Genomic DNA, 57,671 nt, shown 5'->3' with positions numbered 1-57,671 from the left:
TTCTTGCGATGGACTTCGATGAGCAACCAGATTATCCGGACAGGATCGAGTCCTTCGCGGAACGAGAGCGATGCCGATTACAGGAGATATTCGATCGTTACGGCCCGACTAGTGCCGCCGGCAAATCCGGATCATTCGTCCTCCTTGGCCAACCCGAGAGCATAGCTATCTTCGAGCGACTGGAAAGCAGCCCCATGCGGCTTGAGCAAGTATGGCTAGATCGACTACCGGAAGACTTACTAAGGGAGATGCAGAGTCTTAGTCTTTAGCCATATCACGGACTAGCCTCAATCCGCCCCCTCTTATCCCGGTCATCTAGTCTCTTTAGCGTTCTATCGAATACTCTACGGGAAACGACGTCCCCCTCGGAACTTAGCGCGTCGAGCCTTCCACGCAGCTCGTCGAGCATCAGGGATCGGTCCCCTCTTTCTTCATAAGGGGTCGCAAGAATGCTCTCAATCCGCCTGCGGATATTTCCATACTGGGCACCGAGGCTCCTGTGCTTCTCCGCCCGCTCTGGATAACGAAGATGTATTTGGAGCGCGGAAAGCACTGCAGCCACTATGCTCAGCACTCCAAACAGAAGTCTCAGCTCTTTAGATACATTGCTGGTCAGCGTGGCGAACGCACCCGTCCCAAGGACTGTTGTAATAACAATCACGGGGATCGCCAGCCAATAATTGACGCGCTTGAGAAGCTTGCCGGCCTCGTGGTGCGAGTGCTGTCCCTCCCTTGTTCGCCGTAGCCACTTCTTGAGAAGCTCGTCGGCCGTAGCCCACTGCGACTGCACTAGCTCTCCCGTTCGGCTGACTCAGGCCAAATCTGAGACCAATACTCCTCATGGTATCGCCGATCCGCAAGTAGCGGAATGCGGACAGCAACCTACTCGCACAACTGCACCACCATTGCCATCAAGGGATTGACTGCCGATTTGTTCTGTTCTAGATCAAGGCACCGCGCTCCGCGCGGTGCGGGGCGGCAAGCCCGGCCGGCGGCAATCCGCCCCGGACGCCTACGGCACCGGGGCGGTAAGCCGCCGACAGCCGCCGGGACACCGCCCCCACCAACCAGGGGACCAGGCCCAGCGAGGCCGTGACGGAAGCCGACGGGTCGGCCTGGTCGCGCGGTCGGGGCTTCCGGCTGCCGCGCCAGTCCAACCCCGGGACTGGCTTGCCACTGACTCAACCCGCCGCGACACCCAGCTCCACGGCCAAGGCGTACCCGGCCCTCCCCCGCAACCGCCGACCCCTACCCGGAACCCCACGCGCCGGCCCCGTAAAGCCCTCGCGACGGAGCAGCACGGCCGACCCGAGGCGAGGCCAACTGAGCCAGCGCTTAGGGCGTCTCCAGGGCGTCAGGGCGTCCACAGGGCGTCAAACGCCGACCAAAGTTGACCAACAACGGCCATAGACACCCGGACATAGAACCAGCTCAGAGCCTTGATCAGGTCTCTGAGCTGGTGGGCGACGGACGAGTCGACCTGTACGCCGGATTCTGTGCCCGGCGCGCACCGTTGCCGGTACGCACCGGCGGCGGCCATCCATCTCGGCCTGCCGTCGCCGGCAGGCTCCAGCGGCCTACCCGCAGGCATCGGGCGGGCCGCCCTCGAACGCCTGCGCGGGTCGTCATCTTGCGGTGGCGACCCATTCTTGGCCTTGCTCCGGGTGGGGTTTACCGAGCCACCCCGGTCACCCGGGGTGCTGGTGGGCTCTTACTCCACCGTTTCACCCTTACCGCGCCCAGTTGGGCGCGGCGGTCTGTTTTCTGTGGCACTTTCCCGCGGGTCGCCCCGGGTTGCCGTTAACAACCACCCTGCCCTGTGGAGTCCGGACGTTCCTCGGCGGCGGGTCCGGAGACCCGCTCGACGCGACCGCCCGGTCGACTCGTCCGTCGCGTACCCATCCTAACGGGGATCCTTCGCCGGTTATTGCCCCCACCCGTCCGCCAGGCCGGGACCACCGGACCGACCCAGGACCGACCATGGCCCGGGCCGGTGATCCAGCATCAGGACCCACCGCGGCCAGGGGCGGCGAACCAAGGGCAGGAGCGGCAACGCGGCAGGAAACCAGGGCCATGGATCAGCGGTACGGGCGGCCGGCCGGCGCCGCGGTACCGTGGCCGGTCGAGCGGGCCGGCAACGGTCGTACTAGCCTCGGCTCAGCATGGATCTTTCCGAGGTGGCGCTGCTGGTCGGCGCCGGGCTGGCAGCCGGCACCGTGAACGCGGTGGCCGGTGGCGGCTCGCTGATCACGTTCCCGGCGCTGCTCGCGATCGGGCTGGCTCCCGTACCGGCGAATGTCAGCAATTCGATCGCGGTCTGCCCGGGGTACGTGTCCAGTGTGGTGGGCAGCCGGCACGATCTGCCGGCCCGCCGGCGGCTGCTGCCGTTGCTCCCGACCACCGTGTTGGGCACCGCCGCCGGTGGCGCGCTGCTGCTGGTCACCCCGGCGCGGGCGTTCGAGCTGGTCGTACCCTTCCTGGTGCTGGCCGCCACCGCGGTGCTGGCGTTCCAGACGCAGCTCCGCCGGCTGGTCGGTCATCCGGCCGAGCTGAGCCCGCGCCGCCGGGCGGTCACGGTCCAGGCGATGGTCGCGGTGGGTTCGGTGTACGGCGGTTACTTCGGCGCGGCGCTCGGGGTGATGCTGGTGGCCGGGCTGGCCCTGGTGCTCGACGAGTCCCTGGTACGCGTCACGGCGGTGAAGAACCTGCTGTCGGCGCTGGTCGGGCTGACCACGCTGCTCGTGTTCGGGCTGTTCGGTCCGGTCAACTGGGCGGCCGTGGCGGTGCTGATGCCGGCGACGATCATTGGCGGGTACGGCGGCGCCCGGTTGGCCCGCCGGTTGCCGCCGGCCGTGCTCAAGACGGTGATCGTGCTGTTCGGCACGGTGATCGGCCTGCTGCTGCTCTACCGCGTCCTGCGCTGACACCGGCCCACGCCGGCTGGGGGTGGACGCCGAGGCGAACACGGGTGGAGGCGGGGATCTCCACCCGGATCTCCACCCTCGGGTGGCGGTGTTCCACCGTCGCGGTTCCTACCGTCGTTGCCGAGACGACGAAGGGAACCCCTGGTGAACGCGCTGAGCATCCTGCTGACCGTCCTGGCCGTCAGCTACGTCCTGGCCCGCCGGCTGAGCGGCGAGCCGTTGGAGGGCCGGCGGCTGGTCGTACTGCCGCTGGTCCTCACCGGGTACGGCGTGGTGACCCTGGCGAGAACCGCCCACCACCTTGCCGCGATCGACGTGGCCACGCTCGCCGTGCAGGTCGCGGTCGCGGTCGCCGCCGGCGCGGCCCGGGGCGGCACGGTCCGGGTGTACGCCCGCGACGGCCACGTCTGGTACCGCTACCGCCCGGTCACCGTGGTGGTCTGGCTCGGGCTGGTCGCGGTCCGGCTCGGGATCGGTTGGCTGGCCCACCTCGCCGGCGCCGACCTGCGGGTGCTGTCCGCCGCGCTGCTGCTGATGCTCGGGCTGAGCCTGCTGGGTGAGAGCGCCGTCGTCGGGTGGCGCGCGCTCGCCACCGGCGTACCCTTCGCGCCGCGCGGCGCCCGGCGAACCGCGCGCCGCGACGCGCGGCGGGCTTTCGCCGGAGGCGGCGTCGACACCGCCGATCGATGACGGAGACTGGTGGCATGTTCGGCGCGACCGACCGTGCCCTCGACCGCCGCCGACAGCTTCGCAGCCTGGTCGGGTTGGTGGCGCTGACCTGGGGGGTGCTGGCCACCAGGCCGGTGTTCGATGACCGCCGGTGGCCGATTGTGCTGGTTCTGATCGGGATCGCCGACCTGGCCTGGGCCGTCATGGTCCTCCGGCCGGCCGGGCCCCGGACCTGGCTCGCGGCGATCGCGGTCTGCGGATCGGCCGGGGTCGCACTGGTCACGTTCCACGATCGCGGGTTTGCCGTCCTCTACCCCACCGTCGCCTGCCTGTTCGCGGGGTGGATATTCGGGATGGCCGTCTCGGTCGGTCTGACGTCCGCGCTGATCGTCGCGCTGGTGACCGTCGAGGTGGCCACCGGCGCTCCGCTCGACTCGGCCGCGGTGTCGGCCGTCCCGCTGCTCGTCGGCCTACTCGCCGGGATGGTCCGACGGCAACGGACGCAGCAGGACGAGCAGCGTGAGCTGTTGCTGGTCGAGACCGAGGTGGCCCGGGAGGAACGGGCCCGGTCCGCGGCGCTGGCCGAGCGGGCCCGGTTGGCGCGGGAGATCCACGACGTTCTGGCGCACTCGCTGTCCGCCCTGTCCGTGCAGTTGGAGACGGCGGCGGCACTGCTGGAACACGACCGCGTCCGGCAGGCCGCCGAGGTGGTCGACCAGGCCGGCCGGGTCGCCCGGGAAGGACTGGCCGAGACGCGACGGGCCGTGACCGCGTTGCGCGGAGACCCGCTGCCGCTGCCCGAGCTGGTGACGACGCTGGCCGAGGCGTACCGGGGCGACCTGGCCGTCCCGGCCGAGGTTCGGGTCGCCGGTACGCCCCGGCCGTTGAGCCCGGAGGCCGGACACGCGCTGTACCGGGCCGCGCAGGAGGCGTTGACGAACATCCGCAAGCACGCGCCCGGGGCCCGGGTGCGGATCGATCTGACGTACTGGCCGGCGGAGGTCCGGCTGAGCGTCAGCGACGACGGTGGCCGTACCGTGGCCGCGCCGCCGGGGGCCGGCCTGCCGCCCGGGTACGGGCTGACCGGGCTGCGCGAACGGGTCGAGCTGGCCGGCGGAACCGTCGACACCGGTCCGGCCGGCACCGGCTGGCGGGTCGATGTCAGGATGCCGGGATGAGCATCCGGGTGGTGGTCGCCGACGACCAGGCGGCGGTACGGGAGGGACTGGCCCTGCTGCTGGACCTGCTCGACGACGTGTCGGTGGTGGGCCAGGCCGCCGACGGCGAGGAGGCCGTCGCCCTGGTCGCCGAACACCGCCCGGACGTGGTGCTGATGGACCTGCGGATGCCCCGCTGCGACGGGGTACGCGCGACCGCGCGGATCCAGGCCGACCATCCGGAGACCCGGGTGGTGGTGCTGACGACGTACGCCGATGACGAGGACATCCTGTCGGCGCTGCGGGCCGGGGCGCTCGGCTACCTGACCAAGGACTCCGGTCGTACCCAGATCGCGCAGGCGGTCCGGGCGGCGGCCGTGGGCCAGTCGGCGCTGGATCCGCTGGTACGGCAACGGCTCCTGGCCGCCGCCTCCGGTGCCGTGCCAACCCCGGACCCGGCGCGGACGTCCGGGCCCGGTGACGAGCCTAGCGCCGGGACCGGACCGGCCGGGCTTGTCGGCGGGGGCGGGGGCGGAAGCGGGAGCGACAGCGGCGGCGGGGGCGGCGAGATCGGGACGCCCCTGCACCGGGCCGGGTTGACCGCTCGGGAGGTCGAGGTGCTCCGGCTGATCGCCGCGGGACTGGGCAACCGGGAGATCGCCGGCCGGCTGTACGTCACGGAAGCCACCGTGAAGTCGCACGTCAACCGGCTGTTCGCCAAGACCGGGGTGCGGGACCGCGCGCAGGCCGTCCGATACGCCTACCGGTACGGCCTGGCCGATCAGCGGTCGCCCGGACCGGCTGCCCGCGACACCTGAACCGCCCGGCGGCGCCCGGTCGGCGTCCGGCGCAACGGTACGTGAGGCGTCAGGAAGGGCCCCTTCCTATACAAAAAGCGATAACAAGGGGCCCTTCCTTTCGGCTCAGGCGACGGGCTCCGGGGCTGCCTCGGCGTCCTCGCGTCGGCCGGGTTCGACCCGGGGGTCACCCTCGTCGGCGAAGTAGTCGTCGCGGGTGGTGCCGTCCGGACCGTCGGCCACCTTGCCGGCCCGCAGTGCCAGGGTCACCAGCACCGCGACCAGCAGGTTGACCACGACCGCCACGATGCCCACGTAGATCGTCTTCTGGGTGTCGAAGCCGAAGTCCGAGAGCTTGAACGCCGACCCGCCGAAGTGGGTCCGCTTCGTGGCCGGGTTGGGGATCTGGTAGAGCATCCACATCCCGAGTCCCATCCCGGCCACCCAGCCGGCGATCAGACCGCCCCGGTGGAACCACCGGGTGTAGATGCCCAGGGCCACCGCCGGCAGCGTCTGGAGGATGATCACGCCGCCGATGAGCTGGAGGTCGATGGAGAACTGCGGGTCCAGGAAGACGATGCAGGCCACCGCGCCGAGCTTCACGACCAGCGAGGCGATCTTCGAGACGTTGGCCTCCTGGGCCGCGGTGGCGTCCCGCTTCAGGTACTCCTTGTAGATGTTCCGGGTGAACAGGTTGGCCGCCGCGATCGACATGATGGCGGCCGGCACCAGCGCGCCGATCCCGATGGCCGCGTACGCGACCCCGGCGAACCAGTCCGGGAACTGCTGGTCGAACAGCAGTGGCACCACCGTGTTGCTGTCGGACGAGCCGGCCGAGGCACCGGGCAACGGCTTGACCTTCGCGGCGATGGCCATGTAACCGAGCAGCGCGATCAGCCCGAGCAGCAGGCTGTACGCGGGCAGCGCCGACATGTTCCGCTTGATCACGTCGCGGTTCTTGCTGGCCAGCACGCCGGTGATGCTGTGCGGGTAGAGGAACAGCGCCAGCGCCGAACCCAGGGCCAGGGTGATGTACTGCACCTGGTTGTTGGCGTTGAGCACGATCCCGTCCCCCGGCGCGGGGCTGGCCTTGAACTTCGCGTCGGCGGCGTCGAAGATCGAACTCCAGCCGCCCAGCTTGTGCGGCAGCCAGATGATCGCCACCAGGATCACGATGTAGATCAGCGTGTCCTTGACGAACGCGATGAGCGCGGGCGCCCGCAGCCCCGACTGGTACGTGTACGCGGCCAGGATCGCGAACGCGATGATGATCGGCAGGTGCCGGGCGAGCGCGTTGTCGCCGGTTACGCCCATGGTCTTGAGCACCGACTCGATGCCGACCAGTTGCAGCGCGATGTACGGCATGGTGGCCGCGATGCCGGTGATGGCGATCAGCAGCGCCAGCGTCGGCGAACCGAACCGGGTCCGGACGAAGTCGGCGGGCGTGACGAAGCCGTGCCGGTGCGACACCGACCAGAGCCGGACCAGGACGAGGAAGACCAGCGGATAGATGATGATCGTGTACGGCACCGCGAAGAACCCCGCGGCCCCGGCGCCGAACATCAGCGCCGGCACGGCGACGAAGGTGTACGCGGTGTAGAGGTCACCGCCGACCAGGAACCAGGTGACCCAGCCGCCGAAGCTGCGCCCGCCCAGCCCCCACTCGTCGAGGTGGGCCATGTCGTTCGGGGCGCGCCACCGGGCGGCGACGAAGCCCATCGCGCTGACCAGCAGGAACAGCAGGGTGAAGACGATGATCTCGGTGAGGTGGTCCTTCCACACGGTGCTCACCTCCGCTTCTTGGTCATCTGGTAGACCACCGTGGTGGTGGCCACGCCGAGCACGATGAAGGCGAGTTGCAGCCAGTAGAAGGTCGGGAAGCCGAGCACCCGTGGATGGTCCTTGTTGAACAGCGGCGTGATCAGCGGCACGACGATCGGCACGAAGAGCAGCCAGTTCCACGGACTGCGGTCCTTCGACTCAGCCAGGGCCGTTTCCGCTGGCTCGGCGTCGGCCGGCCGCGGTGGCTCGCCCGCGAGGGGTTCACTCATCTGCCACACCTCCTTGAAAGCAGGGCCGTAGATCAAAATTCGAACGGCCCGGAGGGTATCGGCGATGTGACGGCGCTCACTACGAGTATCGGGACCACTGCGCCGAACGGCGCCTGGCCTGCGCCGAGCGGCCCGACCACACCGAACGGCCCGGCGCCACCAGGCAACCCGACGGCGCCGAGCGGCCCGGCGGGGCGGGTGGGATCAGGCCTCGGGCAGGTGGCCCGTCTCGTTGACGCTGCGCACCGCCACCCCACCATCGGGCCAGTAGTCGACGACGGACACCCCGGCCGCGTCCAGGTAGAGCCGGTGCAGGAGGGCGTCACCGGCCGCGAGGGCGTCGCGCAGCAGCAGCTTGATCGGGGAGACGTGCGAGACCACCACCACGGTCTGACCGGGGTACGTGGACAGCAGCCCCGCCACCGCCGACCGCGCCCGGACGCCGACCGCCACGAATGACTCGCCCCCCGGCGGAGCCACCTCGGTGGAGGCGAGCCAGCGGTTCAGCTCGTCCGGCCACCGGTCGCGTACCTCGGCGAAGGTCTTCCCCTCCCACTCGCCGAAGTCGCACTCCAGCAGCGCGTCCGAGGTCGCCATCGGCGGGTCGCCGACCTCGGTCACGATCGCGCGGGCGGTCTCCGTACAGCGGGACAGTGGGGAACTGACCACGGCCGCGACCCGCGGGGCCAGTTCGGCCACCCGGCGGGCGGTCGCGGCGGCCTGGCTCCGGCCGACCTCGGACAGCGGTACGTCACCGCGGCCGGAGTACCGGCCGCCGGCGGTGTACTCGGTGGCGCCGTGCCGGACCAGCAGCAACCGGGTGGCGGTGTCCGTGGGACGGGGCTCCCAGGAGCGCACCCCGGACGAGCCGGGCGTGTCGACCTCGGCCGCCGCGCCGGCCTCGGCGCCGGCCGGCGACGCCGCCGACTCGGTCGGTGGGATCCTCCGGGGGGTACGGTTGGCCGCCCCGTCCATGGCGGCGTTGGCGAGCGCGTCGGCGTGCCGGTTGCGCTCCCGGGGGATCCACTCGAAGTCGACCCGGTCGAACCTGCTGACCAGGCCGGCCGCCTGGGCGGCGAGCGGTCGCAGCCCGGGGTTGCGGATCTGCCAGCGGCCACACATCTGCTCGACCACCAGCTTGGAGTCCATCCGGACCGCGACCCGGGCGGCGCCCACCTCGGCCGCCGCCTCCAGCCCGGCGATCAGGCCGCGGTACTCGGCCACGTTGTTCGTCGCCACGCCGATCGCGTCGGACCGTTCGAGGAGCACCTGGCCGTCGCTGGCGTCCCGGACGACCGCCCCGTACCCCGCCGGGCCCGGGTTGCCCCGGGCCCCGCCGTCCGCCTCCACAACGACCCGGTCGACCGCCATCGGCTACAGCCCCGACTCTGCGGTACGGACCATGATGCGCCGGCACTCCTCGCAGCGCACCACCTCGTCCGGCGCGGTCGCCTTGATCCGGGCCCGGTCCGCGCCGGAGAACTCGATCCGGCAACCCCCGCACCGGCCCGAGCGCAGCAGCGCCGCGCCCAACCCGCCCGAGGACTCCCGGATCCGGTCGTACAGCGCGATCAGGTCGGCGGGCAGGTCGTTCACCAGCGGTTGCCGGGCCGCCGTCTTGAACTGCTCCTCCCGGTCGATCTCCGCCAGCGCCTCGTCGCGGCGCCGCTCGGTCTCGGCCCGGGTGTCCCGGGTGGTGGCCAGCCGCTCCTGGACGCCGTCCAGCAGCCCCTGGGCGGCCTCCCGCTGCTCCATCAGCTCCAGCTCGGCGTCCTCCAACTCGGTCTGCCGCCGCTTGAGCGAGGCCATCTCGTGCTGCAACGCCTCCAGTTCACGGGCCGGGCCGGTGCCCATCGCCAGCCGTGCGGAGTCCCGCTCGGCACGGTTGCGGACCTGCTCGACGTCGCCCTCCAGCCGGGCGATGTCCCGGTCCAGGTCGTCGACCGCCACCTGGGCGCGTACCCGCTCGTCCTCGCACGCCGACAGCTGCCGGGCCAGGGTGTCCAGCTCGGCGTGCTCGGGCAGGGTCCGACGCCGGTGCGCCAGCTGGGCGAGCGCGGTGTCGACCGCCTGCAGGTCGAGCAGGCGACGCTGGTCTTGCGGGTCGGCCTTCACTCAGGGCTCCTATCGGTTCGCGGGGGATGCCGCGTGCGTGGTCCAGGGGTCGGTGATCAGGTCGGACACGGTCACGGCAAGGCTGAGCCGGTCGCGCAGGAACGCCGCGAGGTCGTCCAGCCAGGGTCGCTCGGTCGCCCAGTGCGCCGCGTCCAGCAGCGCCGGGCCGCCGGCCGCGAGGTGCTCGCTGGCCGGGTGGTGCCGCAGGTCGGCGGTGAGGTAGGCGTCCGCCCCGGCCGCCGCGGCGACGGCCAGCAACGGGTCGCCGGCGCCGCCGCTGACCGCCAGCGTGGAGATCATCCGGTCCGGGTCGCCCGCGCCGCGTACCCCCCAGGCGGTGGGCGGCAGCACGCTGGCCGCCAGCCGGGTCAGCTCGGCCAGCCGCATCGGTTCGGGCAATCGGCCGATCCGGCCGCCGCCCCGGCCCGAACCGGCGGCCGGCCCGGTCGACGCCGGGTCCAGCGGGCGCGGGTCGAGCAGGCCGAACCGGGCCGCGAGGGCGTCGGACACGCCGGGGTTGGCCACGTCGGCGTTGGTGTGCGCCACGTACAACGCGGTGTCGTGCCGGATCAGCTCGTGCACGATCCGGCCCTTGTACGTGTCGGTGGACACCGAAGAGACGCCGCGCAGCAGCAACGGGTGGTGCGCCACGATCAGGTCCGCTCCCACCGCCCGCGCCTCGGCGACGGTCTCGGGCACGCAGTCCACCACGCAGCTGACCCGGCGAACCGGCGCGGCGCGGTCGCCCACCACCAGCCCGACCCGGTCCCACTGCTCGGCCCAGGCGGGCGGGAAGCGCTCCTCCAGCGCCGCGACCACGTCGGCCAGACGGACGTCGGCGGATCCCGTTGTGCTCACGGCGGCCCAGCTTACCGGCGTCCGCTCGGGTACCGGAGGGTCAGTGGACCGGATCGCCCTCGGCCAGCCGGGTCCGCAGGACCCCGAGCGCCAACTCCCAGGGGAACCGGTCGACGTGGCGCTCGCCGGTGCCGGGTGGGTGCAGGGGCATGACCTCCGCGCCGAACAGCACCGTCACGCCCCAGTCACGCAGCCGGGCCAGGCTCTCCTGGAACGCCGGGTGGACGGCCATCGCGGCGTTGGTGAACGGCATGGCGACGATCGGCAGGCCGAGCCCCTGGCTCTCCACCAGCAGGCCGAGGGCCAGGGTGTCGGTGATCCCGGCCGCCCACTTGTTGATCGTGTTGACGGTGGCGGGCGCCACCACCAGGGCGTCCGGCGACGGCAGCACGTCGATCTCCCGCGGATCCTTGTAGGCCGAGCGGACCGGGTGGCCGGTCTGGTTGCCCAGCGCGGCCTCGTCGGCGAACCTGCGGCCGTCGGGGGTGAGGATGACGCAGACGTCCCAGCCGTCGCGTTGGCCGGCGTCGACCAGCCGGCCGAGGCCACGGGTCAGCGGCGAGCCGCAGCCGATGACGTACAGCACCGGTCGCCGCTGCCCGATCGGGTCGGCGTTCCCGGTCACACGCCCACCCCCATCTGCTCGGCCAGTTCGGCGATGGCCGCCGGCGGGGCGCCCCGGGTCCGGCGGAGCACGTCCGACATGACCTCCTGGGCCAGCGGCCGGCAGCGGATCTCCGACGGGGCCAGCCGGTCGCCCTCCAGCAGCATCGCGCCGGCCTTCTCGACGTCGCCCACCTGGGTGCAGCCGCGGGCGATGTCGAGCAGGTGGTGTGCCCGGCGCTCGGGCAGCAGGGCGTTGAACTCGGCGGGCTGGATCGCCTCGTGGGTCTCCATGGCCTGCCGGCCCTCGCCCAGCTCCACCGCCGCGGAGGCCCGGTGCAGCAGCACGTTGGTGGGACCGAAGCAGGTCCAGTAGTGGTTGTGGTCGCCGCCCAGCCGGTTGGCCGCCTCCTCGGCACCGTTGATCAGGTCCCGCACCGTGGCGCTGTCCCCGATCCGGGCCGCCGCCATGGCCCCCTGCAACAGCAGCATCCCGTACACCGAGAGCCGTTCGGGGGTGGCCTCGTGCTCGGTGTTCGGTGCCAGCCGGTTGGCGATGTTGACGTTGATCTCCAGGGCCGGACGGGCCCGGCCGAGCGCCAGCAGGGCATTGCCGACCCGGAACGTGGCGATCCCGGCCAGCAGTTGGTCGCCGGCCCGTTGGGCCACCGCCATCGACCGGTCCGCGGCCAGCCAGGACAGATCGTGCTCGCCGAGCTTGCGCAGCGCCGACGAGGCGATCTGGTAGACCTGCCCCAGCAGGTGCGCGGCGACCCGGGCGTCGTCGCCGGACGAGTACGCCGCGTCCGCCGCCTGGGCGTCGCGGAGCAGCTTCGGCAGGGCCCGGGTCAGTACGCCGTAGCGGGCGTACTGGTACGTCAGCCAGGCGTGGCTGACCGCCTTGCGCATCTCGTCCAGCGGCGGCGGGCAGGGCGCGGCGTCGAAGAAGGCGGTCATCGCGTCGTACCGTTCGAGCGCCGACCGGATCTCCTCGACCTCGACCTGGTCGATGCAGTTGAGGCCACCGCTGCGCCGCTCGGGTTCGCGGCCGAGCAGCAGTTGGACGTCGAGTTGGAGCACGTCGGCGATCTCGTGCAGCACGGAGAACTTGTCGAGCCGGCGGACCCCCCGCTCGACCTTGTCCACCCAGCTCTTGGACTTGCCGAGCCGGTCGGCGAACACCTGCTGGGACATCCGGCGGCGACCACGCCAGTAGGCGACCCTGCGCCCGATAGGTAACTCGTCCACGGCCCAATCCCTCCCCTGCACCGCCGGCGTCCCGGCGGAGCGACTATGGGTCATATGCGGCTCTTATTCGATTGTTAGCGATCGCACCCGCTGTGCGGCATTCGCGACGTTCTCCCCCGTAGTTTTCATGCAAGTTGCAACCGCTCGTCTTCCTGACCAAACGATCGCGTGGGGTACCGGTAACGGGATCGTTTGATCGACGGCAAACACTGAAGAGAGGTTTTTCGGGATGTGGGGCAGTATTCGACCGCCGCTCGTCGACCTGACGTCACTGGAACGGACCCGGCTCCGCCGGATCGCCATGCGCTACGCCGGACACGGCTGGGACGTCACGCCCGGCGCCTGCCTGGCCCGACACCGATTCGTCTGCGGCCGGGCCGGCTGCCCGACCACCGGCTGCCACCCGGCGCTGGAGGACTGGGAACGCTCCGCCACCAGCGATCCGGCCCGGGTCGCCGCCTGGTGGCGGGTCCGCCCGCACGGCGTGCTGCTGGCCACCGGCCGCGCGTTCGACGCCATCGAGGTGCCCGCGTACCTGGGTCAGCGGGTGATCGACGCGACCCGGCCGCACGCCCGGACGGAGACCGCCGCGGAGGGTCGCGGGCCGGTGGCGGTGACCCCGAGCGGCCGGTGGATCTTTCTGGTCGGCCCGGGCGAGCCACTGCGTCCCGAGCTGGACCAGTGCCTCTACGTGATCCGGCACGGCGCCGGCTCGTGGATCCCGGCGCCACCCACCCGGCTGCCCGAGGGAGTGGTCCGGTGGGCGGTGGCCCCCGAGGAGACCCGGTGGCGACTTCCCGACCCGTACTCGGTGCAGGAGATCCTGGTGGACGCGCTGCGCTCGGTCATCCCGGCCCGACCGGTCACGGTGCTGACCGGCCACCTGCCGGCCCCGCGCCAGGGCTACTGAGTTCAGCACCGCTGGATCCGGCGCGGCCTGAACCGCCGGGGCCGCTGGATCCGGCGCGGCCATCCCGGTCGGATCCGGCGCGACCACCGCCGGGGTTCCTGAGCTCGGCGCGGCCATCGTCCTCGGGCTCAGCGGCAGCGCCGGATGCCCGACAGCGACCCGGCCGGGCCGGCCCTCGTTGAAACGGTCGTAGTGACCGCGAAGGTCGGCTGACCGGAACGGTCGGGTGACCGGACGAAGGCCGGGGGGTGAGCATGGCCGGCGAGGATGTGACGGCGGCCGGCGGGGACGGGGTGCCGGCCCGGGCCCGGCGACCGCACCGCTGGGCGAGTACCCGTCCGATGGGTTCGCGACCCGGTCGACCCCGGCCCGCCGGGCCGGCTCGACCAGCCGGCACCCACCGGCCGGTCCGCTAGCCGTACCGCCCGAACCAACCAGCGACCCCAAACACCGGCAGACCTTCATGACGAACGCCGATGATCACCAGACCAGATCAACCCGATGTCGGCGAACTTGGGGGGTCCGCAGCGCCCGGACACCCCTGGTTCGCCGACATCGGGTTGATCTGACGGGTGGCTTGCCAGCCGACGGCGGCCGGGGCGGTCAGCCGTAGATCTTGATGGGGGTGAACTTCTGCCGGGGGAAGACCTTGTCGATCTGCGCGTTGGTCAGGCCGAACCGGCCCTGCGCGACCGAACCGTAGACGTGGAACATGTTGTTGTATTCCGGCACGTCTCCACTGTCCAGTTTGTCCAAGCCGTTCCAGGTGCCCAGCACCTTTCCGGCGAGCGGCTTGCCGGACAGGATCGCCACCACACCGCCGTGACCGTGGTCGGTGCCGCCCCGGTTGGAGGCGACCCGGCGGCCGAACTCGCTGGAGACCAGCACGGTGACGTCGGCGGCCCGGTCACCGAGGTCGGTGAAGAAGTCGGCCATGCCCTGCGCCACGTCGTTGAGCCGCCGGAACAGCTGCCCGCCCTCGCGCGGTCCCTGGTTCTCGTGGGTGTCGTAGCCGCCGGTGCCGATGGTGGCCACCCGGACGTTCGCGCCACCCTTGATCAGCCGGGCCAGTTCCCGGAACGACCGGCCAAGCTCACCCTCGTACTTGACGCCGGCGGCCGGCTGGTAGTCCTGGGCCGCGAGCTTCTTGGCGAGGCTCAGCGCGTTCAGCCCGTCCTTGACGGATTCCTCCACCGGGTGGTTGATGTCGGTGAACAGGCCCTTGATCGCCTTCTCGGTCGCCGCGGTGAACCGCTGGTCGCCGCGCAGGGTCAACGACTCGACGCTGCTCAGCGAGATCGCGCCGTTCGTACCGACCAGGGAGCGGGGCAGCGTGCTGCCGATCCCCACACTGCGGAACGCCGTACCGGCGCCGAGGGCGTCGACAAGGGAGTCCAGCCAGCCCCGGCCGCCGGTCTCGGCCGGCAGGCCACCGAGGTTGCAGGCGTCCTGGGCCTGGAAGTGACTGCGCGACAGGCGCGGATCGGAGACCGCCGGAACGAAGCCGAGCTGCCGCTTGGCCAGGAATCCCGACAGCGGCGCGAACGCCTTGCTCATCATGAAACCGCGGTCCAGCGCCGGTGAGTCGTTCTCCAGCAGCAGGTCGGGGCGGGCCTTCCGCAGCACCGGGTCGTTGGCCGGCGCGACCAGGCTCAGCCCGTCCAGCCCGCCGTACAGGAAGACGTGGATCAGCGTGCCGGTCCTGGTGGCCGCGAACGACGCCTGGGTGGTGACGAACTGGCTGGTCGCCAGCGCGGTCGCGGTGGCCGCGGCGCCGGCCACGAAGGTACGCCGGGTGACGCCCCGCCCGTCCTGCTGCTCCTCCTCCAGGTTGTTCAGCGTCCGGAAGCGGTCCCGCTCGGCCGCGTTCTCGGCCTCGACCGCCGCCGCCTCGGCGCGCAGCACCGCCTCGGTACGGTTCGGTGCCAACCGGCGCAGGTCCGGGCAGTCGGGGTGCAGGGGGAACGGAAGCACAGTCTTCTCCATCTCGGGCCTCACCGGAGGTGGTGCTGGGGGGAAGCGAGCAGCGCCCGCGCCATGGCCGGGACGGCTCCGAGGAAGGCGGCGTCCACCTTGGCCGTCGCCGACACACCGGGGATCCCGAGGATCAGCGCCTTCTGCTTGGCGGTGAGCGGCTGGTGGACCAACCGCCGGGCCAGCGCGTCGACGTACGCCCCGGCGGTCGCGGGCGCCTTGGCGCCGACCAGCTTCTCGGGCTTCAGGTACGAGAACTCGGGATGGCCGCCCGCGATCAGCGTCGCGGCCTCGTTCCATCCGTTGATCATCGTGCCGGCGCTGGTCCACGCCACGAAGACGTCCGGATAGCCGTTCGGGGTGGGCATGCCGGTGGGGAACTGGCCCAGCTCGGCCAGCTTGGACCGGATCTGGCTCAGCCCCGTGGCGAACGCGCCCCGGTTGCCGTTCGCCCGGTAGCCCGGCGACGGCTCGGGCGTGACGCCGAGCGCCCGGTACGTGGCCACCAGGTACTCCATCGGCCGGCGCACCTTCTGACCCACGGCGGCCCAGAACTCGCTGGAACTGAACAGCGTCATCAGCACCGGCTTGATCGCCGTCTTGTTCGCCGTGTACGTCCTGGCCAGCCGGTCGACCAGGCTCTTCGGCGGGGTGTCCGAGACGAACCGGGTGGCCAGGCTCTGCGCCACGTACCGGGCCGTCGAGGGGTGGTTGGCCAGATGACGGAAGTACGCCTCGCCGGCCTTGTCACCACCCTCGGCGGAGTTGTTGGCCGAGGAGAAGCCCAGGATCTTCACCCGGCCGACGTAGTGCAGGGTCGACTCGAAGACGTACCCGAAGTTCTCGTCGATGGTCCGCCCGGTCTGCAACAGGGCGGCCTGGCGCACGTCGGCCTCCTTGTAGCCGCCGTCCACGCCCACCGAGTACAGCTCCAGGTTCTCCCGGGCCAGGTTCTCGTTGACCTCGTTCTTGTGCGACTGCACCTGGTTGAGGTAGATCAGCAGCGCCGGATGCCGGTTCGCCGCGACCAGCATGTCGGCGTAGTTGCCCAGCGCGTGCTTGCGGATGACGTCCCGGTCGAACGCCCCGCGCACCAGGTCGGAGTTGTCGAACTCCGGGCCGACGTGCAGGAAGTCGTTCCAGAAGTCGACCATCACCTCGAACAGCTGCCGGTCCGACCAGATCTGCCGGGCGACGGTGGCGTCGATGTACTCCTTGTCGGCCTGCACACCCTTGGCGTTCAGGCTCTCCCGGTTCGCCTTGAGCTGCGCGGGCGTCATCTTCAGGGTGGTCAGCTCGGAGAGCTTCAACTCGGCCCGGGTCGGCGCGATCTTCTCCGGGTCGAGCTGCTGACGCAGCCAGGCGTCGATGCCCATCCGCTTGATGTCGGCCAGCACCTCGGGGGTACCGCCGAAGGTGGCCCGGCTGGCCAGGTGCCGGACCGGATCCTTGGCCAACACGGTGCGGACGGTGACCGTGGTCCGGGCGGCGGCCTCGGCCGGCCCGTCGAACACCTGCCCGCCGGTGGGCGTGTTCTTCTTCAGCGCGGCACCGGCCCGCGAACCCATGTAGCTCTCGTTCTGCTCGGTGTAGGTGCGCACCGTGCTCGGCTGCTGGCCGCTCGGCCGCGCCGCCGTACCGTCGGTGGGCGCCACCGCCTCGGCGTCGCCGCCGGAGCCGAACAGCCGGTCGGCCAGGTCGCGTCCGACCGGTGACATCGCCAGGCCGGCGCCGCCGATGACCACGGCCGCCGTACCGCCGAACGCGGCCAGCGCCCGGCGGCGGCCGACCCGCCGTCCGTCGTCGTCCTCGTCGTCCGCATCGGGATCCGGCAGCACGTCCACGCGTCGTGGATCGGCGCCCGAGCCGGTGAACCCCGGCGAGCCGGCCCACTGCCCCTGCTGGCCGGACCACTGTTCCTCCGGGCCGGCCCACTGCGCCTGCTGCTCGGTCCACCGTGGTCCGTGCGACACCTCGGGCCCGGTACCCGGCTGGTCGGGGTGACCCGGCCGGTAGTAGGCGGTGCCGTACGGGCTCGGGTGTTCCGGACCGTCCCACCGACGATCCGACCGGCGTGGTGGCACATTCTGGTCAACCATGTACCGATCCCAAAGGGGTGAGGGGCGCGCAACGACACCGTCGGTGGCGGCGGGCGGTGCGGCGGGGGTGATTGTGAAGGGGGTTGCTACGGCACGGTAACCAAGCGTCTGACCTGCATCAAGACGGTGTGTTTGGCGCCCGATGGGCACTTAAGACGACGCTGAGCCGACCGGGTCCCCCGCGCCGACCGGCGCTTTCCCGGGGCAGGGGCCGTCAACAGCCACGATGACTTCACCGGGGCCCGCCGGAAGGGTCCGAGCACCCGGGTCCGGTCACCCGGGACGTTACGAGGGAACAGGAAAACTTAAGGCGCCGCTAAGCGGACCCTGTGCGCCGACGTCAACTCCTGCTCGTCCTGGAGCGTGATGCGCCAATGGTCGGGTATCCCCGCTCCGTTGTGGTTCCACGCCGGCAGGGGGAGGCCAGCGTCATGCTCAGCAAAGAGGACCAGCTTCGCTTCGAGCAGATCACCCGCGAACTCCGGACCTCGGATCCGAAGTTCTTCGCTCGGCTGCAGGACCGGCACTGGATCCGCCGGAAGCGGATCCTGCTCGTCCTCACCATCGCGCTCTGGACGGCCGTACCGGTGCTCGCCGTGCTCGGCGGCGGGATCGTCGGTGCCGTCTACGCGCTGATCCTGTTGGGAAACGGCGCGCTGGTTTGGCAGTTGCGGCGCCGCTACCACTAGCTGGGCGGACGGGCTGTCGGTGGTTTCGACGCGGGCGAGGTAGGTCAGTCGGTGTCCTCTGGCGGTACGGCGAACCTCTGGTAGGCCGGGCGCAACCGCTCCACCAGGCCCGGACCGCCCAGGGCCCGATCCGGCGCGTCGAGCTGACGCAGCAGCAGGTCCACGTCCGTCCGCAGCGACCGGGGCCGGTCGGGCAGCGGCACGGCCGGGAACCAGAACCGGTCCACCGCCTCGGCCAGGGGTTCCGTGACGAGTTCGGCCAGGACGCCGGCCGTACCGGGGCCACGACCGGCGCCGGACGCGGCCCGGTCCGGCCCGCCGGGCGGATCCGCCGGGACCATCGACCGGGCGTCCCGGGCGGGCGGCTCCGGAATGCTGCCGCCGGCCGTGACCCGGGCGGCCCGCAACCGGGCCAACAGTTCCGCCCGATCCCGCCCGCGCCAGCGCAGCAGCAGGAACGGGTCGGCGTCGAACGCCTCCGCCAACAGGTAGAAGGTGGCCGCCAGGTGCTTGCAGGGCACGGCCCCGTCCGGGCAACCACACCGCATGGCCAGCTCGTCCAGATCGGCCGGGAACAGCGCCGCACCCTCGGCCTCGAACACCTCGGCCAGCTCCGCCGGCAGGTCACCGGCGAGCAACCGGGCGCTGTAGAACGCCTGCGCGGCCAGCACACCCTCCAGCCGCGCCCACACCGCCGCGCCGAACTCCGGCAGACCGATCCGCACCGGGTACGGCCGGGGTCGCGAGCCCTGCACCTGTGCCGTCACCACGCCGGGCGCCACGTCGAGGGTGAGCACCTGGCCGGACCGCGCGTACGAGCGTCCCCTGGTCAGCCGGGTGCCCAGCGCGAACGACTCCAGCACCTCCACGAACCGCCGGGACCACCAGGAGGCGCCGATCGCGCCCCGGGTCGAGCGGGCCCGCAGTCCACCGTCAACCCGGCGGCGTGGCTTGAAATCCGCGAAGTCCGGCATCACTCCACCACCGCGGACGGTTCCAGCGCGAACAGCCCGCGCAACTGGGCGGTGGACAGTCCGGTGATCCACTGCTCGCCGGTGCCGACGATCCGGGCGGCCAGACCGCGCTTCTCCGTGATCATCGCGGCCACCTTCTCCTCCACGGTTCCGGCGCAGACGAACTTGCGGACCTGCACGGCCCGCCGCTGGCCGATCCGGAACGCCCGGTCGGTCGCCTGGTCCTCGACGGCCGGATTCCACCAGCGGTCGACGTGCACGACGTGGTTCGCCCCGGTCAGGGTCAGTCCCGTACCGCCGGCCTTGAGCGACAGCACGAACAGCGGCGGGCCGCCCGCGTCCGCCTGGAACCGCGCCACCATGGCGTCGCGCTCCACCTTGCCCACCCCGCCGTGCAGGAACAACACCTCCCGGCCGGTACGCGCCGACAGGTGCGCCCGCAGCATGCCGCCGAACTCGGCGTACTGGGTGAACAGCAGGGCCCGCTCCCCCACCGCCAGCACCTCCTCGACGATCTCCTCCAGCCGGGCGAGTTTGCCGGACCGGCCGGTGAGCCCGGAGCCGTCCCGCAGCAACTGCGCCGGATGGTTGCAGACCTGCTTGAGTTTGGTCATCGTGGCCAGCACCAGGCCACGCCGCTCGATGCCCTCGCTGCGCTCGATCCGCGCCAGCATGTCGTCGACCACCGCCTGGTAGAGCGACGCCTGCTCGGCGGTGAGGTTGCACAGCACCTCCATCTCGAGCTTCGCGGGCAGGTCGGCGATGATCGAGGAGTCGGTCTTGAGCCGGCGCAGCACGAACGGGCCGGTGATCCGGCGCAGCCGTTCGGCCGCGGCCTCGTCGCCGTGCCGCTCGACCGGTTCGGCGTAGCTCTTCCGGAACTCGGCCGCCGCGCCGAGCAGGCCCGGGTTCGCGAAGTCCATGATGGACCAGAGGTCGGCCAGGCGGTTCTCCACCGGCGTACCCGTGACGGCGATCCGGTGCCGGGCCGGCAGCGCGCGGACCGCGGCGGCCTGCCGGGTCGCCGCGTTCTTGATCGCCTGCGCCTCGTCGACGACGATCCGGTGCCAGTCGATCCTGGCCAGCTCCGCGGCGTCCCGAGCCGCGATCGAGTACGTCGTCAGCACCAGATCCGCCGCGTGGACCGCCTCGACGAACTCGGCCCCCCGGGCCCGTTCGGCGCCATGGTGGACGTGTACCCGCAGGTCCGGGGTGAACCGCGCGGCCTCCCGTTCCCAGTTGCCGACCAGCGACATCGGGCAGACCAGCAGCGTCGGCCCGACATCTGTTGCCCGATCAGCTAACAAGTAGAGCAATTGGATGGTTTTTCCCAGTCCCATATCGTCTGCGAGAACTGCTCCCATTCCCACGGACTCCAGGAAGGACAGCCAGGCGACACCGCGCTGCTGGTACGGCCGCAGGGTGCCGTGGAATCCCGGCGCCGGCTCGACCGGGGTCAGGTGCCGTTCGATCCGGCCGGACAGCAGGTCGCCCAGCGCGCCCTCGGCGCTGACCTCGACGATCGGCAGCGTGTCCGGGTCGTTCCGGTCGGCCAGCGCCAGCCGCAGCAGGTCGGTCACGCTCATCCGGCCGTGCGAACGCAGCAACTTCAGCCCGGCGGCGAGTCGGCGGGAGTCCAGCTCGACCCACTGGCCGCGCAGCCGTACCAGGGGGGTCTTCAGCGCGGCCAGCGAGTGCAACTCGGCCTCGGACAGCGACTGGTCGCCCAGCGCCACGTCCCAGCGGTACTCCAGCAGCGAGTCCTGGTCGATCCCGGCCCGCCCGGTGACGGTGCCCGGCGCGGTGGGGGTGCCGGCGCGCAGCCGGGCCCCGAGCCGGGATCCCGGGCGGCGCCACCAGGACGGCAGCAGCACGCCGAAGCCGGCGGCGTGCAGCGCCGGGGCGCCCTCGGCGAGGAACCGGTGCGCGCCCTCGGTGGTCAGCTCCAACGCGGTCGGCGCGGCGGTCCGCAGCGCGTCGGTGAGTTCCGGCCAGAGCCGGCTGGCCCGGCCCAACTCGGCGAGCAGGGTTTCCTGGGGCGCCCCGATCGCCCGGCCGGTCGGGCCGAGCGGTCCGTCGGCAGCCCACACCTGCTCGGCGTCAAGCAGCCCCGACCCGTCCGTCGACTGGAGGGCGAACTCCACCCGCCACCCGGCCGCCGCTCCCTCGTCCCCCTCCGGGTTGATCAAGGCGTTCAGGCCGTCGGACGCGCCTTCGGGCCACCCAGCCACCTCGACCAACTCGGGTGGCGGGGGTTCGACCAGGCGGAAGCTGGCCCGGACCGGGCCGCCGGCGGCGTCCCGCTGCCAGCCGGCCAGGTCACGGGCGAGTTCGGCCAGTGCGGCGGCGTCGGCCCGGACCGTACGCTGCCGCCCGGTGAGCCCGGTCAGCCAGCGCCGGACCACCTCCGCCGACCCGGTCCGCCGGCCGGCCGGAACCAGCCGCAGGCCGTCCAGGGCGATCCGGGCGGCCGCGTCGGTGAGCGCGTCCAGGGCATCGGCGACGAGGTCCGCGACCGGGAGATCCGGGTCGGCGGCCCGGACTGCCGGCGGCAGGGCCAGGGCGAGGGACCGGGCCCAGGCCGCGTCGCCACCGGTGAGCAGCGGCCGCCAGACAGCCCGGGCGGACGATTCGGCCGCCCGGGCCCGCCCGCCCGAGACCGCCGATTCGGCGGGCCCGGCCCGACCGGCCGGCGCGGTGGGTCCGCCCACCGGCGAGAGGTCGACGCCGGGCAGGGTACGTCCGCGTTCGACGAGGTCGACGGCGAAGGCGGCGAGCTGGCCGAGCTGACGCAGCGAGGCTCCGGGCACCGTCGACGGTTGCCCACCCACGTCGCTCCCGAGGTCCCCGCCGGACCCCGCCACCGAACCCGGCCCGCCGGTCTGGCCGGCGGCGGCGAGCCCGAGCAGGGTGGGCAGGGCGAGGTCCGCGTCGTACTCCAGGCTGGGCACCCGCCAACCCGCGAGGCTGAGACCGCCACGGGCCGCTGGCGCCGGCTCGACGCGAACCAGTTCCGGCGACTCGACCGGTACGCCCGCGCGGGTCGGCAGGGTCAGCAACGTACTGCCGGTGGTCGCCTTGGCGGCCAGCTCACCGAGCGCGGCTGCCAGCGCCGGGTGTCCGGCGGCGTACGGGTGCGGCCGTTCCCGTGGCGGCCGGCCAGCCCGCCGGGTCACGGCGGTCGGGGCACCGTCCTCGGCCCACAGGACAAGCCGGCCACCGGGCCGCCACACGCCGTGGATGACCTGCAAGGAAGGGCCCCTTCTTATCGCTTTTCGTAGAGCAAGGGTCCCTTTTTAACACTTGGCTGGCCGCTCAGGTCCCAGCCGTCCCGCTGAGTAGGCCCGATCTTATGGCGACCTACACGGCAACCGTCGGTCCTCGCCGATCAGCAACCCTCACCGGGTCAGCTCGTGTCGTCGGCGCCGTGGTTGCGGGCCCACCGGCCGTTCTCGGGCGGGGTGTCCAGGCGCAGCGCGGCGTCCCGGTTGCCGGCCAGGTCGTTGTCCTCGACGGCCGCGTCCCGGCAGCAACCGTGCTCGGTCACCCACAGCCCGTCGGTCTGGGTCTTCGGGTCCAGCCCGTCCCAGATCCGGTTGTTCCGCATGGTCAGCCCGGTGCTGTGGGCCGCGATGGTCACCCCGGCCCGGCGGGGCGGCGCGCCCGACAGGCGGTACGGGGAGCCGTCCGCCGGTGGCTCGCCGTGCCAGGCGGTCGGCATGCCGGCCCGCACCGGGGTGAGGGTCAGCTCGGTACGGTCGTTCGTCATCACCGTGGCGGTCTGGTCGCCCACCACGATCTCCTTGCCGAAGTGGCAACCGGGTGGCCAGTCGGCGGAGCTGTCGGTCACCGTACGCGGTCCGTAGCGCACCGTCGGCCCCGATCCGGTCGCCGCCGGGCCGGCCAACCGCCCGTTGCTGCGGATACGGTTTCCCATCACGGTCAGGTCGGCCGTGTCGGTGTCGATCCGTACGCCGCCCAGGCCGTTGCCCCAGACGCCGTTGCCGTCGAAGACGATCTCCCGGGCCGGCTCCCGGGCCGGTTTCCGTAGTTCGGACGAACCGTGGACGCGGATGCCGTACCGGCCGTTGCCGCTGATCCGGTTGCCTCGGATCAGGTACGGGCCCCGGCACCCGCCGAGGCTCACGCCCTCCCGTACGTTGCCGTCGATCACGCAGTCGGTGACCAGGCCGCCGCTGCCGGCCACCCCGGCGGTGCCGTTGGTGGAAACGTCGTACCCGGCGATCTGGTTGCCGAGCATGGTGCAGGCCGAGACGATCAGGCCGTCGGCGCCCCAGTCGGAGATGCCGAACCGGTTGCCCTCGGCGTGGCAGGCGACGATCCGGATGCCGCGCGGTGGCCGCCAGTAGTCCTTCTGCAGCTCGACGAAGATCCCGTTGGTTCCGTTGCCCAGGGTGCTGCACGCGGTGACCGTGAGCCGTTCGCTCGGCCCCCACCCGCCGATGCCGATCCCGATGCCCGCGCCGCCCATCTGCTGCCCGTTGTCCAGCCGGCCGCAGCGTTCGGCCACCACCGCGTCGATCACGGTGTCCTGTAGGAAGTCGCAGCCGAGCCCGGTGGCACCGGTGTCGTGGATCCACAGGTCCCGGAACCGGCCCCGTCGCACGTACTGGAGGCCCAGGCCCTTCGCCAGGTAGTCGTAGTTGTCCAGCTGCACGCCCGAGCCGTCGATCTCGAAGCCGGCGAACGTGCAGTCGACGATGTGGTTGTCCGGACCGGCGCCGTGCTGGAGCGTGGTGAAGTAGGCCAGCGGCACCGGTTGGGTGCGGTCGCCCGGGTTCGACAGGATGAACCGGGTCACCCCGATGCCGGCGCCCACCAGCGAGACTCCGCTGTGCCAGACCGTGCCCGCGTCCCGGATCGCGTAGCTGCCGGGCGGGCAGTTGATGACCCGGGGGATCCCGTCGGCCGCGTACCGGGCGCCGAGCCGGTCCACGAGTTCGGCCAGCGCCGGCTGGTCGTTGGTCGTACCGTCACCGACCAGGCCGTTGCGCCGGGCGTCGTAGGACTCACCCTCCGCTGACAGCACGCCGGCGGATTCCCGCTGCCGCCCGTGGGAAACCCGAGGGGCTACGCCCCGACCGGCCCGTTCCCGCCGCGCCGGCGGGTCCGGACCGGCACGATGGGGGCATGGCTACGACCACCCGGGTACGACTGGCCGACGGTCCGGCGGACGGTGAGACGATCACGGTCGAGCTGGACATGACCGGCCGACCGCCGCTGACCCACCACTGGCTGAACGGGCACGGCCTGGCCGAGGCGGACATCTACGAACTCGAGTCCACCGGCGCGGACGACCGGTGGCTCTACCGCTGGCGCGGCCCGGCCACCTGAGCGGCACCGACCCGAGCGCCCACCAGGCAACGGGTGAGTCGAACCGGCCGGGCGACCCGCGCCCCCGCAGCGCCCCAGTCAGAGAGCGTTGAGGATCGGGGTGATCAGTTCGCCGGTCAGGGTGGCTCGTTGGCGCAGTTCGGCGACCCGGCGGGCGGTCTCCCCGGCGCGCTGGTCGCGTTCGTCCCACAGCCGGTCCACCTCGGCCAGCAACGGCCCCTCCACCTCGCGTTCCACCCCGCGCAGGGTGGGTGCGCCGATGCGCTGGGCGAAGTCGAAGACCTTTCCCGCGTACGGCAGGGGCAGCAGCGGTACGCCGGCCATCGCCGCGAACATCACGAAGTGCAGCCGCATCCCGACCGCGAGGTCGAAGTGGCGCATCAGGCCCAGCAGTTGCCGGGGTCGGTAGCTGCCGTGCAGGATCCGGCCGTGCGCGGCGGCGACCATGTGGGACAGCACCCCGTGCGAGTGCCGGATGTCGTCGTGTTCCATCGGCACGAAGACCACGTCGGCGTCGAGCCGGGTCACCAGGAAGTCGCCGACCTGGGCGAGCAGCCGGTGGTAGCCGTCCACGTCGAGGGTGGCCGCCGCCCGGCCCGGTTCCCGCACGCTCATCCCGACCAGCCGCCGGTCCGGACGTACCCCTTCGGCGTGCAGCAGGTGGGCCGGGAAGACCTCCGGTTCGAGCAGCATGGCGGGGTCGGCCGTGACGGTGACCGGCCGCAGGACGCCGACCTCCTCGACGAGCAGCCGGGATTCGGCGTCCCGGACGGTGACCTCGCGGGCGGCCGTCAGGGCTTCCTGGACCATCGCGCAGTCCACCGGCTCGGTGAGCGGTCCGGCGCCCACCGCGTATGTGCAGACCGGTAGTTTGCGTTCCTGCGCGGCCAGGACGAGCCGCAGGTAGCGGCGGGCCTCGCTGTCGTAGAGGATGCCGCCGCCGCCGAGCAGCAGCAGGTCGAGCCGGGCGAGCGTGGTCGCCGAGTCGGCCCGGTTGATCCCCTCCCATGGTTCGGCGGCGACGTCGGGGTGCGTCGCCAGGGTGTGCGCGGGATTGCGGGAGAAGACCACGATCCGGGCGTCCGGCCGGCGGCCCCGAACGTCGGCGAGCAGGCCGGTCAGGATGGCCTCGTCCCCGGAGTTCCGGCCGCCGTACGAGCCGAGGATCCCGATGGTTGGTCCGTCGGGTTCGGGTGCGGGCGCCATGCGCGCCGCGTTCCCCGAACCGGCCCGGTCATGTCGAGCCGCGGTCAGCGGTGCGAGGTCGGACATCCCACGCTGGCCGGACAGTCCGGGCGGAGGGACGGTCCGCGGGGGCCGGGACAGTCCACGCGGAACCGGCGGGACCGCTCATTCGGGCGGTAACAGGACCCTCGCGGTACGGCGTTCGCCGTCGAGCACCCGCATGGCGCGGGCGAGGGTCTGCGGAAACACCTCCGTCTCGCCGCGTTCCCGCATGGTCTCGGCGGCCACCAGCAGCGCCCGAGCCTCCGCGAGCAGCCCCTGGGCGGCCAGCACGCAGCGCATGACGTCGAAGTGTCCGGCGTCGGCCGCCGGGTTGGCCCGACCGACGAAGTCGACCACCCGCAGGTAGTGCTCCACCAGATCCTGTTCGGCCCTGGTCAGGGCGGGCAACCGGGGATCGTTCATCATCGAATTGTGCATCACCCGGGCACGCTCCGTGTCGCCGAGGATCGAAGAATTTCGAGTTCGATGAACCTGGGCCGAAGCAAATATGCGTGGCACGCAACATTGCATCATCCGCAAACTTGCTGTTAGCCTGGTGCCATGACCGGTCCAGTCCAACCCGTCCCGGGTCTGCGCGAACGCAAGAAGCAGGCCACCCGGGCCGCGCTGAGCTGGGCGGCGATCCGGCTCGCCGTCGAGCGTGGGCTGGACAACGTCCGGGTCGAGGACATCGCCGAGGCAGCCGGTGTCTCCCCCCGGACGTTCAACAACTACTTCGCCAGCAAGACGGAGGCGATCACCGCCCGGCACGTCGACCGGCTGCGGGCGATCGCCACCGACCTCGCCGGCCGGCCGGCCGGCGAGCCGATCTGGGCGGCGGTCACCGCCGCGGTGCTCAGCCAGATCGGCGGCGGCAGCCAGGGACCGGATCCACAGTGGTTGGCCGGTGTCCGGCTGATGACCAGCGAGCTGGCCCTGCAGGGCGAGCTGGTCAAGGCGCACGCCATGGCCGAGGACGCGCTGGTCACGGTGATCGCGCACCGCACCGGCACCGACCGGGCCCGGGACCTCTATCCCCGGCTGCTGGCCGGCACCGTCGGCGCCGCCATCCAGGCCGCGACCGCGCAGTGGTTGAACGCCGACCCACCGGTACCGCTCGCCCCGCTGGTCCGCGACGCGCTCGACCAACTCGCGGCCGGACTACCCCCACCGCCCCGCACCAACCCGGACTGACCCCCGGACTGACCCGGACTGACCCGCCGGCCAGGATCCAACACCCACCCACAACCGGGCTGACCCCACCACCGGGCTGACCCACCACCCGGCCCGCCGCCGCGGTGCCACCGCAGCCTCGGGCCAACACCTGGCACCACCGCGTCCACCACCTCGGGTACGCCGTACCCCACCTCGGTACGCCCATCCACCACCTCGCCGTGTCCGGACGATCCCTCGGGTCGATCCGCCCGGCCACCCTGCCCAAGACCTGGGGGAAACATGCTCACCACCGACGTCCTCGTCATCGGCGCCGGCCCGAACGGGCTGCTGCTGGCCACCGAACTCGCGCTGGCCGGCGTACGACCACTCGTGCTGGAGCGGTCCGCGGACCTCAGCCAGGAACCCCGCGCCAACGGCCTGGTCGGCACCGTCGTGCGGGCCCTGGACCATCGCGACGTGTACGAGCGCTTCGCCGGCCGTCCCGGGCCACCCGAACCGGTGCCGTACTTCCCGTTCGCCGGGCTCCCGATGGACCTGTCCCGGCTGCCCGAAACGGCGGTGTACACGCTGCCGATCCCCCAGTTGGAGATGGTGCGCCGGCTCGGCCAACGCGCCGAGGAGTTGGCCGTGCCGGTCCGGCGGGGACACGAGCTGACCGGCCTGACCCAGGACGCCGACGGGGTGACCGCGCAGGTGCATGGCCCGGACGGCCCCTACCGGGTACGGGCCGCGTATCTGGTGGGCGCCGACGGCGGCACCAGCCGGGTCCGCAAGACCTGCGGGATCGGCTTCCCGGGCGTCACCGACCGGGGGTTCGTCGGGCGCAACGGCGCGGTGCGGATCCTGCCGCCGGTCGCGGTGCCCGAGACCGGCGAGCTGGAGGTGCCCGGACTGGGCCGGCTCCGGACGGCCAGTTTCACCCGCACCCCCACCGGGGTGCTCGCGTTCGGCATGTTCACCCCCGGGGTCTATCGGATCGCCACCTTCGAGTGGGGACAACCCGAGGTCGAGCCCAGCGACTCGATCGAACTGGCCGAACTCCAGGCGGCGGTGTCCCGGGTGCTCGGCATCGACGTACCGCTGGAATCCGCGCCGGGCGGCGACCCGGCCTCGGTCGGCCGGCGGAACGTCGCGATCAACTCCCGCCTGGCCGACCGGTACCGCGAGGGTCGGGTGTTCCTGCTCGGCGACGCCGCGCACGTACACTCCGGCATCGGCGGTCCGGGCCTCAACCTGGGCATGCAGGACGCCTTCAACCTGGCCTGGAAGCTGGCCGGCGCGGTCGCCGGCTGGGCGCCCGCCGACCTGCTCGACAGCTACCAGCGGGAGCGGTACCCGGTGGCCGAACGGGTCATCATGCACAGCCGGGCCCAGTTGCAGCTGCTCTCCCCCGGCCCGGGGGTGACCGCGTTGCGCGAGCTGTTCGGCGAGCTGCTGCGCCAGCCGGAAACCCTCCGGCACGTCGCCGAGCTGCTGTCCGGCGCGGAAACCCGGTACGACATGGGCGCCGCCGACCCGCATCCGCTGACCGGAGGCTGGGCACCGGACCTGGCGCTCACCGTCGATGGCCGACCGACCCGGGTCGCCGAGCTGATGCGACCCGGTCGGGCGGTCCTGCTGGACCTCTCCGGCCCGCCGGCCGGCGCGGCAGCCAGCCCGATGTCCGACTCGGTGATCGACTCGACGGTCGGTGCCGGCTGGCGGGACCGGGTCTCCGTCGTCACCGCGACGCCAGGCACCGGCCCGGACCGTGCCGGGCCGCCTGCGACCGCACTGCTGATCCGCCCCGACGGGTACGTCGCCTGGGCCGGCGACCCGGCGAGCGACGTCGACGGGCTGCGCGCCGCGCTCGGCACCTGGTTCGGGACACCGTAGCCCGATCAGCCGACCATCGGCTCAGTGCGCGGCGTGCAGGATCGGCAGCACCCGGCCGTCGGGGGCGAACCGGAAGCCCAACGCCCACGCGCTGAACCTGCGGGTGGCCTCGTCCGGGTGCCGCCGGAGCAACTCCAGCAGTCGCTCGGACAGGTCCGGCTCCCCACCGGGCAGCCGGGGCTGAGCGGTGAACGTCAGCAGGTAGACCATGGCCCGGGGGATCGGGTAGAGCCGCGGGTCGTTGATCCGTTCGTCGTCGGCCAGTTCGACCAGCATCTCCTGGAGGTCGTTGCGGACGATCCGCGCGTCCTCCTCGGCGCCGGTCGCACCGAAGCAGTCGCCGATCGCGAACAGTGCCGTGTGCAGCTCGTTCACCTGGGCCAGGTTGGGCTGGTCGACGTCCTTGATCCGCCGGTACGCCTGCTGGCAGGCCGAGGCGAGGGTACGCCGGGAGTTGGGGCTGCGGTGCTGGATGAACCCCAGCGCGAACAGCGCGCGGATCCGCACCCAGCCTTCGGTCCGGTTGTCCCGGATCACCGTGCTGAGCGCCTGGGCGACCGGTTCGACCCAGCCGCCCGCGCTCAGTGCGTCGATCGCCTTCCGCCGCTCGACCCCGGCGTTCTGCAGCAGGACGTGCAGGAACAGCCGTTTGGTGCCGGGACGGATCCACGACGGAATGTTCTCGTGGTCGAGCTGGTCGGCCGCGGCGTGGACGGCCGTGAGCCAGGGTTCGTCGACGGCGGGCCAGTCGTTGCAGACCGCGACCCCCCGGTCCATCACGTCCCGCAGGGTGGCACCGATCCAGCGCAGCCCGGAGGCCACGTCAGTCCGTTCGCCCTCGGCCTCGGCCAGGTAGTCGAGCACCCCGGCCATGGTGGCCCGGAAGTCCGGATCGTCGCCACGACCGCTGGACAGCGCCCGCTGCCACATCCCCAGGGCCGCGGTCCCGCGCTCCCGTAGCGTGGCGTTGTCGTCCCGGACCCGGTTCTCCAGGAGCCGGGTCACCGACACCGAGGTGTCCCGCAGCCAGTCCGTCGGCACGGACACGGCCAGTTCCAGGTCCAGGGAGCGGCCGGGATAGACACTGTCCTCCCGGAGCCCTGCCGACTCGCGCAGCAGCCGGACCAGGCCGGGCTTCAACCGCTGCGCCAGGCCGCCGTCGCCGCGTCCCAGGTCGACCTGGCTGAGCAGCACCATCCTGGTCAGCGCCCGCCAGACCCGGAAGCCGAGCGGCGTACGCCGCAGCGCGTCCTCCATCTGGTCGAACACCGTCTCGAAGGCGTACTTGGCGAGGCTGGCCAGCAGGATCTGGGCCTCCATGTTGCGCGGCGTGGGTGGCGCGCCGGCGATCAGGATCAGCCGCTCGGCCACCCCGGCGACCAGCGCCTCGTCGTACTTGTTCCGGACCCGCCGGCTGCCCCGGCCCGCCTTGCCGGCGATCAGGAAGTCACGCAGGATGGCCGATGCCTGGATCATCACGTGCAGCTCGTCCTCGGACGCGGTCCGCAGCAGATCCCGGGTCCAGCTGGGCGGGACCGAGGCGGTGAGGCTGCGCCGGTCGTGCATCCCACGTATCCGGACGCCGAACTGGGCCAGCTCGGCGGTGTGGTCCAGCTCCGGGGCGAGTGCCACGATCGCCTCGTCGAGGTTGCGCAGCATCTCGTTGTTCAGCACGGTCCGGCCGGCGAGCGCGTGGCTGAGGTTCGCCGCGCCGATACCGGTGGTCTCCTCGACGCGCTTCTGCGAGATGTCCAGCTCGCCCAGCCGGGCGAGCTGGGCCGCGGCGGCATAGCGGATGAGGTCCTCTTCGGACCCGATGTCCTCGACGGTATGACTGATCCGGCGGGCACCATCCTCTGTATCGATGGCCGCCTTCGTTGTACGCCGGCGCGGAGTCACTGTGAAAATCTAACAGTCCCCTGGATGAGACCGAGTCACGTTGACAACATCCACGATCCGTGCAGGGACCCGACCACGCTCAGCCCACCAGCATGGTCGATCGGATGACCCGTTGATACCAACCGAGGTTACGTTGTGCAATCACCGTCAACCTCTGTGAACGGCCGCACTTCCGTTGTGGACCGACGAGTGTTCTGCCGCTCGGCTACCGCAATCCGCCGGTGACCTGCAGTGCGACTTTCGAGCGCCGAGCCGGGAGCCTTGTAGCAGTATCGCGGCCGGTGTTGAGTTGCGATCGGGCCGCCGACTCCACACGCGACCCTGCCACCCTCGGAAACCACCCTCGGTGACCAACAGACGTCGGACCGCCGCTCCACCGGCCGGCCCCGACACCCTCAGCGGCGACAGACATGGAATCGGAGGTCCCAGCCATGTCGACACCGACCAACGGTGAGCGCGGAAACAACACCACGCCCGCCGACACCGTCGGCTACCTCACCGGCGCGGCGCACGGCTACGCCGGGCGGGCCGGCCTCGACCCTCGGCTTGGCGACGACCGGTCGTACGTGCTGGGGTTCGTCGACGGTCACCTCGCCCGGCAACGGATGCGCCGCCGGGCCGGCCACGACAACCGCAACCCCAGCTAGGAGGTAAGGAAGGGCACCTTGTTATCGCTTTTCGTATAGCAGGGGGCCCTTCTTAACGCCCCGATCCCCCGGCGGCGGGTTCCGGGTAGCGGGCCGTCCGGAGCGGGGACAGCCCCGCGACGACCGCCGCGCACAACATTCCCAGCACGCCGATCCAGATCGCCGGTCGATAGCCCAACCGCTGCGCCAGCAGCCCGCCGACCGGGGCGCCCACGGTGAACATACCCCAGTTCAACGAGCGGATGGTGGCGTTCATCCGGCCCTGGAGGTGATCCGGGGTGACGGCCTGCCGGTAGCCCATCTCGTTCGGCCCGCCGATCCCGAGCGCGAGCCAGACCAGGAACTGCGCCGCGCCGACCATGACCCACCCGGCGAAACCGGTGGCGGCCAGGGCCGCCAGGGTCCAGCCCAGCGGCTCCACGAACTTCTCCACCAGGATGGCCCGGCCCACGCCGTACCGTCCGACGGGTCCGGACAGCGAGTTGCCGACCAGCGCGCCCACCCCACCGAGTGCCAGCACCAGGCCGAGCCCGAACGCCGCCCGGTCGGCCGGCAGCCCGGGGTCGAGGCCGCGCATCACGAACAGGGTGAGGACCGTGGAGGCCATGCTGGCGAACAGGAACCGCGCGTGCAGGGTGAGCGCGTACGGCGCCAGCACCGGGTGCCGGTACACCCAGGCCAGCCCGGCCCGCAGTTCCCGACCCAGGTGCCGCTCGGCGCGTTCCGGCGCCGGCTCCGACCCGCGGATCGTCATCAGCAGCAGCCCGGACACCAGGTAGGACGCCGCGTCCACCAGCATGGCCAGCGGGGCGCCGAGCGCCGCCACCAGCGAGCCGCCCAGGAACGGTCCGGTGGTCTGGGCCAGCGACCCGCTCTGCTCCATCCGGGCGTTCGCCGCGGTCAGCGCCGCCGGGGGCACCAGCCTCGGCAGGTACGACTGGTGCGCCGCGTCGTACAGCAGGGAGAGCGCGCCGAACACCACCACGAAGCCGACCAGCCCGGCGAACGGCAGCAGCCCGGCGATGACCAGCAGCGCCACCAGGGTCAGCAGCGCCGCGCGTACCAGGTCGGTGGCCACCAGGATCGGACGCCGCCGGTACCGGTCCGCGACCACCCCGGCGAGCAGCCCGAACAGCAGGTACGGAGTCCAGCGCGCCCCGTTGAGCACGCCGACCTCGACGTCCGACGCCCGCAGCGTCACGATCGCCACGACCGGCAGCGCGACGGTGGTGACCGAGGTGCCGAACATGGAAACGGTGTCGGCCGCCCAGAACCTCGGATATCCGGGGTACTGAAACGGTTTCGCCATGATCGCCCACCTTACAGCGCAAGGAAGGGCCCCTTGTTATCGCTTTTTGTATAGGAAGGGGCCCTTCCTAACGCCCCGGCGCGGCGCGGCACCAGAGTCAGGGCTTGCCGTCGTACGCGTCCTGCAGCGCCTGGATGTCGAGCTTGCTCATCCCGAACATCGCCCGCAGCACCCGACCCGAGCGTTCGGGATCCGGGTCGCTGAGCAGTTCGGGCAGCACTGTGGGAACGATCTGCCAGGAGAGGCCGAACCGGTCCTTCAACCAGCCGCACGGGCCGGGCTCACCACCGTTCTCGGTGAGCCGCTCCCACAACTCGTCCACCTCGTCCTGTGTCTCGCAGGGCACCTGGAAGGAGGTCGCCTCGCTGAACGTGTACTGCGGGCCGCCGTTCAGCGCGGCGAACCGCAGCCCGTCCAGCTCGAACTCCACCACCATGACGGTCCCCGGCTCGCCCGGCCCGTGCTCGCCGTACCGCTGGACGTGTAGGACGCGGGAGTTCTTGAAAATGCTCACGTACTGGTTCGCGGCCTCCTCGGCCTGGCCGTCGAACCACAGGTACGGGGTGATCCGCTGCATGGTCGTCTCCTCTTGTCGTCGTCCGCCGTCCGTCCGGCGGCGCTCTCACCAACGCGTCGCCCAGGGCACCCGACGGGAGGACACCCGAGCCGAAATTTGTCATCCTTCTTCGTGGTACGGATCGACTGGGCGATCCGAGCCGGCTCCCGACGCCTTACCACCATGGGACCGGAACGGTCCCCGACACCATCCCGACACGGGTCCGGCACAGGTCGGGCATGGGTCCGGCACGGGTCCGGCATGGTGTCGACGTCGTTCCCCTCGGCACGGGTCCGGCGGGGTCGCGCAGGGTGTCGACGCCGCGCCGCGGCACGGGTCGGGCGGGGTCGCGGCACGGTGCCGACGCCGCACCCGCGATGTTGGTCCCGGCGCGGTGCCGACGTCGACAGCGACAGCGACAGCGACAGCGACAGCGACAGGAGCGGACATGACGAGCGTGGATCCGTCGATCCTCCGGCACTACGCGCGGCCCGGACCGATGACCTCCGCCGGCGGGTACGGGCGGCTGCTCGATCCGTTGCCGCAGGATGTCGGAGGGATCGCCGCCGTGGAGCACGGTCTGCTGATCCACGAGCACATCGCGCCGGCGTACGACGTGACCCTGTCCGACGCCGACCGGGCGCCGGTACATGTTCGCCCGGCCGACCGGTTGCTCGCCCGGATCGTCGAACTCGACGACCGGCCGCTGACCGTACCCCGTTCCCCGGAGCGCCGGATGGCCGCCAACTGCCGGCACTTCTCGGTGCTGCTGGTGACCGCCCTGCGCCACCGGGGCGTACCGGCGCGGGCCCGGTGCGGCTTCGGCGACTACTTCGTGGACGGCCGGTACGAGGACCACTGGGTGGGCGAGTACTGGCACGCTGGGCAGGGCCGGTGGATCCTGGTCGACGCGCAGCTCGACGAGCGGCAGCGGGAACTGTTCTCGATCGACTTCGACGTCACCGACGTACCCCGGGATCGGTTCCTGGTGGCCGGCGTGGCCTGGGCGCTGTGCCGGGCCGGCCGGGCCGACCCGGACGCCTTCGGGTTGAGCGGTCTCAACGAGAGCGGTGCCTGGTGGATTGCCGGCAACCTGATGCGGGACGCCGCCGCGCTGCTGGGCGTCGAGTTGCTGCCCTGGGACTGCTGGGGTGCGATGCCTGGACCGAACGATCCGGTCGATGACGAATTGGCCGCGCTCTTCGACGAGCTGGCCCGGCTCACCGTCGAGCCGGACGACAATCTTGACGAGCTGCGACGCCTGTACGCCGATGACCGGCTGCGCGTCCCAGCCACCGTCCGCAATGCCCTGCGCGGTCGCGACGAGCCGATCTGAACCGGTACGGGGTTCGCCTGCACCGGTGCTGGAACCCGCCGGCTATCGCAGCAGCGCGGTGATGACAGCGAGCGTGGCCAGCGAGCAGGCGGTCGTGACGATCACGGCCCGGCTGGCCAGGATCTCGGCGCGGCCGTACCCGCTGGCGAAGATGAACGAGTTCTGCGCGGTGGGCAGGCCGGCGCAGACCACCACGGCCAGCAGTTCGGTGTCGGGTAGCCGCAGCAACAGGCCGGCAAGCCACGCCACCAGCGGCTGAACGACCAGCTTCGCCGCGGCGACCGCGCCGAGTTGCGCCAACCGCTCGGGCGGGTCGGCCCGCTCCGCAGCCCGCCCGAGTTGCCCCAACCCCTCAGACGGGTCGGCCCGCTCGGCAGCCCGGCCGAGCTGCCCCACCAGGTCCGCCCGGACGGTCTGCTCGGCCCGGACGGTCTGCTCGGCCCGGACGGTCTGCTCGGCCCGGACGGTCTGCTCGGCCCGGGCGGTCTGCTCGGCTTCGGCGGTCGTGCCGGGTTCTCCCGCCGGATCGGCCCGTGCGGCCTTCGAACCAGGTCGCCTCGGCCGTTCGGCCGCTGACCCCCGGCGATGCAGCGAGGCGCCGAGCGCGACCAGCGCCGCCGGCACGGCCGCGGCGGCGAGCAACGACAGGCTGTCCGCGAGTACGCCCGGAGCACGGAACCCGGTCGCCGACGCCACGATGCCGAGGAACGAACCGAGAATGACGGGATTCCGCAGCGGCATGGTGAGCAGCCGGCCGAACCGGATCCGCCGCTCGGGATCGGCGGCCCGGTCCAGGGCCAGCAGGATGACCGGTGTCACCAGCAGCGACTGGACGAGCACCACCTCGACCAGGAACGACACGTCGCCGAGCACCCGGGTGGCGATCGGGATGCCCAGGTTCGCCGAGTTCACGTACCCGGCGGCCATCCCCCAGATGACATCCTCGCCCGGCGGCCGGCGCAGCAGCCGGCGTGCCGCGATCCAGCCCAGGCCGATCACGGTGACGGTGCTGACGGCGAACGCCAGCAGCGACCGCCCGACGAAGCCGGCCAGCGGCAGCCGGGACAGGGTCAGGTAGAGGGCGGCCGGCATCGCCAGATGGAACACGAACCGGCCGAGCACCGCCGACGCCGAGCCGTCGAGCAGACCGGCGCGGCGGATCGCGTACCCGAGGATGGTCAGGATCCAGATCGGGCCGAACGCGGAGATCACGCCGGGTTCGGTCCCCTCGACCGCCCCGGCCCGCCGATTAGACCCGACCGACCGGCTCGACCAGCTCTCTCCACCCGACCGGGTCCACCAGACCGATAAGTCTCACCGATCCCACCGGGCCCACCGGATCGGTTGGCCTGACCAGGCCCACAGGTTCGACCGAGCCCACTCAATCCGGCTGACAAGATCACGTTGGCGGACCCTACCAGCGATAATCCGATTCGCCGTCGGCCCCGGGCAGGCCGCCGAAGCCCTGGTCACGACGACGCCGCCACCACCAGAGTCACGCCCGACAAACCCCCACCACCCAGCAAGGTCAACACAACTTCGGCGAACTCGGGGGGTCCAATGCCTCAGGACACCCCGACTTCGCCGAAGTTGTGTTGACCTCTTCTCGGCCTCTGGGACGAACAGCGGCGCAGAACGGCATCGGGGGATCCGACCGAGTGGTTCGACCGGCCTAGGGTCGGGGCATGATCGAGCACCGAAGTGGAGAGCGGGCCGGAGCGAACCCACCGAAGCCGGCAGCTCCCGCTGACCGGAGTCACTGGGCCGCGCAGTGGGCGCCGCTCATCCTGGCGTTGCCCGGGGCCGCCTGGTCGTTCTATGTGGCCCTGATCGCCTCCGCGGGATTCTTCGGCGAGCCGGCCTCCCCCGCCGACCGGGCAACCAGCGCCGCGGCACTCCTGTCCGGGACCTCGCTCTGGCTGGTGGCGGGCCTGCTCGCGGCCATCGCCCTACGTCGCGTCGCGGCACCGGTGCTGTGCGGTTTCGCCGCCCTCGCCTACGCCGTGCTGCCTCCGCCGGGAACATCGCCACGGGCTCCGTTGAGCAGTGCCGACAGTGCGGGCTGGCTGGCGGCCTGGACTCCGCCGACGAGCTGGGCCATCGCGCTCTGGGGCGCCGCCCTGCTGGTCAGGTGGACATATCGTCGCGTGCGGGCCTGACCGCGGCACGGCACCGCACGGCACCGCACGGGACGGGACGGTGACGGGACGGGACGGGGCTCCGCCTGAAAACTTCAGCCGGCGTCGACAGACGGGACGGGCCGGGACGACGGTGCGGCAACGATCGGTGTCCGCCACCCCGACGGTCGACACCAGCGATCCAACCATCGGTGGTACGTGGTGGGCGCGGCAGGTTTCGAACCTGCGACCCCTCGCTTGTAAGGCGAGTGCTCTCCCACTGAGCTACGCGCCCGGGCGCCCGTACGGGCAGGACCGGCGGCGGCCAGCTTACCGTGCCACGCCGCCGGCCGCCCGTACGGCCCGGTTATTGTCGATCTTGCGGAGGCGGACCGGTTCAGGCCGCGACGGCCTCGGCCAGGGCCTTGCGCCAGCCCTGCTGGTCCCGTGGCTCGCCGGGCATGTTCATCTCGGCGAACCGGACCACGCCGGCCTTGTCGATCACGAAGGTGCCCCGGTTGGCGATGCCCGCCACCTCGTTGAACACCCCGTACGCCTGGGCGACCGCTCCGTGCGGCCAGAAGTCGGCCAGCAGCGGGAACTGGTAACCCTCCCGCTCCGCCCAGATCTTGTGGCTGTAGACCGAGTCGACGCTGACGGTCAACACCTGGACGTCGTCGTTCACGTACTCGTTGAGGTTGTCTCGCACCTCGCACAGCTCACCCTGGCAGATGCCGGTGAACGCGAGCGGGTAGAAGACCAGCAGCACGGTGCGCTGTCCCCGGAAGTCCGAGAGCCGGACCTCCTGGTTGTTCTGGTCCTTCAGGACGAAGTCCGGCGCCTCGGCACCAACCTCGATGGGCATGCGTACTCCTTTGAACCTCGCAGGTTGATGCCCAGCCTGCCACGCCCGGCCGAGCGGCCGAGCGGGCCCCCGCCGTCGGAGGCGGCCGAGTGGACCCGCCGTCGGAGGTGGCCGAGTGGACCCGCCGTCGGAGGCGGCCGCGTGGACCCGCCGTCGGAGGCGGCTACTTCTTGCCCTTGCTGCCGCGTCGGAGCACGAGGCGGGCGCCGCTCCAGTCCCGGCCGGCGTTGATCGTGGACGTCTGCTGGAGGCCGGCGGTGGGCGCCGATTCGCTGACCTCGCTCGGCTCGACATGACCGTCCCGACCCGCCTTCGGGGTCAGCAGCCACACCACACCGTTGTCGGCCAGCGGGCCGAGGGCGTCGACGAGCAGTTCGAAGAGGTCACCGTCGCCGTCCCGGTACCACACCAGCACCGCGTCGACCACCTCGTCGGTGTCCTCGTCGACCAACTCCCCGCAACGATCGGTCAGGGCGTCCCGGAGATCCTGGTCGACGTCTTCGTCGTACCCCATCTCCATGACGACCATTCCCGGCTCGATGCCGAACCGGTCCGCCAGGCTCCGCACCCCGTCGGCGGCCTGACCCGCGGTCGCGCTCACTGTCGCATGCCTCCTCGTCTTCGCTGCCCGGCGCCGGTACAACGCCGACAGGCAGAGTTCACACAGTTGTCTGTCGGCGCGCAAGTGGCGCACCGGGGTGCAGAGGAATTTACCCTGCCAGCAGCATCTGGGCACCCTCGGTAATGGCGTCTTCGGTGACCAGAACCTGACGGGCGGCCGGCCCGAGCGGGATGAACGAGTCCACGGAGGCCACTCTACGAACCGAACCGACATATCCGGCATCCACCAGGGCGGCGATCACCCCCTCGGCCACCCCGCCGGACCGGCGGGTCTCGTCCACCACCAGCACCCGGCCGGTCGCGTTCGCCTCCCGGACCAGATCCACCACCGGCAGCGGAGCCAGCCAGCGCAGATCCACCACCCGGCAGCCGATGCCCTCGGCCGCCAGCCGCGCGGCGACCCGCAGTGACATCCGGACGCCGTTACCGAAGGTGATGATCGTGAGGTCGCCGGCCGTTCCGACTCCGTACACCCGGGCCCGGCCGATCGGCACGTGGCCGTCGGCCCAGGACTCGGGCTTGGGGTACGACGCCAGCCACTCGCCATCGCCAGCGGCGTACAGGTCCCGGGTGTGGTAGAGCGCGATCGGTTCCACGAACGCGCAGACGGTCCCGTCGACCTGCGCGCTGGCCAGGCACGAGCGCAGCATGGCCGCGGCGTCGTCCGGGCGGGCCGGTACCGCGACCACCAGACCGGGGATGTCGCGCAGCACCGCCAGCGAGTTGTCGTTGTGGAAGTGCCCGCCGAAGCCCTCCTGGTAGGCCAGTCCGGCGATCCGGACCACCATCGGGTTCCGGTACGCCCCGCGGGAGAAGAACCGCATGGTGGCCGCCTCGCCCCGCAACTGGTCCTCGGCGTTGTGCAGGTACGCCAGGTACTGGATCTCCGGGACCGGCAGCAGCCCGGTGAGCCCGGCACCCAACGCGAGCCCGAGCACCGACGTCTCGTCGAGCAGCGTGTCGAACACCCGGGGGGCGCCGAACCGGTCGCGCAGTCCCTTCGTCACCCCGTACACGCCGCCCTTGACCGCGACGTCCTCGCCGAACACCGCCATCGCCGGGTTGCCGAGCATGGCATCGGTGAGGGTGGCGTTGATGGCCTGGGCCAGGGTGAGTGGACCCTCCCGCTCCGGTAGCCGGCCGTCGAAGGCCACCGACCGCGCCGCCGCACCGGGTCCGGCCGCCCGGTCACCGGCCTCGGTCACCGCCCGAGCGGTCCGGGCCGGCCGGCGGGTCGCCAACGGGGCGGCCACCTCCGCCGCGCCGGTCAGCTTCTCCTCGCCCAGCACCTCCTCGGCCACCCGGCGGACCTCCCAGCCGATCTCGTCGTACCGGGTCAGCAGTTCGTCGCCGGTGGCGAATCCGGCGTCGACGAGCAGCCGGGCGGTCGCCAGCAGCGGATCCCGGTCCAGGTCCGCGGCGATCTCGGCAGCCGACCGGTACGCCTGCTCGGCGTCCGCGCCGGCGTGCCCCATCAGCCGGACGACGTTCAGGTGCAGCACCGCGGGCCGCCGGTGCCGCCGTACCCAGGTCACGGCCTCGGTCGCCACGTCGTACGCGCGGGCCGGGTCGGCGCCGTCCGCGGCGAAGTACCGCAGACCCGGGCGGGCCCGTAGCGTCGCCTCGACCCAGCCCCGTGGGGACCGGACGCTGATGCCCAACCCGTTGTCCTCGCAGACGAACAACACCGGCACCCGCAGTCCGGTGTGGTCACACCAGCCGGCCGTGTTCAGCGCCGCCGTCGCGCTGGCGTGGTTGACCGAAGCGTCGCCGAACGAGCAGACGACCACGGCGTCCGAGGGCCACGGCGAGCGTGGTCCGCCGGTGGGCTCGTCCGCATCCCCACCCGGCGGTACGTCCGCCGCGGCGGCCGGCGATCCGTCGGAGCCGACCGCCACCGGCGCCTCGGAGCCTGCCGCCGACGGTCCGTCCGGGCTGCCCGCCGACGGTTGGTCCAGACTGTCCGGGCTGCCCGCCGACGGTTGGTCCAGACTGTCCGGGCTGCCCGCCGACGGTTCGTCGGGGCTGCCCGCCGGCGATGCTGCCGGGGCGGTCCGGGTGGCCTCGGCTGCCAACCGGCGCTGCCGTTCGATGGCCAGCCCGATACCGACGGCGCGCGGCAGGTGCGACGCGATTGTCGAGGTGGTCGGGATGACCGCCGCGGCGGCGTTGCCGAACACCTTGTGCCGGCCGCCGGAGTTCGGATCAAGCGCCGAGGCCACCACCCCGCGCAGGACATCCCGGGCGGCGGCGGTTACCCAGCCCGGCAACCGCTCGGGCGTCCCGTCCGCCAGGGTCGCCCCGGACTGGGCCGCCTGGTCGAGCCGTACGCAGTAGAACGCCCCCGACCGGTAGTGCAGCAGGGCCGGATCGGTCGGTCGCAGTGCCGCGGCGACCGCCGCGTTGGCCTCGTGCCCGGCCGAGAAGATCGTGTAGTACCCCTCCCCGAAGCTGCGCAGCCAGCGGGCCGCGAGGTCCAGGTGCCGGCTGGTGGCCTGGGCGTCGAACAGCTCCCGCGCCCGCTGCCCGGTCAACCCCGATCCGGACCGCACGGGCTCCGCCGGGACGCGCCGCACGCCCGGCCCGGCCAGCGCCGCGACCTCGTCCCGGAACCGCTCGTCGAGATCTTGAGGGGTCGTCACGCCGGACAGCATTACCGATTCGTGGCGCCGGCGACCACTATGACGCTCGGTGATGGCCGGCGTGTCGCGCTGTCCGTCTTCTCAGTGGAGGGAATCGCTTTTCGGCGGAGGGAATCGCGATCGATCCTCGGGCCGGGCCGCGCACCGGTCCTCGCCCTGCGCCGGCAACCCGGACCGGGTCGCCAGGAGCCGGCCCTCGCCCCTGGGCGGTGGCGGCCCGGGTCAGCCCTCGTCGCAGTCCTCGGGGCAACCGCCGTCGGAGACCTTCCACAGCAGCTCCCGCAGTGCGGCCAGCTCGTCGTCGGTCAGTCCGCCGAGCAGTCGGGAGTCGGTGACCACCCGCCGCACCTCGGCGCGGATCCGGCGACCGGCGTCGGTGACCACCAGGGTCTTCAGCCGGCGGTCGACCGGATCGACCCGGCGGGTCACCAGGCCGGCCTCCTCCAGCTTGTCCACCAGCGCGGTGATGTTGGATCGATCACACCGCAGCTGCTCGGCCAGGTCGCGCGCCGGCATCGGGCGGTCCGGATCGAGCCGGTCCAGCGCCCGGGCGGTGGCCGGGGTCAGCCCGAGTCGTACCAGGTCCAGGTCCATGTAGTGCCGCATGGCACCGGCAACCTGGGTGAGCCGGCGCACCACGTCACCAGCCACCTCCGACCGGTCGGTCCGGGCCGACCGCTCCGTCGGCAGAGTGGGGTACGCCATACCTGACATCGTACTTGCCCGAATATGGTTTAGGTGGTCAACTGTTGTCCACATCATTCGTTGCCCAGCTAAACGGCGGGCTACATCACTGGGAGTTACCCGATGTCGCAGTATTCCGTGCTCGCTCTGTCCGGCAGCCTTCGTACGGACTCCTTCAACACGGCGCTGCTCCGGGCCGCCAGCCGACTCGCCCCGGCCGAACTGGCCATCGACATCTACCCGGGTCTGCGCGAGATCCCCCCGTTCGACCAGGACCTCGAGCCGGCACCGCCGGCGGCCGTGGTGGACCTGCGGGAACGCATCGCCGCCGCCGACGCGCTGCTCATCGCGACGCCCGAGTACAACTACGGCGTACCCGGGGTGCTCAAGAACGCCCTGGACTGGGCCTCCCGGCCCACGTTCCCGGTCACCCGGTGGCACTCGCCGCTCGCCCACAAGCCGGTGGCCATCGCCGGGGCCGCCCCGACGGCGCTGGGTACCGTGCGCGCCCAGCTCCAGCTGCGCCAGCTCTTTCTCTGGACCGACTCCGCCGTGGTGACCAAGCCCGAGGTACACGTGATGAACTCGCACGAGAAGCTGGAGCTGGACGGCACGATCCGGGACGAGACCACCGCCACCCTGCTGCGCGGCCTGCTGGACGCCCTGGTCGAGAAGATCCGGCGCGGCGAGCTGGCCGCCGCCTCGGCCTGAGCCGGGAGCTCACGGAGCCGGTCCGGCCGGGCCAGAACGGGGGCGGGCCGGACCGGGCTGAGCTGGGATGGGCGCGGGCCGGGCCGAAACGGGCCGGGCCGGGCGGTCAGGTTGGTCGGCCCAGGGCCGGGCCGGGCGGTCAGGTTGGTCGGCCCGGGCCCGGGCCGAGCGGCTCACTCGCGCCAGCCGACCAGCTCCACGCCCTTCGCCAGGTCGACCCGGAACGCCAGGGTGAGCTTCGCCGACTGCCCGGCGGCCAGCCGGAGCCGCCAGGTCAGCTCGCCCAGGTCGGTCCGTCCGGCGGGCGGCGGATCCAGCCGTACCTCCCGGACCACGATGCCCTCGTCGCGGGACACCGGTAGCTGGTCGAGCACCACGACATCCGCCGACCCGGGCGTGTGGTTGGTGACCGTGACGCGGTACTCGACCTCCCGCCGCCGGGTCGAGCCGAGCGTGGCCCGGCTGACTTCACGCCGGACCAGCTCGCGTTCGACCCGGACCCGGTCGTCCAGCCCGAGGGCCAGCTCGGTCTCCTCGCCCGGCGCCCAACTGGGCAGCGGGGTGCTGGTCACGAAGTCGGGGCCGTGGAACACCGCCGCCCGACCCGGCAGCAGGGTGTGCGGGGACGTGTTCCGCACGGTGGCCCGCAGGTACGCCTCCGGCGCCCGTACCGGAGCCGTCACGTAGTCCAGCCGGGTCGGCAGGTCGAACACCGCGACGGTGGCCCGGTGGCTGCTGCCGTCGGCCGGCACGGCCACGACCCGGGCCGGCCGGTAGGTGGCTGCCGCGACTCCCTGCTCGGCCGTGGCGACGGCCTGCTTGAACGCCTGGGCGGTGGCCAGTTCCGCGCCACCGGCACGGGCCGGGGCGAAGGCCACCGGCATCGGCGCGCCGCCCGGGGGTACGGGACCGGGCGGCGGCAGGACCGGGCGGTACCGGTCCAGATACCAGGGCGTCAACTCGGGTACGTCCGTCGACACCGCCGGCCGGGCGGTGGACAGCCGCAGGTCACACTCCGGCCAGTCCTCACCGGTGCGCTGGCTGATCAGTCCGAACCAGGTCACCCCGAGCGTCTCGTCGACCAGCCGGAGATCGTACGAGGACTGCCAGCCGGCACCATCGATCAGGTAGGTCAACTCCACCTCGACCTCGCCGCCCGGCTCGTCGACCGACAGCGTCACCTCGGCGGCCAGCTGGTCCGGCTGGTGCTTGGCACCGAGTTCCTGGAACGACCGGTCGGTGGCGGCGATCTCCTCGTCCAGCTCCGTCCGGCGCCGGGCGAGCTGGCGACGCCGCTCGTGAACGCCGGCGGTCTGCTCGGCGATCGCGTCGGCGAACCCGGCGAGGTCATCCGGGGTGGCATCGCCCGAGGCGAGCGTCCGGGCGTACGTACCCGTGGCCCGTTGGGTCACTCCGGCCAGGAAGCCGTCCCGGCGGCGCTCGACCTCGTCGGCGTCGGCCAGGCCGGCCTGCTCCGCGACCAGCTCCTCCCGACGTCGGGTCAGTTCGACGATCTGCTCGTCGGTGCTGCGCGGGGCCCGCTGGATCGCCGTGTCGACCCCGAGGACGGTGGCCGGACCACGGCCACTGACCCGCAGCGAGTCCCGGTGCAGTCCGAGCGGGAGCGGGGAGATCCGAACCCGGTGCTCGCCGGGCGACAGCGTGGCCCGGCCCCGGCGGGTCACCCGGGCCCGGTCCGGGAAGACGGTCACGGCGGCGATTGCCGCCTGCACGGCCGCGGATGAGGCTGCCGCGGCGGCGGTTGGCGCTTCTGCGGCGGCGGTTGGCGCTTCGATCGGCTCGGGCTCCACCGTTGGAAGCGTAGCCCCGGAACGCCTGCCACACCGCCCCCGCCCTCGCCGCGTTGATCAAGGCGTCCGGGTCACCCGCAAGGGCTTTCCGTGCCGTGAAAAGCCTTGATCGACGCAGCCAAGGGTCCGGGGCGGCGAAGACGCGAGGCGGTCAGCCGGGGCCGTCAGCCGGGGCGGCGAAGGCGCGAGGCGGTCAGCCGGGCAGGAAGGAGAACCGGACCTGGCGGGAGCGGTTGTCGCCGTTGGGGTCGACCAGGCAGATCGACTGCCAGGTGCCGAGCGCCAGGTCGCCGTCGAGCACCGGCACCGAGGCGTACGGCGGGACGAAGGCCGGCATCACGTGGTCCCGGCCATGGCCCGGCGAACCGTGCCGGTGTCGCCACCGCTGGTCGGTGGGCAGCAGGGTGTCCAGCGCGGTGATCAGGTCCTCGTCCGAGCCGGCCCCGGTCTCGATGAGCGCCACCCCCGCCGTGGCATGCGGCACGAAGACGTGCAGCAGCCCGTCGCCCTGCCCGGCGACGAACCGGCGCGCCTCGGCGGTGATGTCCCGGACACAGGGCCGGGAGCCGGTGTTGATCGTGAGAACGTCGGTACGCATGGCAGACAGTGTCTCCCCGACCGGGCCGCCTCAGCCGAGCACGGCGGTGGTTTGTCCGAAGATGTTCCGAGCCGTCCCGGCCGTTAAGAAGGGGCCCTTCCTCTACCGAATGCGATAACAGGGGGCCCTTCCTTTAGTTACCGGCCGGTACCTGTGTCGCACGTCGCGTCAGGGCCGACTCGACGTGACGGACCCCGCCAGGAGAGGGCAGTATTGCGGGAGAGACCTACTCCACACAGAACCGAGGGAACGCCTGTGGCAACGGAGCGCAAGCGCCCGGTGATCAGCGACGGCCTGCCGAGCCAGCTTCCGGACATCGACCCCGAAGAGACTTCGGAGTGGGTCGAATCGCTGGACGGTGTCATCGACGAGCGGGGCGCCAAGCGGGCCCGCTACGTGATGCTGCGGTTGTTGGAACGGGCCCGGGAGCGTCAGGTCGGCGTCCCGCCCCTGACCACCACGGACTACATCAACACCATCCCGCCGGAGCGGGAGCCCTGGTTCCCCGGCGACGAGCATGTCGAGCGGCGGATCCGGGCGTACATCCGGTGGAACGCGGCCATGCTCGTGCACCGGGCACAGCGGCCGGAAATCGGCGTCGGGGGACATATCTCCACGTACGCCAGCTCGGCCTCGCTGTACGAGGTGGGCTTCAACCACTTCTTCCGGGGCAAGAACCATCCCGGCGGCGGCGACCACATCTTCTACCAGGGCCATGCCTCGCCCGGGATGTACGCGCGGGCGTTCATGGAGGGGCGGCTCAGCGAGCACCAGCTCGACGGGTTCCGCCAGGAGCTGTCGCACCCCGGCGGCGGGTTGCCGTCGTACCCGCACCCGCGGCTGATGCCGGACTTCTGGGAGTTCCCCACGGTGTCCATGGGACTCGGTGGGATCAACGCGATCTACCAGGCCCGGTTCAACCGCTACCTGCGGCACCGTGGCATCAAGGACACCTCCGACCAGCACGTCTGGGCCTTCCTCGGCGACGGTGAGCTGGACGAGCCGGAGACGCTGGGCGCGATCGGCGTGGCGGCCCGGGAGGAGCTGGACAACCTCACCTTCGTCGTCAACTGCAACCTGCAGCGCCTCGACGGCCCGGTCCGGGGCAACGGCAAGGTGATCCAGGAGCTGGAGGCGTTCTTCCGGGGCGCCGGCTGGAACGTCATCAAGGTCATCTGGGGTCGCGAGTGGGACCCGCTGCTGGCCGCCGACACCGACGGCGCGCTGGTCAACCTGATGAACGTGACGCCCGACGGCGACTACCAGACGTACAAGGCGGAGTCCGGGGCGTACGTCCGGGAGCACTTCTTCGGCCGCGACCCGCGGACCCGCAAGATGGTCGAGGGCCTGAGCGACGACGAGATCTGGAATCTCAAGCGCGGCGGGCACGATTACCGCAAGCTGTACGCGGCGTACAAGGCGGCGATGGAGCACACCGGCCAGCCGACGGTGATCCTGGCCAAGACCATCAAGGGTTGGACGCTGGGCTCGCACTTCGAGGCCCGCAACGCCACCCACCAGATGAAGAAGCTGACGCTGGAGGATCTGAAGACCTTCCGCGACCGCCTCTACCTGGACATTCCGGACTCGGCGCTGGAGACCAACCCCTACCTGCCGCCGTACTACCACCCGGGCAAGGACTCCGACGAGATCGCCTACCTCGAGGAGCGCCGGGCCGCGCTGGGCGGGTACCTCCCGACCCGCGAGCTGAAGCACCGCCCGCTGGCGATCCCCGAGTCGAAGCAGTTCGGCGACGTCAAGAAGGGTTCCGGCAAGCAGAAGATCGCCACCACCATGGCCTTCGTCCGGCTGCTCAAGGACCTGATGAAGGACAAGGAGTTCGGCAAGCGCTGGGTGCCGATCATCCCGGACGAGGCCCGCACCTTCGGCATGGACTCGCTGTTCCCGACCAAGAAGATCTACTCGCCGCACGGTCAGAACTACACGGCGGTGGACCGGGAGCTGTTCCTGTCGTACAAGGAGGACACCAGCGGCCAGATCCTGCACGAGGGGATCAACGAGGTCGGCTCGGTGGCCTCGTTCACGGCGGCCGGATCGTCGTACGCCACGCACGGCGAGCCGATGATCCCGGTCTACATCTTCTATTCGATGTTCGGCTTCCAGCGCACCGGTGACGGCCTGTGGGCCGCCGCCGACCAGATGGCCCGGGGCTTCCTGCTGGGCGCCACCGCCGGGCGGACCACGCTGAACGGCGAGGGCCTGCAACACGAGGACGGCCACTCCCACCTGCTCGCCGCGACCAACCCCGCGGTGCTGGCCTACGACCCGGCGTTCGCGTTCGAGATCGCGCACATCGTCGAGGACGGCCTGCACCGGATGTACGGCGAGAAGCAGGAGAACGTCTTCTACTACCTCACCGTCTACAACGAGCCGATCCTGCAGCCGGTCGAGCCGGCGAACGTCGACGCCGAGGGCATCAAGCGGGGCATCTACCGCTACGCCCCGGCGCCGGAGCTGTCCGGCGAGGCGCCCCGGGCCAACATTCTGGCCTCGGGCACCGGCATGCAGTGGGCGCTGCGGGCCCAGGAACTGCTCGCCCAGGACTGGGGGGTGGCGGCCGACGTCTGGTCGGTGACCTCCTGGACCGAGCTGCGCCGGGACGCCGTGCAGGCCGAGGAGGAGATCCTGCTCAACCCGGCCGCCGAACCGAGGATGCCGTACGTCACGAGCAAGCTCGCCGACGCACCGGGTCCGAAGATCGCGGTCAGCGACTGGATGCGGGCGGTACCGGATCTCATCGCGCGCTGGGTACCGGGCCGCTACACCTCGCTCGGCACCGACGGGTTCGGCATGTCCGACACCCGGCACGCGCTGCGCCGGCACTTCCGGGTGGACGCCGAGTCCATCGCGGTGGCCACGCTGCGCCAGCTCGCGCTGGACGGCACGGTGCCGGCCAGCGTCGCCGCCGAGGCCGCCAAGAAGTACGCCATCGAGGACGTCAACGCCGCCCCGGTCGGGGAGACCGGCGGAGACTCCTGACCCGAGACACCAATCCAATCCAATCCGGCCGGCCCGCACCCACGCGGGCCGGCCGGCCGCATTCCCCCCCACCCCTCCCCCACTCCCCCACCCCTTCCTCCTCCCCCACCCCGACCTCGCCGGTTGATCATGAAGTTAACGGGTGAGTTCATCGGCGTGTCGCCCCGTTAACTTCATGATCAACCGGAGGGGGCGGTGGGGCGGGGGTGATCGGTGGGGCGGGGGCGGTCTGGGTGGGGGTCAGTGGGTGAGCAGGTTGAGGCCGGCGTCGCGGTGTTCGTCGGGCTGGACGGCCGGCGAGGACCCGGTCGGTGTGCCCGCGACGGCTCCGGCGGGCGCGCCGACCGACGCCAGGTCCCGTCCGGTCAGGCTGGTCAGCCGGGCGAGCGAGCCCTCCAGGTCGGCACCCACCTTGCGCATCCCGAGCCGCAGCAGCGCTCCGCTCACCTTGCCGGCGGGCCAGCGTACGACGATCAGCCGGGCCGAGGTGCCCTCCGGCTCCTCGCTGAGCTGCACGTACACCTCGGTGCGGGCCTCGGCCCGAGCGCCGGCGCCGGCGGCGCGCTCGCGCCAGCCGATCAGCGTGGGCGGCTGGTAGACGATCACCTCGGCGTCGTGGCTGGCTCCCCGGCCGGAGGCGTACACCCGCTGTCGACGGCCGTAACCCTCCCCGGAGAGCACCTCGGCCTGCCGCACGCCGGCCAGCCAGGACGGCAGTTGCTCGGCCCGCTGGACCACGTCCCACACCGCGTCGATCGGTGCCCGCACGTACGCGCTGCGCTCAACCAGGATCATTGTGCTCCGCCTCCATTGAGGACATCTTTCATTAAGCGAGTTTATGCCCACTTAGGGTGCGAATCGGACAGCTTTTCTTCGACACGCCGATCGGATTAGAGTCCCGAAAACCATTCGCGTTTTCGGAGGCCCGATGAGCGTCCCGGCACCAGTACCCGCGTTTCCGGCCGGCTTCACCTGGGGGGTGTCCACCTCCGCGTACCAGATCGAGGGGGCGACCGACGCCGGCGGCCGGGGCTCGTCGATCTGGGACACCTTCGTCGCCCAACCCGGCCGGGTCATCGACGGCAGCACCGGCGACGTCGCCTGCGACCACTACCACCGGTACGACGAGGACGCGGCGCTGATGGCCGAACTCGGCGTTTCGGCGTACCGCTTCTCCATCGCCTGGCCCCGGATCCAGCCGGACGGCACCGGGCCGGCCGACCCGGACGGCCTGGCCTTCTACGACCGGCTGGTCGACACGCTGCTGGCGCGCGGCATCGACCCGGTGGCCACCCTGTTCCACTGGGACCTCCCGCAGGCCCTGGAGGACCGGGGCGGCTGGCTGGCCCGGGACACCGCCGGCCGGTTCGCCGAGTACGCGGACCTGGTGGCGGCCCGGCTCGGCGACCGGGTACGGATGTGGATCACGCTGAACGAGCCCTTCGTCCACATGACCTTCGGCTACGGGTTGGGCGTACACGCACCGGGGCGTACCGAGTTGTTCGGCGCCTTCCCGGCGGCCCACCACCAACTGCTCGGGCACGGCCTGGCGGTCGCCGCGCTGCGCGCCCACGGCGACGTCCCGGTCACCATCGCCAACAACTACTCCCCGGTCCGGTTGCTCGGCGACACCGCCGCGGACCACGCCGCCGGGGCCGCGTACGACGCGCTGCAGAATCACCTGTTCACCGACCCCCTGCTCGGGCGGGGCTACCCGGACGCGCCCGGCGTCGATCCGGCCGTCATCCGGGACGGCGACCTGGCCACCATCGCGGCCCCGCTGTCGGCGCTGGGCGTGAACTACTACAACCCCACCGGGATCCGGGCTCCGGAGGACGGCGCGGCACTGCCGTTCGACCTGGTCCCGCTGGAGGGCCACCCCACCACCAGCTTCGGCTGGCCGGTGGTCCCGGACGGCCTGTACGACCTGCTCACCGGGCTGCGGGACCGGTACGGCGCGGACCTGCCGCCGATCCACATCACCGAGAACGGCTGCTCGTACGACGACGAGCCGGGCCCGGACGGCCGGTGTGACGACCCGGACCGGATCGCGTACCTGGACGGGCACCTGCGGGCGGTGGCCCGGGCCCTCGCCGACGGGGTGGACGTGCGCGGCTACTTCGTCTGGTCGCTGCTGGACAATTTCGAGTGGGCCGAGGGGTACACCAAGCGGTTCGGGCTGGTGCACGTCGACTTCGCCACCCAGCGACGTACCCCGAAGTCCTCGTACGCCTGGTACCGCGACCTGGTGAGACGGTCGTGACCGCCGTTCAGCCGGCCCAGCCGGACCCGCCCACACCGGCCGCGACCGTCCCGGCGGGCCTCCTCCCGCCGGGCCTCGATCCGGCGGACGCTGACGCGGCGGGCGCTGACCCGGCAGGTGTGCTGGCGCCCGCCGACCGGGCGGTCGTGCCGGCGGCGCTCGCCGAGCCCACGGCACGGGTCGGGCGCGGGTGGATCACCGGGATCTTCGCGGCCAACCTGGGCGTCTGGATGGCCTTCTTCACGCCGATCCAGATCCTGCTGCCGCAGCAGATCGAGCGGATCGACCCGACCAGCAAGGAGGCGATGTTCGGCCTGGTGACCGGGCTGGGCGCGCTGGCCGCCGTGGTGGTTAACCCACTGGCCGGCGCGTTGTCGGACCGTACCTGTCCCCGGTTGTTCGGCCGGGACCTCGGCCGGCGGCATGTCTGGACCGCCGGCGGCGCGGTGCTCGGCGCGCTGGCCCTGGTGCTGCTGGCCCGGCAGCACACGGTGGCCGGGGTGGCGGTGGCCTGGGTGGCCGCGCAGGTCTGCTTCAACGCGATGCTGGCCACGCTGACGGCGGCGATCCCGGACCGGGTGCCGGTGACGCAGCGCGGCGGAGTCTCCGGCTGGGTCGGCATCCCACAGGCGCTCGGCCTGGTGGTCGGCGCGGTACTGGTGACGACCCTGTTCAGCGGTACGGCGGCCGGCTACCTGGCGGTGGCCGTCGGTGTGCTCGTGCTGGCGTTGCCGTTCGCGCTGCTCACCGGCGACGACCCGCTGCCCCGCGAGCACCGGTCGGCGCGCGACTGGCGCGGCCTGGTCGTCGGGCTGTGGATCAGCCCACGGCGGTATCCCGACTTCGCCTGGGCGTGGGGCACCCGGTTCCTGGTGCAGATGGGCAACGCGCTGGGCACGCTCTACCTGCTCTACTTCCTCACCGACGGGGTACGGGTGGCCGATCCCCAGGGTGGGCTGCTCATGCTGATCCTGCTCTACACGGCCGGGATGATGGCCACCGCCGTGGTCGCCGGGCGGTTGTCCGACGCCTCCGGCCGGCGCAAGGTGTACGTCATCGTCTCCGGACTCGTGATGGCGGTGGCCGCCCTGCTGCTGGCGGTCTGGCCGGTGTGGGCCGCGGCGGTCGTCGCGGCGCTGCTGCTGGGCGCCGGGTACGGGGTCTACCTGGCCGTGGACGCCGCGTTGATCACCCAGGTGCTGCCCCGGGCCACCGACCGGGCCAAGGACCTCGGCGTGATCAACATCGCCAACTCGGCGCCGCAGGTGCTGGGCCCGGCGCTGTCCGCGCCCATCGTGGTCCATCTCGGCGGCTACCCCACGCTGTACGCCGTGACGGCCGTGGTGACCCTGGTCGGCAGCGCCCTGGTGGTGCGGATCCGCTCGGTGCCCTGAAACCGCTGCCGCGCCGGCTCGGCCGGCTCGGCGGGCTCGGCCGGCTCGGCCGGCTCGGCCGGCTCGGCGGGCTCGGCGGGTCGTGCCGTTAACAAGGGGCCCTTCCTATACAGAAAGCGATAACAAGGTGCCCTTCCTTACAGCCAGGCGAGGGTGGCGGTGGTGGCTGCCAGGGTGAGCGTCGCGGTCACCGCGCCGGTGGCCACGAACCGGGGCCACCGCACCGTGACCCCGGCGGCGCGGCAACGCTCCGCCCAGAGCAGCGTGGCCAGCGACGCCCAGGGCAGCACCAGGGGTCCCACGTTGGTGCCGACGAGCAGCCCGAGCAGCTGACCGGTGTGCCCCGGCGGGATCACCGCCTCGCCGGCGACGTACGCGGGCAGGTTGTTGATCACATTGGCCAGGATCGCGCCGGTGCCCGCCGCGCGCCACACCCCGACCGCGCCGGGATCCGCCCCGATGGCCGCGCGCAGCACGGTGGCCAGGCCGTACCGGACCACCGTGTCGACGATCAGGAACAGCCCGGTGACCGAGGCCAGCAGGGGCCACGGGACCAGGCCCCAGCTCAGCACGGTGCGGGCCCGCAGCGCGAAGGCGATGAGCAGCACCACGGCGCCGACCACCGCGCCCACCTCGATGGGTACCCCGGCCAGGATGCCGGCCACGAAGCCGGCGCAGGTGACGGCCGCGATCCGGAACAGCGGGCGGTCCGCCGGAGCGTGTGGGGCCGGCGGCCGGTACCGGTCCCGGCCCCGCACCCCCCGTCGCCAGTAGAAGAGCCACAGGCAGGCCGCGGTGGCCAGCACGGCCGCCAGCTGGGGCAGCGCCATCCGCTCGGCGAACCGGGTCACCGGCAGGTCCAGCCGGTCGGCCGCCAGCAGGTTGGTGAGGTTGGCCACCGGCAGCCCGAGGCTCGCCGTGTTGGCCAGCCAGACCGTGGTCATCGCCAGCGGCAGGGCCGGGGTGTCGATCCGGACGGCCATGGCGATCATCACGGGGGTCAGCAGTACGGCTGTGGTGTCCAGGTTGAGCACCATGGTGGTGAGCGTGGCCAGGCACACGGTCAGCGCGAACAGGGCCGGATAGCTGCCCCGGGCCGACCGCGCCAACCGGGTGGCCAGCACGTCGAACAGCTCGGCCCGAGCCGCCAGCTCGGCCAGGATCAGCACGGCGAACAGGAACACCAGCAGGGGCGCGATCCGCCGCAGGGTCGTCGCCGCGTCGTGGCTGGGCACCAGCCCGGTGGCCAGGCAGAGCAGCCCGACCGCGAGCAGCGCGAGCGACAGCAGGTCCGGCCCGCTCGGCAGGCGCCGCCGTACCGGGCGGTCCGGGCCGTCCAGCGCGGTACCACCGCCCGCCGTACCGCCCTGCTCCCCGCCGCCCGCCGGATCCCGGCCGTGGTCCATCCCGGTTCCCCCTCGCCCTCCGCCCGGCGGCGCCGGGCGGTCGTCCCGGTCGGCCGGCGCCCGTCGTGGTCCACCCACCCCGCGGCCGACCGGGAGTACCCAGCGCAGGGGGGCCGCATTCGAAACCTGGTGGCGGAGCCCCGGCGGGCCCGCCGTAGGCTGGGCACCGTGACGGTACGCGTACGCTTCGCCCCATCCCCGACCGGAATGTTTCATGTCGGCGGCGCCCGATCGGCGTTGCAGAACTGGATCTACGCCCGCCAGCAGGGCGGGACGCTGGTGCTGCGGATCGAGGACACCGACGCCGCCCGGAACCGGCCGGAATGGACCGAGGGCATCCTGTCGGCGCTGGAGTGGATCGGCATCGACCGGGAGGCGTACGAGGGGCCGTACTTCCAGTCCAGCTACGCGGCCGAGCACCGCGCTGCCGCCGCCCGGCTGTACGGGGCGGGTCGCGCCTACTACTGCGACTGCACCCGGGAGGACGTGCAACTGCGCGGCGGTTCGCAGTACTCCGGCTACGACGGTTACTGCCGGGACCGTGGCCTGGAGCCCGGGGAGAAGCGGGCGCTGCGGTTCCGCACCCCGGACGAGGGCAGCACCGTGGTGGTCGACCTGATCCGGGGCGAGCCGACGTTCGAGAACCGGTTGATCGAGGACTTCGTGATCGCCCGGGGTGACGGCACCCCGGTGTTCCTGCTGGCCAACGTCGTGGACGACATGACCATGGGGATCACCCACGTGATCCGGGCCGAGGAGCACCTGCCGAACACGCCCAAGCAGCAACTGCTCTGGGACGCGCTCGGCGTGAAGCCGCCGGTCTGGGCGCACGTGCCGGTGGTGGTGAACGAGAAGCGGCAGAAGCTGTCCAAGCGGCGTGACAAGGTGGCGCTGGAGGCGTACCGCGACGAGGGCTACCTGGCCGACGCGATGCGCAACTACCTGATGCTGCTCGGTTGGGCGCCGTCGGGTGACCGCGAGATCGTGCCCTGGTCGGTGATCGAGTCCGAGTTCCGGTTGGCGGAGGTGAACCCCTCCCCCGCGTTCTTCGACGAGAAGAAGCTGCGGGCGTTCAACGGCGAGTACATCCGGGCCCTGCCGGTGGAGGAGTTCGCGACCGCCTGCCGGCCCTGGCTCACCGGCACCGACACGATCGCCCCGCCGCCCTGGCGGCCCGAGGACTTCGACCCGACCGTGTTCGCGGCCGTGGCGCCGCTGGCGCAGACCCGCATCGCGCTGCTCAGCGAGATCGTGCCGAACGTCGACTTCCTGTTCCTCGACGCGCCGCTGGTCGACGAGGCGGCCTGGGCGAAGGCGATGAAGGAGGGTTCGGCCGAGTTGCTGGACGCCGCCGTGGCGGCGTTCGAGGCGCTGCCGGAGTGGACCGCCGAGGGTGTCAAGGCGGCGCTGGAGCAGGTCGGCGCCGACCGGGGTCTCAAGCTGGGCAAGGCCCAGGCACCGGTCCGGGTGGCCGTGACCGGCCGGACCGTGGGTCTGCCGCTGTTCGAGTCGGTCGAGGTGCTGGGCCGCGACCGCACCCTGGCCCGGCTGCGCGCCGCCCGGGTACGCCTGCCCTGACCCGCCCGCCGGGCGGCCGGTCCAGCCCGGCCGCCCGATTGGCCCCCCGACCGGTGCGCGGCGGAGTCGGGCCGCGCGAGGCGGAGTCGGAGCACGCCGCGCGGGGCCGAGTCGGGCCGCCCGGACCGTGCCGAGCACGGGTTTCACACAACCATTACGGTCTATATCAACGTCTTGCGATGTTAACGCTCACAGGCTACCTTTACCTGGCGGGAACGAAGGGCGCGTTCCGGGGCTGGTCGGGCCATGAGCTGCCGGCTCACACCGACGATCCATGGGCCTCCCGGGCCTGTACGGCCAACGACCGGTTCGGCGCGCAAGCACGGCGACGGCTGACCATCGCGCCGTTGGCGCCACGGTTCCGCGTCCGGCTCGGAACACGTCGCGCCGTCGCCGGCCGCACCGGTGGATCGGGGTAGGTCCCACCGGCAGATCACGGAACGCCCGAGCCGGCCGCCTTCCCGTACGCACAGCCACCCCGGCTCGTCCCCCAATCGAATGGCAGGGAGTTGCGTGATGTTGAGACGGAGATTCTTCTCGGCGCCCCTCGCGATCGTGGCGGCGATCGTTCTGGCCCTGGCCGGCATGGCGCTGAGCGCCGGCCTGACCGGACCGACGCCGGCCGCCGCCGCGACGACCGCGGGCTGCGGCAAGGCGCCCACCCTGGCCAGCGGCACGCACACCATCAACAGCAGCGGTACGAACCGCAGCTACATCCTCAGCGTTCCCGGCAACTACGACAGCAACCACCCGTACCGGTTAATCTTCGGTTTCCACTGGTACGGCGGCACGGCGACCGACGTGGCGACCGGGCAGACGGTGGACCGGAACACCTGGGCCTACTACGGGTTGCAGCGGCTGGCCAACAACAGCACGATCTTCGTGGCGCCGCAGGGCATCGACAACGGCTGGGCCAACACCAACGGCCGGGACTTCACCTTCGTCGACGACATGCTCCGGCAGCTCGAAGGCGGCCTCTGCGTCGACACCACCCAGGTCTTCTCGATGGGCTTCAGCTACGGCGGCGGGATGAGCTACAACCTCGCCTGCGCCCGGCCGACCGTCTTCCGCGCGGTCGCGGTCCAGTCCGGTGGCCCGATCGGCGCCTGCAACAGCACCCAGCCCGTCGCGTACCTCGGCACCAGCGGCATCAGCGACTCGGGTGCCGGCGGCGGACGCTCGGCCCGGGACACCTTCGCCCGGAACAACGGCTGCACCCCGCAGACGCCACGCGAGCCGGCGCAGGGCAGCCTGACGCACATCGTCACCACGTACTCGGGCTGCTCGGCCGGGCACCCGGTGGTGTGGGCGGCCTTCGACGGCGGGCACATCGCCGCGCCGCAGGACGGGGCACCCGGCGACAGTGGGCCGCGAACCTGGACCCCCGCCCTGGTGTGGAGCTTCTTCACCCAGTTCGAGAACACCACCCCGCCCACCAGCGCCCCGCCCACCAGCACCCCACCGACCAGCGCTCCCCCGACCAGCACTCCGCCGACCAGCGCGCCCCCGACGAGCACGCCCCCGACCAGCACCACGCCGGTCCCGCCGTGGAACGGATCCTGCCGGGTCAGCGCCACCGTCAACGCCTGGAACACCGGGCTGACCGAGGACATCACCGTCACCAACACCGGCACCAGCATGGTCAACGGCTGGTCGCTGACCTTCACCCTGCCGGGCGGGCAGAGCATCGTCTCCGGCTGGAACGCCAACTACAAGCCCAGTTCCGGGCAGGTCACCGCCGGGAACGTCAGCTACAACGGCACGATCGCGCCGGGTACCTCGGTGAGCATCGGCTTCCAGGCCAACCACACCGGCAACACCGCCAAGCCGGCCGGGTTCACCCTCAACGGCATCGCCTGCGCCAGCGCCTGACCGGGTGAACCCCGGGGCGGAGTCCCACCCCGGGCAGCATCCCCGACCCGCCAGCCACGGACCGGCTGGCGGGTCGGCGGACCAAGCGAGGCACCCCCACCGAGAGGACGGAGAACTATGGTGCGACAACCAACCAGCACACCGGCGCCTGACGCCACCGACCGACCCGGGACACCCCGGGCGGGCCGGGGAGCCCTCCGCCGGGCTCTCGCGGCCGGCGCCGTCGCGCTCGGCCTGCTCACCGGCACGATCGCGGTGACGGCGGCCTCGGCGGCCGACAACCCGTACCAGCGGGGCCCGGACCCGACCATGGCCAGCATCTCGGCCACCCGGGGACCGTTCGCCACCGCCCAGCTGACCGTGTCGCCCGGCAACGGGTTCAACGGCGGGTTCATCTACTACCCGACCGACACCAGCCTCGGCACCTGGGGCGCGGTGGCGATCGTGCCCGGCTACAGCGCGCTGTTCGCCAACGAGGAGGCCTGGATGGGCCCCTGGCTGGCGTCCTTCGGGTTCGTCGTGATCGGTGTCGAGACCCTCAGCCGCAGCGACGGCGCCGAAGCCAGGTCCACCGAGCAGCTCGCGGCGCTGGACTGGCTGACCACTTCCAGCCCCGTGCGGGACCGGGTCGACCGCAACCGGTTGAGCGTCATGGGCCACTCCGCGGGTGGCGCCGGCACGCTCACCTCGGCGCTGCGCCGGCCGTCGCTGAAGACCGCGGTCGGCCTCGCCCCGGGCGCACCGGGCAACAACTACAACATGTCCGCCGACCAGGTGCCGCTGCTGCTCATCTCGGGCCAGAACGACGGCACGGTCACCCCGGCCTACGTGCAGGGCATCTACAACTCGATTCCGGCCGGCGTCGAGCACTCCTGGGCGGAACTGGCCGGCAACGACCATCTCTCGTTCACCAGGTCGAACCCGACCGAGATGCGCGTCCTGATCCCCTGGCTCAAGCTGTTCCTCGACAACGACACCCGGTACAGCCAGTTCATGTGCCCGTCGCTGGCGAACAGCAGCGGCGTCTCCCGGTACAGCGCCACCTGCCCGCTGATCCCGCCGGGCTTCCCGACCAACCCGCCGACCTCGGCACCGCCGACCTCGACGCCGCCCACCTCGGCACCGCCCACCTCCGCGCCGCCGACCTCTGAGCCGCCGACGTCGGCACCGCCCACCTCGGCACCGCCCACCTCGGCCCCGCCCACCGGTGCCTGCGCGGCGACGTACCGCACCGCCAACACCTGGCCGGGCGGCTTCCAGGCCGAGGTCACGGTGACCGCCGGCAACCAGGCGGTCAACGGCTGGACCGTCCGTTGGACGCTGGCCAGCGGCCAGACCATCAGCCAGGCATGGAACGGCAGCCTGACCGTCAACGGCTCGTCCGTCACCGTGAAGAACCTCTCCTACAACGGCTCGGTACCGGCCGGCGGCAGCACCACGTTCGGTCTCCTCGCCAGCGGCTCCGCCACCACCCCCACCCTGAGCTGCACCAGCCCGTAACCCGACGGACCGGGTGACCACCGGACCGTCAGCGGGCCGGACCCGGTGACCGCCGGACCCGAAATGGATCGTGGGGTGTTTGGGGCCGTAGCGGGGGGAACAAAAGCCACCACGACCCAGCGGCAGTGGCTCCCGTATAGGGGCACAGTGTGGGAAAGGAA

Annotated in this window: 46 protein-coding genes, 1 tRNA gene, 1 other RNA gene and 1 pseudogene (1 of these 49 running past the window's edge); 20 read left to right on the top strand and 29 right to left on the bottom strand. The window is 71.9% G+C overall.

The annotated features are described in order from the left end of the window. A protein-coding gene (locus ACXN5W_RS04585) for a GTP pyrophosphokinase (protein ID WP_473156868.1) crosses the window boundary here: on the top strand, positions 1–269 show its 3' end. The gene continues 712 nt to the left of window position 1, outside the view; only the last 269 of its 981 coding nucleotides appear in the window; the start codon falls outside the window, past its left edge; the stop codon is at positions 267–269. 5 nt (positions 270–274) lie between these two features. On the opposite strand, the gene ACXN5W_RS04580 is transcribed toward ACXN5W_RS04585, so the two are convergent. After that, positions 275–790 (bottom strand): SLATT domain-containing protein, encoded by a 516-nt coding sequence (locus ACXN5W_RS04580; protein WP_473156867.1) that lies wholly within the window; start codon positions 788–790, stop codon positions 275–277. 677 nt (positions 791–1,467) lie between these two features. Next, positions 1,468–1,886: RNase P RNA component class A (gene rnpB / locus ACXN5W_RS04575), an RNA gene on the bottom strand. Between the two features lie 276 nt (positions 1,887–2,162). On the opposite strand from rnpB, the gene ACXN5W_RS04570 reads away from it, so the two are divergent. The 4 genes from ACXN5W_RS04570 to ACXN5W_RS04555 all read left to right on the top strand — a co-directional run bounded on the left by ACXN5W_RS04570 (position 2,163) and on the right by ACXN5W_RS04555 (position 5,568). Then, positions 2,163–2,924, top strand: a complete 762-nt coding sequence (locus ACXN5W_RS04570) for a sulfite exporter TauE/SafE family protein (protein ID WP_473156866.1) — start codon at positions 2,163–2,165, stop codon at positions 2,922–2,924. Between the two features lie 144 nt (positions 2,925–3,068). Then, the gene (locus ACXN5W_RS04565) at positions 3,069–3,614 is read left to right on the top strand and encodes a hypothetical protein (protein ID WP_473156865.1); all 546 of its coding nucleotides are present in this window, start codon (positions 3,069–3,071) and stop codon (positions 3,612–3,614) included. Beyond that, positions 3,611–4,771 (top strand): sensor histidine kinase, encoded by a 1,161-nt coding sequence (locus ACXN5W_RS04560; RefSeq protein WP_473156864.1) that lies wholly within the window; start codon positions 3,611–3,613, stop codon positions 4,769–4,771. Before ACXN5W_RS04565 ends, ACXN5W_RS04560 begins: the two co-directional genes overlap by 4 nt. Further along, positions 4,768–5,568 carry a response regulator gene (locus ACXN5W_RS04555; RefSeq protein ID WP_473156863.1) on the top strand — a complete coding sequence of 267 codons (801 nt, stop codon included), beginning with the start codon at positions 4,768–4,770 and terminating at the stop codon, positions 5,566–5,568. Before ACXN5W_RS04560 ends, ACXN5W_RS04555 begins: the two co-directional genes overlap by 4 nt. 105 nt (positions 5,569–5,673) lie before the next feature. Here the strand turns inward: ACXN5W_RS04555 and mctP are convergent, their stop codons facing one another. From mctP to ACXN5W_RS04520, 7 genes are all read right to left on the bottom strand, one after another. Then, positions 5,674–7,329 carry a monocarboxylate uptake permease MctP gene (gene mctP / locus ACXN5W_RS04550; protein WP_473156959.1) on the bottom strand — a complete coding sequence of 552 codons (1,656 nt, stop codon included), beginning with the start codon at positions 7,327–7,329 and terminating at the stop codon, positions 5,674–5,676. Between the two features lie 5 nt (positions 7,330–7,334). Then, positions 7,335–7,598 (bottom strand): DUF3311 domain-containing protein, encoded by a 264-nt coding sequence (locus ACXN5W_RS04545; protein ID WP_473156862.1) that lies wholly within the window; start codon positions 7,596–7,598, stop codon positions 7,335–7,337. 204 nt (positions 7,599–7,802) lie between these two features. After that, on the bottom strand, positions 7,803–8,969 hold the full coding sequence (locus ACXN5W_RS04540; RefSeq protein ID WP_473156861.1) for a bifunctional RNase H/acid phosphatase: 1,167 nt from the start codon (positions 8,967–8,969) through the stop codon (positions 7,803–7,805). Between the two features lie 3 nt (positions 8,970–8,972). Next, positions 8,973–9,713 carry a zinc ribbon domain-containing protein gene (locus ACXN5W_RS04535; protein WP_473156860.1) on the bottom strand — a complete coding sequence of 247 codons (741 nt, stop codon included), beginning with the start codon at positions 9,711–9,713 and terminating at the stop codon, positions 8,973–8,975. Between the two features lie 9 nt (positions 9,714–9,722). Then, entirely contained in the window at positions 9,723–10,532 is an 810-nt protein-coding gene (locus tag ACXN5W_RS04530; protein ID WP_473156958.1) for a Nif3-like dinuclear metal center hexameric protein, read from the bottom strand. Positions 10,533–10,611: 79 nt separating this feature from the next. Further along, the gene (locus ACXN5W_RS04525; RefSeq protein WP_473156859.1) at positions 10,612–11,196 is read right to left on the bottom strand and encodes a flavoprotein; all 585 of its coding nucleotides are present in this window, start codon (positions 11,194–11,196) and stop codon (positions 10,612–10,614) included. Continuing rightward, positions 11,193–12,422 carry a helix-turn-helix domain-containing protein gene (locus ACXN5W_RS04520; RefSeq protein WP_473156858.1) on the bottom strand — a complete coding sequence of 410 codons (1,230 nt, stop codon included), beginning with the start codon at positions 12,420–12,422 and terminating at the stop codon, positions 11,193–11,195. The genes ACXN5W_RS04525 and ACXN5W_RS04520 overlap by 4 nt, the downstream gene beginning before the upstream one ends. 229 nt (positions 12,423–12,651) lie before the next feature. On the opposite strand from ACXN5W_RS04520, the gene ACXN5W_RS04515 reads away from it, so the two are divergent. Continuing rightward, positions 12,652–13,332 (top strand): bifunctional DNA primase/polymerase, encoded by a 681-nt coding sequence (locus tag ACXN5W_RS04515; RefSeq protein WP_473156857.1) that lies wholly within the window; start codon positions 12,652–12,654, stop codon positions 13,330–13,332. A 603-nt stretch (positions 13,333–13,935) separates the two neighbouring features. Here the strand turns inward: ACXN5W_RS04515 and ACXN5W_RS04510 are convergent. Further along, positions 13,936–15,306: a DUF1501 domain-containing protein gene (locus tag ACXN5W_RS04510; RefSeq protein ID WP_473156856.1), complete on the bottom strand. Its 1,371-nt coding sequence runs from the start codon at positions 15,304–15,306 to the stop codon at positions 13,936–13,938. Positions 15,307–15,326: 20 nt separating this feature from the next. Then, positions 15,327–17,405 carry a DUF1800 family protein gene (locus ACXN5W_RS04505; protein ID WP_473156855.1) on the bottom strand — a complete coding sequence of 693 codons (2,079 nt, stop codon included), beginning with the start codon at positions 17,403–17,405 and terminating at the stop codon, positions 15,327–15,329. A 431-nt stretch (positions 17,406–17,836) separates the two neighbouring features. Here ACXN5W_RS04505 and ACXN5W_RS04500 point away from each other — a divergent pair, with 431 nt between their 5' ends. After that, positions 17,837–18,094 (top strand): DUF3040 domain-containing protein, encoded by a 258-nt coding sequence (locus ACXN5W_RS04500; RefSeq protein ID WP_473156854.1) that lies wholly within the window; start codon positions 17,837–17,839, stop codon positions 18,092–18,094. Positions 18,095–18,138: 44 nt separating this feature from the next. On the opposite strand, the gene ACXN5W_RS04495 is transcribed toward ACXN5W_RS04500, so the two are convergent. The 3 genes from ACXN5W_RS04495 to ACXN5W_RS04485 form a co-directional block, all read right to left on the bottom strand. Continuing rightward, positions 18,139–19,068, bottom strand: coding sequence for an SWIM zinc finger family protein (locus ACXN5W_RS04495; RefSeq protein WP_473156853.1), 930 nt, complete (start codon positions 19,066–19,068; stop codon positions 18,139–18,141). After that, complete coding sequence (locus ACXN5W_RS04490) at positions 19,068–22,319, bottom strand: DEAD/DEAH box helicase (RefSeq protein ID WP_473156852.1); 3,252 nt, start codon at positions 22,317–22,319, stop codon at positions 19,068–19,070. The genes ACXN5W_RS04495 and ACXN5W_RS04490 overlap by 1 nt, the downstream gene beginning before the upstream one ends. Before the next feature lie 155 nt (positions 22,320–22,474). Then, positions 22,475–24,118 (bottom strand): right-handed parallel beta-helix repeat-containing protein, encoded by a 1,644-nt coding sequence (locus ACXN5W_RS04485; RefSeq protein WP_473156851.1) that lies wholly within the window; start codon positions 24,116–24,118, stop codon positions 22,475–22,477. 101 nt (positions 24,119–24,219) lie between these two features. Between ACXN5W_RS04485 and ACXN5W_RS04480 the strand changes: the two genes are divergently transcribed. Continuing rightward, the gene (locus ACXN5W_RS04480) at positions 24,220–24,423 is read left to right on the top strand and encodes a hypothetical protein (protein ID WP_473156850.1); all 204 of its coding nucleotides are present in this window, start codon (positions 24,220–24,222) and stop codon (positions 24,421–24,423) included. Between the two features lie 78 nt (positions 24,424–24,501). On the opposite strand, the gene ACXN5W_RS04475 is transcribed toward ACXN5W_RS04480, so the two are convergent. Both ACXN5W_RS04475 and ACXN5W_RS04470 read right to left on the bottom strand, forming a co-directional pair. Further along, complete coding sequence (locus tag ACXN5W_RS04475; protein WP_473156957.1) at positions 24,502–25,629, bottom strand: polysaccharide pyruvyl transferase family protein; 1,128 nt, start codon at positions 25,627–25,629, stop codon at positions 24,502–24,504. Positions 25,630–25,773: 144 nt separating this feature from the next. Next, on the bottom strand, positions 25,774–26,073 hold the full coding sequence (locus ACXN5W_RS04470; RefSeq protein WP_473156849.1) for a hypothetical protein: 300 nt from the start codon (positions 26,071–26,073) through the stop codon (positions 25,774–25,776). A 138-nt stretch (positions 26,074–26,211) separates the two neighbouring features. On the opposite strand from ACXN5W_RS04470, the gene ACXN5W_RS04465 reads away from it, so the two are divergent. Both ACXN5W_RS04465 and ACXN5W_RS04460 read left to right on the top strand, forming a co-directional pair. Continuing rightward, on the top strand, positions 26,212–26,844 hold the full coding sequence (locus tag ACXN5W_RS04465) for an acyl-CoA-like ligand-binding transcription factor (protein ID WP_473156848.1): 633 nt from the start codon (positions 26,212–26,214) through the stop codon (positions 26,842–26,844). A 261-nt stretch (positions 26,845–27,105) separates the two neighbouring features. Next, positions 27,106–28,701: an FAD-dependent monooxygenase gene (locus tag ACXN5W_RS04460; protein WP_473156847.1), complete on the top strand. Its 1,596-nt coding sequence runs from the start codon at positions 27,106–27,108 to the stop codon at positions 28,699–28,701. Between the two features lie 21 nt (positions 28,702–28,722). On the opposite strand, the gene ACXN5W_RS04455 is transcribed toward ACXN5W_RS04460, so the two are convergent. Continuing rightward, entirely contained in the window at positions 28,723–30,600 is a 1,878-nt protein-coding gene (locus tag ACXN5W_RS04455) for a hypothetical protein (RefSeq protein WP_473156846.1), read from the bottom strand. A 431-nt stretch (positions 30,601–31,031) separates the two neighbouring features. Here ACXN5W_RS04455 and ACXN5W_RS04450 point away from each other — a divergent pair, with 431 nt between their 5' ends. Then, the gene (locus ACXN5W_RS04450) at positions 31,032–31,247 is read left to right on the top strand and encodes a hypothetical protein (RefSeq protein ID WP_473156845.1); all 216 of its coding nucleotides are present in this window, start codon (positions 31,032–31,034) and stop codon (positions 31,245–31,247) included. A 52-nt stretch (positions 31,248–31,299) separates the two neighbouring features. Here ACXN5W_RS04450 and ACXN5W_RS04445 read toward each other — a convergent pair whose 3' ends face one another. Together ACXN5W_RS04445 and ACXN5W_RS04440 are read right to left on the bottom strand one after the other, a co-directional pair. After that, positions 31,300–32,556 (bottom strand): MFS transporter, encoded by a 1,257-nt coding sequence (locus ACXN5W_RS04445; RefSeq protein WP_473156844.1) that lies wholly within the window; start codon positions 32,554–32,556, stop codon positions 31,300–31,302. 97 nt (positions 32,557–32,653) lie between these two features. Further along, a complete protein-coding gene (locus ACXN5W_RS04440) occupies positions 32,654–33,133 on the bottom strand; it encodes a VOC family protein (RefSeq protein ID WP_473156843.1) in 480 nt (159 codons plus the stop codon). Positions 33,134–33,560: 427 nt separating this feature from the next. On the opposite strand from ACXN5W_RS04440, the gene ACXN5W_RS04435 reads away from it, so the two are divergent. Then, positions 33,561–34,448: a transglutaminase-like domain-containing protein gene (locus tag ACXN5W_RS04435; RefSeq protein WP_473156842.1), complete on the top strand. Its 888-nt coding sequence runs from the start codon at positions 33,561–33,563 to the stop codon at positions 34,446–34,448. A gap of 42 nt (positions 34,449–34,490) precedes the next feature. On the opposite strand, the gene ACXN5W_RS04430 is transcribed toward ACXN5W_RS04435, so the two are convergent. Further along, the gene (locus tag ACXN5W_RS04430; protein WP_473156841.1) at positions 34,491–35,660 is read right to left on the bottom strand and encodes an AEC family transporter; all 1,170 of its coding nucleotides are present in this window, start codon (positions 35,658–35,660) and stop codon (positions 34,491–34,493) included. A gap of 473 nt (positions 35,661–36,133) precedes the next feature. On the opposite strand from ACXN5W_RS04430, the gene ACXN5W_RS04425 reads away from it, so the two are divergent. Beyond that, on the top strand, positions 36,134–36,607 hold the full coding sequence (locus tag ACXN5W_RS04425; RefSeq protein ID WP_473156840.1) for a hypothetical protein: 474 nt from the start codon (positions 36,134–36,136) through the stop codon (positions 36,605–36,607). 178 nt (positions 36,608–36,785) lie between these two features. Here the strand turns inward: ACXN5W_RS04425 and ACXN5W_RS04420 are convergent. The 5 genes from ACXN5W_RS04420 to ACXN5W_RS04400 form a co-directional block, all read right to left on the bottom strand. Further along, positions 36,786–36,860 (bottom strand) — tRNA-Val (locus ACXN5W_RS04420). Positions 36,861–36,962: 102 nt separating this feature from the next. Then, positions 36,963–37,430: a peroxiredoxin gene (locus ACXN5W_RS04415; protein WP_473156839.1), complete on the bottom strand. Its 468-nt coding sequence runs from the start codon at positions 37,428–37,430 to the stop codon at positions 36,963–36,965. Positions 37,431–37,593: 163 nt separating this feature from the next. Next, positions 37,594–38,031, bottom strand: coding sequence for a DUF3052 domain-containing protein (locus tag ACXN5W_RS04410; RefSeq protein ID WP_473156838.1), 438 nt, complete (start codon positions 38,029–38,031; stop codon positions 37,594–37,596). A 109-nt stretch (positions 38,032–38,140) separates the two neighbouring features. Beyond that, positions 38,141–40,705, bottom strand: a complete 2,565-nt coding sequence (locus tag ACXN5W_RS04405; RefSeq protein ID WP_473156837.1) for a transketolase C-terminal domain-containing protein — start codon at positions 40,703–40,705, stop codon at positions 38,141–38,143. 210 nt (positions 40,706–40,915) lie between these two features. Beyond that, entirely contained in the window at positions 40,916–41,398 is a 483-nt protein-coding gene (locus ACXN5W_RS04400) for a MarR family winged helix-turn-helix transcriptional regulator (protein ID WP_473156836.1), read from the bottom strand. Between the two features lie 102 nt (positions 41,399–41,500). Between ACXN5W_RS04400 and ACXN5W_RS04395 the strand changes: the two genes are divergently transcribed. Beyond that, positions 41,501–42,088, top strand: a complete 588-nt coding sequence (locus tag ACXN5W_RS04395; protein WP_473156835.1) for an NADPH-dependent FMN reductase — start codon at positions 41,501–41,503, stop codon at positions 42,086–42,088. A gap of 173 nt (positions 42,089–42,261) precedes the next feature. Here the strand turns inward: ACXN5W_RS04395 and ACXN5W_RS04390 are convergent, their stop codons facing one another. Both ACXN5W_RS04390 and ACXN5W_RS04385 read right to left on the bottom strand, forming a co-directional pair. Then, on the bottom strand, positions 42,262–43,899 hold the full coding sequence (locus ACXN5W_RS04390) for a mucoidy inhibitor MuiA family protein (RefSeq protein WP_473156834.1): 1,638 nt from the start codon (positions 43,897–43,899) through the stop codon (positions 42,262–42,264). A gap of 193 nt (positions 43,900–44,092) precedes the next feature. Continuing rightward, complete coding sequence (locus ACXN5W_RS04385) at positions 44,093–44,497, bottom strand: YjbQ family protein (protein WP_473156833.1); 405 nt, start codon at positions 44,495–44,497, stop codon at positions 44,093–44,095. A 255-nt stretch (positions 44,498–44,752) separates the two neighbouring features. On the opposite strand from ACXN5W_RS04385, the gene aceE reads away from it, so the two are divergent. Next, positions 44,753–47,497, top strand: a complete 2,745-nt coding sequence (aceE, locus tag ACXN5W_RS04380; RefSeq protein WP_473156832.1) for a pyruvate dehydrogenase (acetyl-transferring), homodimeric type — start codon at positions 44,753–44,755, stop codon at positions 47,495–47,497. Between the two features lie 339 nt (positions 47,498–47,836). On the opposite strand, the pseudogene ACXN5W_RS04375 reads toward aceE, so the two are convergent. Continuing rightward, positions 47,837–48,292: pseudogene (locus tag ACXN5W_RS04375) on the bottom strand (SRPBCC family protein); the annotation flags it as partial. A gap of 133 nt (positions 48,293–48,425) precedes the next feature. Here ACXN5W_RS04375 and ACXN5W_RS04370 point away from each other — a divergent pair. Both ACXN5W_RS04370 and ACXN5W_RS04365 read left to right on the top strand, forming a co-directional pair. Further along, the gene (locus ACXN5W_RS04370) at positions 48,426–49,760 is read left to right on the top strand and encodes a GH1 family beta-glucosidase (protein WP_473156831.1); all 1,335 of its coding nucleotides are present in this window, start codon (positions 48,426–48,428) and stop codon (positions 49,758–49,760) included. A 119-nt stretch (positions 49,761–49,879) separates the two neighbouring features. Then, on the top strand, positions 49,880–51,154 hold the full coding sequence (locus tag ACXN5W_RS04365) for an MFS transporter (RefSeq protein ID WP_473156956.1): 1,275 nt from the start codon (positions 49,880–49,882) through the stop codon (positions 51,152–51,154). 137 nt (positions 51,155–51,291) lie between these two features. On the opposite strand, the gene ACXN5W_RS04360 is transcribed toward ACXN5W_RS04365, so the two are convergent. Then, positions 51,292–52,560: an ArsB/NhaD family transporter gene (locus ACXN5W_RS04360; RefSeq protein WP_473156830.1), complete on the bottom strand. Its 1,269-nt coding sequence runs from the start codon at positions 52,558–52,560 to the stop codon at positions 51,292–51,294. A 168-nt stretch (positions 52,561–52,728) separates the two neighbouring features. Between ACXN5W_RS04360 and gltX the strand changes: the two genes are divergently transcribed. The 3 genes from gltX (at position 52,729) to ACXN5W_RS04345 (ending at position 57,510) form a co-directional block, all read left to right on the top strand. Beyond that, on the top strand, positions 52,729–54,138 hold the full coding sequence (gene gltX, locus ACXN5W_RS04355; protein ID WP_473156829.1) for a glutamate--tRNA ligase: 1,410 nt from the start codon (positions 52,729–52,731) through the stop codon (positions 54,136–54,138). 516 nt (positions 54,139–54,654) lie between these two features. Then, positions 54,655–56,010, top strand: coding sequence for a CE1 family esterase (locus ACXN5W_RS04350; RefSeq protein ID WP_473156828.1), 1,356 nt, complete (start codon positions 54,655–54,657; stop codon positions 56,008–56,010). A gap of 120 nt (positions 56,011–56,130) precedes the next feature. Beyond that, positions 56,131–57,510: a poly(ethylene terephthalate) hydrolase family protein gene (locus tag ACXN5W_RS04345; protein ID WP_473156827.1), complete on the top strand. Its 1,380-nt coding sequence runs from the start codon at positions 56,131–56,133 to the stop codon at positions 57,508–57,510. Positions 57,511–57,671 lie beyond the last annotated feature (161 nt).

Source organism: Plantactinospora sp. A48 (genome assembly GCF_055793945.1).
This window is presented reverse-complemented; position numbering and strand designations above follow the sequence as displayed.

Excerpts from the sequence above, each read along its gene's own strand:
- ACXN5W_RS04495 (WP_473156853.1), bottom strand. The coding sequence starts at position 19,068 with ATGCCGGACTTCGCGGATTTCAAGCCACGCCGCCGGGTTGACGGTGGA.
- ACXN5W_RS04560 (WP_473156864.1), top strand. The coding sequence starts at position 3,611 with ATGACGGAGACTGGTGGCATGTTCGGCGCGACCGACCGTGCCCTCGAC.
- ACXN5W_RS04400 (WP_473156836.1), bottom strand. The coding sequence starts at position 41,398 with ATGGCGTACCCCACTCTGCCGACGGAGCGGTCGGCCCGGACCGACCGG.
- ACXN5W_RS04505 (WP_473156855.1), bottom strand. The coding sequence starts at position 17,405 with ATGGTTGACCAGAATGTGCCACCACGCCGGTCGGATCGTCGGTGGGAC.
- ACXN5W_RS04440 (WP_473156843.1), bottom strand. The coding sequence starts at position 33,133 with ATGCAGCGGATCACCCCGTACCTGTGGTTCGACGGCCAGGCCGAGGAG.
- ACXN5W_RS04465 (WP_473156848.1), top strand. The coding sequence starts at position 26,212 with ATGACCGGTCCAGTCCAACCCGTCCCGGGTCTGCGCGAACGCAAGAAG.
- ACXN5W_RS04415 (WP_473156839.1), bottom strand. The coding sequence starts at position 37,430 with ATGCCCATCGAGGTTGGTGCCGAGGCGCCGGACTTCGTCCTGAAGGAC.
- ACXN5W_RS04350 (WP_473156828.1), top strand. The coding sequence starts at position 54,655 with ATGTTGAGACGGAGATTCTTCTCGGCGCCCCTCGCGATCGTGGCGGCG.
- ACXN5W_RS04545 (WP_473156862.1), bottom strand. The coding sequence starts at position 7,598 with ATGAGTGAACCCCTCGCGGGCGAGCCACCGCGGCCGGCCGACGCCGAG.
- ACXN5W_RS04570 (WP_473156866.1), top strand. The coding sequence starts at position 2,163 with ATGGATCTTTCCGAGGTGGCGCTGCTGGTCGGCGCCGGGCTGGCAGCC.
- ACXN5W_RS04395 (WP_473156835.1), top strand. The coding sequence starts at position 41,501 with ATGTCGCAGTATTCCGTGCTCGCTCTGTCCGGCAGCCTTCGTACGGAC.
- ACXN5W_RS04360 (WP_473156830.1), bottom strand. The coding sequence starts at position 52,560 with ATGGACCACGGCCGGGATCCGGCGGGCGGCGGGGAGCAGGGCGGTACG.
- ACXN5W_RS04475 (WP_473156957.1), bottom strand. The coding sequence starts at position 25,629 with ATGGCGCCCGCACCCGAACCCGACGGACCAACCATCGGGATCCTCGGC.
- ACXN5W_RS04555 (WP_473156863.1), top strand. The coding sequence starts at position 4,768 with ATGAGCATCCGGGTGGTGGTCGCCGACGACCAGGCGGCGGTACGGGAG.
- ACXN5W_RS04470 (WP_473156849.1), bottom strand. The coding sequence starts at position 26,073 with ATGAACGATCCCCGGTTGCCCGCCCTGACCAGGGCCGAACAGGATCTG.
- ACXN5W_RS04445 (WP_473156844.1), bottom strand. The coding sequence starts at position 32,556 with ATGGCGAAACCGTTTCAGTACCCCGGATATCCGAGGTTCTGGGCGGCC.
- ACXN5W_RS04425 (WP_473156840.1), top strand. The coding sequence starts at position 36,134 with ATGATCGAGCACCGAAGTGGAGAGCGGGCCGGAGCGAACCCACCGAAG.
- ACXN5W_RS04540 (WP_473156861.1), bottom strand. The coding sequence starts at position 8,969 with ATGGCGGTCGACCGGGTCGTTGTGGAGGCGGACGGCGGGGCCCGGGGC.
- ACXN5W_RS04405 (WP_473156837.1), bottom strand. The coding sequence starts at position 40,705 with ATGCTGTCCGGCGTGACGACCCCTCAAGATCTCGACGAGCGGTTCCGG.
- ACXN5W_RS04435 (WP_473156842.1), top strand. The coding sequence starts at position 33,561 with ATGACGAGCGTGGATCCGTCGATCCTCCGGCACTACGCGCGGCCCGGA.
- ACXN5W_RS04500 (WP_473156854.1), top strand. The coding sequence starts at position 17,837 with ATGCTCAGCAAAGAGGACCAGCTTCGCTTCGAGCAGATCACCCGCGAA.
- ACXN5W_RS04460 (WP_473156847.1), top strand. The coding sequence starts at position 27,106 with ATGCTCACCACCGACGTCCTCGTCATCGGCGCCGGCCCGAACGGGCTG.
- ACXN5W_RS04385 (WP_473156833.1), bottom strand. The coding sequence starts at position 44,497 with ATGCGTACCGACGTTCTCACGATCAACACCGGCTCCCGGCCCTGTGTC.
- ACXN5W_RS04480 (WP_473156850.1), top strand. The coding sequence starts at position 24,220 with ATGGCTACGACCACCCGGGTACGACTGGCCGACGGTCCGGCGGACGGT.
- ACXN5W_RS04370 (WP_473156831.1), top strand. The coding sequence starts at position 48,426 with ATGAGCGTCCCGGCACCAGTACCCGCGTTTCCGGCCGGCTTCACCTGG.
- ACXN5W_RS04515 (WP_473156857.1), top strand. The coding sequence starts at position 12,652 with ATGTGGGGCAGTATTCGACCGCCGCTCGTCGACCTGACGTCACTGGAA.
- ACXN5W_RS04450 (WP_473156845.1), top strand. The coding sequence starts at position 31,032 with ATGTCGACACCGACCAACGGTGAGCGCGGAAACAACACCACGCCCGCC.